The sequence below is a fragment of the Phenylobacterium sp. genome (assembly GCF_016793225.1).
Classification (GTDB): domain Bacteria; phylum Pseudomonadota; class Alphaproteobacteria; order Caulobacterales; family Caulobacteraceae; genus Phenylobacterium.
Window position 1 is genome coordinate 1 of the sequence record NZ_JAEUMN010000132.1, and the last position, 41875, is coordinate 41875.

The 41875-nt window shown below is 71.9% G+C and carries 36 protein-coding genes and 1 tRNA gene; 16 read left to right on the plus strand and 21 right to left on the minus strand.

Going from position 1 to position 41875, the window contains the following annotated elements:
- Positions 1 to 307 precede the first annotated feature (307 nt).
- From JNK30_RS15300 to JNK30_RS15315, 4 genes are all read right to left on the minus strand, one after another.
- Entirely contained in the window at positions 308 to 1057 is a 750-nt protein-coding gene (locus JNK30_RS15300; protein WP_293483424.1) for a Sir2 family NAD-dependent protein deacetylase, read from the minus strand.
- A gap of 16 nt (positions 1058 to 1073) precedes the next feature.
- Complete coding sequence (locus tag JNK30_RS15305; protein ID WP_293483425.1) at positions 1074 to 1424, minus strand: BON domain-containing protein; 351 nt, start codon at positions 1422 to 1424, stop codon at positions 1074 to 1076.
- A gap of 218 nt (positions 1425 to 1642) precedes the next feature.
- Positions 1643 to 1918, minus strand: a complete 276-nt coding sequence (locus JNK30_RS15310) for a DUF167 family protein (RefSeq protein WP_293483488.1) — start codon at positions 1916 to 1918, stop codon at positions 1643 to 1645.
- Positions 1919 to 1922: 4 nt separating this feature from the next.
- Positions 1923 to 2240 carry a YggT family protein gene (locus JNK30_RS15315; protein WP_293483427.1) on the minus strand — a complete coding sequence of 106 codons (318 nt, stop codon included), beginning with the start codon at positions 2238 to 2240 and terminating at the stop codon, positions 1923 to 1925.
- Between the two features lie 132 nt (positions 2241 to 2372).
- On the opposite strand from JNK30_RS15315, the gene JNK30_RS15320 reads away from it, so the two are divergent.
- Together JNK30_RS15320 and JNK30_RS15325 are read left to right on the plus strand one after the other, a co-directional pair.
- Positions 2373 to 2448: transfer RNA gene (locus tag JNK30_RS15320), tRNA-Ala, on the plus strand.
- Between the two features lie 10 nt (positions 2449 to 2458).
- Positions 2459 to 3208, plus strand: a complete 750-nt coding sequence (locus JNK30_RS15325) for a metallophosphoesterase family protein (protein WP_293483429.1) — start codon at positions 2459 to 2461, stop codon at positions 3206 to 3208.
- A 15-nt stretch (positions 3209 to 3223) separates the two neighbouring features.
- Here JNK30_RS15325 and polA read toward each other — a convergent pair whose 3' ends face one another.
- Together polA and JNK30_RS15335 are read right to left on the minus strand one after the other, a co-directional pair.
- Positions 3224 to 6103 (minus strand): DNA polymerase I, encoded by a 2880-nt coding sequence (polA, locus tag JNK30_RS15330; RefSeq protein WP_293483431.1) that lies wholly within the window; start codon positions 6101 to 6103, stop codon positions 3224 to 3226.
- Between the two features lie 31 nt (positions 6104 to 6134).
- Positions 6135 to 6947 carry an isocitrate lyase/phosphoenolpyruvate mutase family protein gene (locus tag JNK30_RS15335; RefSeq protein WP_293483433.1) on the minus strand — a complete coding sequence of 271 codons (813 nt, stop codon included), beginning with the start codon at positions 6945 to 6947 and terminating at the stop codon, positions 6135 to 6137.
- A gap of 156 nt (positions 6948 to 7103) precedes the next feature.
- On the opposite strand from JNK30_RS15335, the gene recF reads away from it, so the two are divergent.
- The 3 genes from recF (at position 7104) to JNK30_RS15350 (ending at position 10037) form a co-directional block, all read left to right on the plus strand.
- Positions 7104 to 8240 (plus strand): DNA replication/repair protein RecF, encoded by a 1137-nt coding sequence (gene recF, locus JNK30_RS15340; RefSeq protein ID WP_293483435.1) that lies wholly within the window; start codon positions 7104 to 7106, stop codon positions 8238 to 8240.
- A 61-nt stretch (positions 8241 to 8301) separates the two neighbouring features.
- Positions 8302 to 9150 carry an alpha/beta hydrolase gene (locus tag JNK30_RS15345; RefSeq protein WP_293483437.1) on the plus strand — a complete coding sequence of 283 codons (849 nt, stop codon included), beginning with the start codon at positions 8302 to 8304 and terminating at the stop codon, positions 9148 to 9150.
- Positions 9151 to 9233: 83 nt separating this feature from the next.
- Positions 9234 to 10037: a metallophosphoesterase family protein gene (locus tag JNK30_RS15350; protein WP_293483439.1), complete on the plus strand. Its 804-nt coding sequence runs from the start codon at positions 9234 to 9236 to the stop codon at positions 10035 to 10037.
- Here the strand turns inward: JNK30_RS15350 and JNK30_RS15355 are convergent.
- Both JNK30_RS15355 and JNK30_RS15360 read right to left on the minus strand, forming a co-directional pair.
- Positions 10006 to 10485, minus strand: a complete 480-nt coding sequence (locus tag JNK30_RS15355; protein ID WP_293483441.1) for a Crp/Fnr family transcriptional regulator — start codon at positions 10483 to 10485, stop codon at positions 10006 to 10008. The genes JNK30_RS15350 and JNK30_RS15355 overlap by 32 nt on opposite strands.
- A gap of 161 nt (positions 10486 to 10646) precedes the next feature.
- The gene (locus tag JNK30_RS15360; protein WP_293483490.1) at positions 10647 to 11813 is read right to left on the minus strand and encodes a TonB family protein; all 1167 of its coding nucleotides are present in this window, start codon (positions 11811 to 11813) and stop codon (positions 10647 to 10649) included.
- A 322-nt stretch (positions 11814 to 12135) separates the two neighbouring features.
- On the opposite strand from JNK30_RS15360, the gene gyrB reads away from it, so the two are divergent.
- Together gyrB and JNK30_RS15370 are read left to right on the plus strand one after the other, a co-directional pair.
- Complete coding sequence (gene gyrB / locus JNK30_RS15365) at positions 12136 to 14574, plus strand: DNA topoisomerase (ATP-hydrolyzing) subunit B (protein WP_293483443.1); 2439 nt, start codon at positions 12136 to 12138, stop codon at positions 14572 to 14574.
- A gap of 187 nt (positions 14575 to 14761) precedes the next feature.
- Positions 14762 to 16996, plus strand: coding sequence for a TonB-dependent receptor (locus JNK30_RS15370; RefSeq protein ID WP_293483445.1), 2235 nt, complete (start codon positions 14762 to 14764; stop codon positions 16994 to 16996).
- A gap of 18 nt (positions 16997 to 17014) precedes the next feature.
- On the opposite strand, the gene JNK30_RS15375 is transcribed toward JNK30_RS15370, so the two are convergent.
- The 4 genes from JNK30_RS15375 to JNK30_RS15390 all read right to left on the minus strand — a co-directional run bounded on the left by JNK30_RS15375 (position 17015) and on the right by JNK30_RS15390 (position 21272).
- On the minus strand, positions 17015 to 17155 hold the full coding sequence (locus JNK30_RS15375; protein WP_293483447.1) for a hypothetical protein: 141 nt from the start codon (positions 17153 to 17155) through the stop codon (positions 17015 to 17017).
- 112 nt (positions 17156 to 17267) lie between these two features.
- Positions 17268 to 19118: a DNA helicase RecQ gene (gene recQ / locus JNK30_RS15380; protein WP_293483449.1), complete on the minus strand. Its 1851-nt coding sequence runs from the start codon at positions 19116 to 19118 to the stop codon at positions 17268 to 17270.
- A 79-nt stretch (positions 19119 to 19197) separates the two neighbouring features.
- Entirely contained in the window at positions 19198 to 19662 is a 465-nt protein-coding gene (locus JNK30_RS15385) for a BLUF domain-containing protein (RefSeq protein WP_293483451.1), read from the minus strand.
- A gap of 86 nt (positions 19663 to 19748) precedes the next feature.
- On the minus strand, positions 19749 to 21272 hold the full coding sequence (locus JNK30_RS15390) for a carboxylesterase family protein (protein ID WP_293483453.1): 1524 nt from the start codon (positions 21270 to 21272) through the stop codon (positions 19749 to 19751).
- 118 nt (positions 21273 to 21390) lie between these two features.
- Between JNK30_RS15390 and JNK30_RS15395 the strand changes: the two genes are divergently transcribed.
- Both JNK30_RS15395 and JNK30_RS15400 read left to right on the plus strand, forming a co-directional pair.
- On the plus strand, positions 21391 to 21684 hold the full coding sequence (locus tag JNK30_RS15395; protein WP_293483455.1) for a DUF1330 domain-containing protein: 294 nt from the start codon (positions 21391 to 21393) through the stop codon (positions 21682 to 21684).
- 2 nt (positions 21685 to 21686) lie between these two features.
- Complete coding sequence (locus JNK30_RS15400; RefSeq protein WP_293483457.1) at positions 21687 to 22433, plus strand: aminoglycoside N(3)-acetyltransferase; 747 nt, start codon at positions 21687 to 21689, stop codon at positions 22431 to 22433.
- Between the two features lie 12 nt (positions 22434 to 22445).
- Here JNK30_RS15400 and ligD read toward each other — a convergent pair whose 3' ends face one another.
- The 3 genes from ligD to otsB are packed head-to-tail and all read right to left on the minus strand — an operon-like array spanning position 22446 to position 27225.
- Positions 22446 to 25091, minus strand: a complete 2646-nt coding sequence (ligD, locus tag JNK30_RS15405; RefSeq protein ID WP_293483459.1) for a DNA ligase D — start codon at positions 25089 to 25091, stop codon at positions 22446 to 22448.
- Positions 25091 to 26500: a trehalose-6-phosphate synthase gene (locus JNK30_RS15410; RefSeq protein WP_293483461.1), complete on the minus strand. Its 1410-nt coding sequence runs from the start codon at positions 26498 to 26500 to the stop codon at positions 25091 to 25093. The genes ligD and JNK30_RS15410 overlap by 1 nt, the downstream gene beginning before the upstream one ends.
- Positions 26497 to 27225 carry a trehalose-phosphatase gene (otsB, locus tag JNK30_RS15415; protein ID WP_293483463.1) on the minus strand — a complete coding sequence of 243 codons (729 nt, stop codon included), beginning with the start codon at positions 27223 to 27225 and terminating at the stop codon, positions 26497 to 26499. Before otsB ends, JNK30_RS15410 begins: the two co-directional genes overlap by 4 nt.
- Positions 27226 to 27360: 135 nt before the next feature.
- Between otsB and zwf the strand changes: the two genes are divergently transcribed.
- On the plus strand, positions 27361 to 28824 hold the full coding sequence (gene zwf, locus JNK30_RS15420) for a glucose-6-phosphate dehydrogenase (RefSeq protein WP_293483465.1): 1464 nt from the start codon (positions 27361 to 27363) through the stop codon (positions 28822 to 28824).
- 54 nt (positions 28825 to 28878) lie between these two features.
- Here zwf and JNK30_RS15425 read toward each other — a convergent pair whose 3' ends face one another.
- Positions 28879 to 30762 carry a glycoside hydrolase family 15 protein gene (locus JNK30_RS15425; protein WP_293483492.1) on the minus strand — a complete coding sequence of 628 codons (1884 nt, stop codon included), beginning with the start codon at positions 30760 to 30762 and terminating at the stop codon, positions 28879 to 28881.
- 258 nt (positions 30763 to 31020) lie between these two features.
- On the opposite strand from JNK30_RS15425, the gene pgl reads away from it, so the two are divergent.
- The 3 genes from pgl to glk are packed head-to-tail and all read left to right on the plus strand — an operon-like array spanning position 31021 to position 34481.
- Entirely contained in the window at positions 31021 to 31680 is a 660-nt protein-coding gene (gene pgl / locus JNK30_RS15430) for a 6-phosphogluconolactonase (RefSeq protein WP_293483467.1), read from the plus strand.
- A 15-nt stretch (positions 31681 to 31695) separates the two neighbouring features.
- Positions 31696 to 33513 (plus strand): phosphogluconate dehydratase, encoded by a 1818-nt coding sequence (gene edd, locus JNK30_RS15435; RefSeq protein ID WP_367118756.1) that lies wholly within the window; start codon positions 31696 to 31698, stop codon positions 33511 to 33513.
- Positions 33510 to 34481 carry a glucokinase gene (glk, locus tag JNK30_RS15440; protein ID WP_293483471.1) on the plus strand — a complete coding sequence of 324 codons (972 nt, stop codon included), beginning with the start codon at positions 33510 to 33512 and terminating at the stop codon, positions 34479 to 34481. The genes edd and glk overlap by 4 nt, the downstream gene beginning before the upstream one ends.
- Positions 34482 to 34486: 5 nt before the next feature.
- Here glk and JNK30_RS15445 read toward each other — a convergent pair whose 3' ends face one another.
- From JNK30_RS15445 to JNK30_RS15455, 3 genes are read right to left on the minus strand one after another with little or no spacing between them, the layout of a single operon-like run.
- Complete coding sequence (locus JNK30_RS15445) at positions 34487 to 35308, minus strand: hypothetical protein (RefSeq protein ID WP_293483473.1); 822 nt, start codon at positions 35306 to 35308, stop codon at positions 34487 to 34489.
- The gene (locus tag JNK30_RS15450) at positions 35305 to 36081 is read right to left on the minus strand and encodes an enoyl-CoA hydratase/isomerase family protein (protein WP_293483475.1); all 777 of its coding nucleotides are present in this window, start codon (positions 36079 to 36081) and stop codon (positions 35305 to 35307) included. Before JNK30_RS15450 ends, JNK30_RS15445 begins: the two co-directional genes overlap by 4 nt.
- 14 nt (positions 36082 to 36095) lie before the next feature.
- Positions 36096 to 37262: an acyl-CoA dehydrogenase family protein gene (locus JNK30_RS15455; RefSeq protein WP_293483477.1), complete on the minus strand. Its 1167-nt coding sequence runs from the start codon at positions 37260 to 37262 to the stop codon at positions 36096 to 36098.
- A gap of 71 nt (positions 37263 to 37333) precedes the next feature.
- Here JNK30_RS15455 and JNK30_RS15460 point away from each other — a divergent pair, with 71 nt between their 5' ends.
- Both JNK30_RS15460 and JNK30_RS15465 read left to right on the plus strand, forming a co-directional pair.
- On the plus strand, positions 37334 to 38581 hold the full coding sequence (locus tag JNK30_RS15460; RefSeq protein ID WP_293483479.1) for a CoA transferase: 1248 nt from the start codon (positions 37334 to 37336) through the stop codon (positions 38579 to 38581).
- Entirely contained in the window at positions 38578 to 39594 is a 1017-nt protein-coding gene (locus tag JNK30_RS15465; protein ID WP_293483481.1) for an NAD(P)-dependent alcohol dehydrogenase, read from the plus strand. The genes JNK30_RS15460 and JNK30_RS15465 overlap by 4 nt, the downstream gene beginning before the upstream one ends.
- A 34-nt stretch (positions 39595 to 39628) precedes the next feature.
- On the opposite strand, the gene JNK30_RS15470 is transcribed toward JNK30_RS15465, so the two are convergent.
- Positions 39629 to 40165: a carboxymuconolactone decarboxylase family protein gene (locus tag JNK30_RS15470; RefSeq protein ID WP_293483483.1), complete on the minus strand. Its 537-nt coding sequence runs from the start codon at positions 40163 to 40165 to the stop codon at positions 39629 to 39631.
- A gap of 119 nt (positions 40166 to 40284) precedes the next feature.
- Positions 40285 to 40842: a peroxiredoxin gene (locus JNK30_RS15475; protein WP_293483484.1), complete on the minus strand. Its 558-nt coding sequence runs from the start codon at positions 40840 to 40842 to the stop codon at positions 40285 to 40287.
- 122 nt (positions 40843 to 40964) lie between these two features.
- Between JNK30_RS15475 and JNK30_RS15480 the strand changes: the two genes are divergently transcribed.
- On the plus strand, positions 40965 to 41861 hold the full coding sequence (locus JNK30_RS15480; RefSeq protein WP_293483486.1) for a hydrogen peroxide-inducible genes activator: 897 nt from the start codon (positions 40965 to 40967) through the stop codon (positions 41859 to 41861).
- The last annotated feature ends 14 nt before the right edge of the window (positions 41862 to 41875 follow it).

Below are 41875 nucleotides of genomic sequence, written 5' to 3' on the forward strand. Positions count from 1 at the left end.
CGCTTGGGGAAGCTCGCGAAGCGAGAGGGGGTGGGCGTTTGCGGACACACCGGGGTGGAAACCCCCTCCCCGCCGCCGCTCCGCGCCGCCGGACCTCCCCCAGCGGGGGAGGACCCTCCGCTCATGCTCGCCCCTGGGGGAGCTCGCGAAGCGAGAGGGGGTGGGTATCTGCAGACACGCCGGGGCGGACACCCCCTCCCCGCCGTCGCTCCGCGCCGCCGGACCTCCCCCGGCGGGGGGGACCTCACAGAGCATGCTCCCCCCGTGGGGGAGCTCGCGAAGCGAGAGGGGGTGGGGCCGGCCCGGGTCACGAATTCGCGGACGTCGCCTCGCTCATCGCGGGGCCGATCTCGTCGTGCAGCACCAGGTCCGCGTAGGGATCGATGTCGGTGGGCTCGCGGTTGACGATCGCCAGCATCGCGCCGTTCTTCTTCGCCAGCACCGGAAAGCCCGCCGCCGGATAGACCACCAGCGACGAGCCCAGCACGAGGAACAGGTCGCAGGCCAGCGTCTCCGCCTCGGCGCGCGCCATGGGCTCGGCCGGCATCGCCTGCCCGAACGAGATGGTCGCGGTCTTCACGATCCCGCTGCAGGACCGGCACGCCGGCAGGTCTCCCGTCGCCTCGTAGAGCGTCTTCAGCTCGTCGAGCTCGTGCCGCTCGCCGCACTCCAGGCAGGTGGCGTAGCTGGCGTTGCCGTGCAGCTCGATGATCCTGTCGGCCGGCACGCCCGAGGCCTGGTGCAGGTTGTCGACGTTCTGGGTGATGACCGCGGCGCACTTGCCGGACGCGACCAGCCGCGCCACCGCGTGGTGGCCCGCGTTGGGTTCGCGGCCCACCCAGCCCGCGCGGCCGCCGAACGCGCGCTCCCACGCCTCGCGGCGCCGCTCCTCGCTGGCCACGAAGTCCTGGAAGTAGATGGGCTTCATCCTGCTCCAGACGCCGCCGGGGCTGCGGAAGTCGGGGATGCCGCTCTCCGTGGAGATGCCGGCGCCGGTGAACACCACCATGCGCCGCGCGTCGGCGATCAGGCGGGCAAGATGGGCTCGGCTCGGCATCGCGGCTCCGTTGTCGTCAGGTGATGACGGGCGGGACCCACCGCCCCCATCGGCCTTCATAGTGATCGTACGGGTTCGGCTCGCCCAGCCGTTCGACGGCCCGGGGGCCCGCCTGGACGACAAGGCGGTTGATCACAGCCGTCACGCCCGGGGTCTGCCGGGCCAGCATCTCGGCGTGCGTCACGTCCGAGGCGCCCGGGACGTGCCCGGTGAGGGTGACGGTCCCGTCCGCCACCGAGATCTCCACCTCGCTCGCGTCGATCAGCCGGTCCTCCATCAGCCGCTCGGACACCTCCTCGCACAGGCGCTCGTCGGTGCGGACCCACGTCCGCGGGCCCTTCCCGGAATGAGGTCCAGCGTCGGTCATCGGTGTGCTCCTCGGCAAGCTACGCAATCACAGAACAGGCGCGGGCGCGAGGCGTTCCGCGGGGCTGGTCTCGACGGTTCGGAGGGGGGATCGGCCCGGCCTCGGTCGGGGGGATGCCAGGGGGGTGCGGGCCGGGCCGATCGTGGTCGCCCTCGACCCACAAGGGGAACGGCCGGGCGATCAGCCTCTAAACCGGGTCAGGGGCCGCGGGTTCCGCGTCAGGGGGCGCCGAAGGCCCGCGCGACGTCGTCCGCGGTCACGCCGTCGATCTCGAGGCGCTTCAGCCGCGCGGTCTGGCCGGCGACCACCCGCACCGCCGACTTCGGCACGCCCAGCCCGCGGGCGACGAGGGCCGTCGCCGCGGCGTTGGCGGCCCCCTCGGACGGCGCGGCCGAGACCCGCAGCCGCAGGACCGGCCGTCCGGCTTCGTCCACGCTCCACCCGTCGACGGCGTCGCGCCCGCCCTTTGGCGTCACGCGCACCGTCAGGCGCAGGGGCTCAGACGGCGACGACGCCAATGAGGAAGTTCGCCAGGGCCGGCAGGATGAACCGCTGCACGCCCACGATGACCAGGATCGCCACGATCGGGCTGATGTCGACGCTGCCGAGCGGCGGGATCAGCCGCTGGAAGGGGCGCAGGACCGGCTGGGTCACCGCGTCGAGGAACCGCACGACGTTGTAGGCGAACTGGTTGCGGATGTTCAGCACGTTGAACGCCACCAGCCACGACAGCACGGCGCTGATGATGATCGCCCACTTGATGAACTCGAGGAGGCCGCTCGCCACGAAGAAGACGAACTGGATGATTGCGATCATGGACGGGTCCTATGGCCTTCGGGGGCTGCTTCTAGCCGGGTTTGCCGCCGCGACAAAGTTGGCCGTTCGTCGCCCGGCCCGGCGTGGCCGCTTGACAGGAGCGCCCGCAATCGACTTATTCCGCGCCTTCCTGGGGCCGTAGCTCAGTTGGTAGAGCGCCTCGTTCGCAATGAGGAGGTCAGGGGTTCGACTCCCCTCGGCTCCACCAGGAACCTTCCGTGACAGACCGACGGACACCATCACCGCCCTCCACCGGGGGCCGGCTCGTCTATGCGGTGGGCGATGTGCACGGCTACGCCGGGGCGCTGGAGCGGTTGCTGGCCGACATCGTGCGCGACGCCGAGGCGAGCCGGCCGGCGGAGCGGCCGGTGGTGGTGTTCGTGGGCGACTACGTGGACCGGGGGCCCGACAGCCGTGGAGCCATGGACCTGGTGCTGGCCTTCGCGGGCCGCGCCGACGTCGAGGCCGCGCCGCTCCGCGGCAATCACGAGGAGGCGATGCTGCGGTTCCTCGACGAGCCCGCCTTCGCGCCGGCCTGGATCGGCAGCTGGGGCCGGGAGACGCTGAAGTCCTACGGCGTGGCCGCGCCCGATCCCGACGACGTTCGCGCCTGCGCCGAGGCCCGGGCGCGCTTCGCCGCCGCGGTCCCGGACGCGCACCGCGGCTTCCTGCGCGGACTGGAGCTGTCCCGCACCATCGGCGACTACCACTTCGTGCACGCGGGCGTCCGGCCGGGCGTCGCGCTCGCCGCGCAGTCTCCGCGCGACCTGATGTGGATCCGCCACGCCTTCCTCGACTGCGACGACGACTTCGGAAAGGTCGTGGTCCACGGACACACGCCCGCGCCGGGGCGGCCCGAGGTCAAGGCCAACCGCATCAACGTCGATACGGGCGTCTACTTCACGGGCGTGCTCACCGCCGTGCGCCTGGAGGGCGAGACCCGCCGCTTCCTGCAGGTCGCCGCGTAGGCGGGCCCCGACGCCTCAGTGCGCGTCGTCCCAGTTGGCGGCGGCGCGCGCTTCGACGACCAGGGGCACGCTGATCGAGACGGCGGGCTCGGCGGCGCGCTCCATCACCTGCCTGGCCACCGCGATGACCCGGTCGGCCTCCGCCTCCGGCGCCTCGAACACCAGTTCGTCGTGCACCTGGAGCAGCATCTTCGCCTTGAGCCCCGCGTCGAGCAGCGCCTGCGGCATGCGGATCATCGCGCGGCGCATGACGTCGGCCGCCGCGCCCTGGATCGGCGCGTTGATCGCCGCGCGGTCGGCGAAGCTGCGCTCGGCCTGGCTCTTCCCGCGCGCGGCCGGGATGTGGACCTTGCGGCCGAAGATGGTGGTGACGAAGGCCTGGCTGCGCACCTGCTGGATCTGGCGGTCCATGTAGGTGCGGATCCCTGGGAAGCGCTCGAAGTAGGTCTTGATGTAGGCGCCGGCCTCCTCGCGCGGGATGCCCAGCTGGTTGGCGAGGCCGAAGGCCGAGATGCCGTAGACGATGCCGAAGTTGATCGCCTTGGCCCGCCGGCGGGTGTCGGCCGGCATGCCCTCGACGGGCACGCCGAACATCTCGGAGGCGGTCATGGCGTGGATGTCGAGGCCCTCGGCGAACGCCCGCTTCAGCTGCGGGATGTCGCCGATGTGCGCCAGTAGGCGCAGCTCGATCTGCGAATAGTCGGCGCTGATCAGCACGTGTCCCGGCTCGGCGATGAAGGCCTTGCGGATCTTGCGGCCCTCCTCGGTGCGGATCGGGATGTTCTGCAGGTTGGGATCGGTGGAGGCGAGGCGGCCGGTGGTGGCGGCCGCCAGGCTGTAGCTGGTGTGCACGCGGCCCGTCTGGGGGTGGATCGCATCCACCAGGTTGTCGGTGTAGGTGCCCTTCAGCTTCGACAGCTGCCGCCAGTCCAGCAGGATGCGCGGCAGCTCGTGGCCCTGGGCCGCCAGGTCCTCCAGCAGGGACGCGTCCGTCGATTGCGCGCCCGTGGCGGTGGTCTTGCCCGAGGCGATGCCCATCTCCTTGAACAGGATGTCGCCGATCTGCTTCGGCGAGCCCAGGTTGAAGGGACGTCCGGCGACGCGGTGCGCCTCGGCCTCCAGTTCGACCATGCGCACCGAGAAGTCGTGGGAGAGCCGCTTCAGGATCTCGGGATCGACCTTGATCCCCTCCATCTCCATGCCGACCAGCACCGCCGGCATCGGCCGCTCGAAGCGCTCGTAGACCGTCGCCATCCGCTCGTGCGCGAGCCGCGGCTTCAGGTGTTCCCACAGCCGGATCGTCACGTCGGCGTCCTCGGCCGCGTAGGCGGTCGCCGCGGCCAGGTCCACGTGCTTGAAGCTCTTCTGGGCCTTTCCGGTCCCGGCCACCTGCTTGTACGGGATCGGCTCGTGGTCGAGGACGCGCTTGCTGAGCTCGTCCATGCCGTACTTGTTGTGCAGGCCCCCCTCCAGGGCGAAGGCCAGCAGCATGGTGTCGTCGATGGGCGACACGCGGATGCCGTGCCGCGCCAGCACCGCCATGTCGTACTTGGCGTTCTGCGCCACCTTCAGCACCGACGGATCCTCGAACAGCGGCTTCAGCCGGGCGAGGGCGACGTCCTGCGCGACCTGCTGCAGGTCGGCCGGGGCGTCCAGCGCCAGGCCGCCCTCATGCTCGCCCGCGTGGCCCACCGGGATGTAGCAGGCCTGGCCCGGCGCGACGGCCAGCGAGATCCCGCAGAGGTTCGACTGGAAGGCGCCCAGCGCGTCCGTCTCGGTGTCGAACGCCACGATCCCGGTCTCGTAGGCCCGCGCGATCCAGGCCTCGAGCGCCGCCTCGTCGCGCACGCATTCGTAGACGGCGTGGTCGATGGCCTCGTGCGTCGGCGCCGTCGGCCCGGCGGCCTTGATCTCGGCCATCACCGCGGCCACGCCCGCCTCGCGCCCGGGGGCGATGGCCTCGCTGACCCGCCGCGACAGGGTGCGGAACTCCATCTGCTCGAGGAAGGCCTGCAGCACGCCGGCGTCCGGGTCGCGCACCGCGAGGTCGTCGATCGGCTCGGGCAGCGGCGTGTCGCAGTCCAGCTGCACCAGCTGGCGCGAGAGCCGAATCTGGTCGGCGTACTCGATCAGCGTCTGGCGGCGCTTCTCCTGCTTGATCTCGGTCGCCCGCGAAAGGAGCGTCTCGAGGTCGCCGTACTCGTTGATCAGCGCGGAGGCGGTCTTGATGCCGATGCCCGGCGCGCCCGGCACGTTGTCCACCGAATCGCCGCAAAGGGCCTGCACATCGACGACGCGGCTCGGCGGAACGCCGAACTTCTCCATCACCTGGTCGGGGCCGATCTTCACGTTCTTCATGGTGTCGAGCATCGACACCCGGTCGCCCACCAGCTGCATCAGGTCCTTGTCGGACGAGACGATGACCACCTCGCCGCCCAGGTCGCGCACCTTGCAGGCATAGGCCGCGATGATGTCGTCGGCCTCGTAGCCGCCCAGTTCCAGGCAGGGCACGCCGAACGCGCGCGTGGCCTCGCGCACCAGCGGGAACTGCGGGACCAGGTCCTCGGGCGGCGGCGGCCGATGGGCCTTGTACTGGTCGTACAACTTGTTTCGGAACGTGACCTCCGACTTGTCGAACACCACCGCCAGGTGGGTCGGCGCGTCGGGCTGCGCCTTCATGTCCACCAGCAGCTTCCAGATCATGTTGCAGAAGCCGGCGACCGCCCCGGTGGGCAGGCCGTCGGACTTCCGCGTCAGCGGCGGCAGCGCGTGGAAGGCGCGGAAGATGAAGCCCGAGCCGTCCACCAGGTACAGGCGGATCGCGGGGCCGTCCTGCGTGGCGTCGCGGGGGGTGTCGGGCAGCGCCGCGGTCTCGGCGTCGAGCGTTTCGGTCATCGGCGCAAGATAGGCGGCCGGTGCGCCGAGGTCACCCGCCCGAGAACCGCTTTTGCAGCGCCGGCGCGCCGTCGCCGGCGGCCCCCAGGCCGTGGACGTCGCCGGTCTCCAGGAACGCCGCCGCCGACTTCGCCAGGGCGGCGAACGCCGCGCGGAACGTCCCCGTGCCGGCCGAGAGGCGCCGTGCGCCGAGGCTCGCCAGGGTCGCCGCATCGGGGACGCCGGGCCAGGCCATGACGTTCAGAGGCAGCGGCAGCGCCGCCGCCAGCCGCCGGATCAGCTCGGGATCGGCGGCGCCGGGCGTGAACACCCCGCTGGCGCCGGCGTCGGCGTAGAGCCGGCCCCGACGGATGGCCTCCGCCTCGGCCGCGTCGCCTTGCGCGAGCTGGCGCAGGTAGACGTCGGTCCGCGCGTTGATGAAGAGGTCGACGCCGGCCGTCCCCGCGGCGGCGCGGGCGGCGGCGACCTTGCGCGCGTGCAGTTCCGGGTCGCGGCCGCCGTCCTCGAAGTTGATCCCCACCGCGCCGGCGTCGATCACCCGCCTGATGTTGTCGGCGAGGACGCCCAGGTCGTCGGTGAAGCCGCCTTCGAAGTCGCAGCTCACCGGCAGGTCGGTGATCCTCACGATCTCGGCCACCACGCGGCAGGTGGTCTCCACGGCCAGCACGTCGCCGTCGGCGTAGCCGTGCGCCCAGGCCACGGCGGCCGAGGAGGTGGCGAGCGCCTTGGCCCCGGCCGCCTCCACGGTGGCGGCGGACGCTGCGTCCCACACGTTGGCGAGCACCAGCACCTCGGGGCCCTGGTGCAGTTCGTGGAAGGCTCGGGCTTTGGCGGCCTGGTCCATGTGTCGTTCCTCGTCTCGTCTGTGCGGCCAGGACGCAGATATGGCTACGCCTGTGACATCCGCTGGCGGAATCCGGACCTCAACGGCGCCGGAGGCCCGCCGCCGCCGGGTCCCTTGCTGTTCCCGGATCCGGCGGAAACCCGCTAAGACGCCGCGGTGACCGCGACGGCCCTGACCCGCCTCTCCCTGACGGACTTCCGCAGCTACGCGGGCGCCGAGCTGGCGCTCGACGGGCGTCCCGTCTGGCTGGCGGGCCCGAACGGGGCGGGCAAGACGAACCTGCTGGAAGCGGTGAGCTTCCTGATCCCCGGCCGCGGCCTCCGCGGGTCGGCCCTGGCCGAGGTGGGCCGCAGGCTGCCGGGCGAGGCGGCGGGCCGCGCCTGGGCGGTGTCGGTGAGCGTGCGCGCCGGCGGCGACGAGGTCCGGCTCGGCACCGGCGTCGAGCAGCCGGGAGCCGCGCGACGCGTGGTCCGCGTCGAGGGCGAGCCGGCGCCCCCCGGACGGCTCGCCGAACATGTGCGCCAGGTGTGGCTGACGCCGGCGCAGGACCGGCTGTTCCTGGAGGGCGCGGCGGACCGTCGCCGCTTCTTCGACCGGCTGGTGTTCGCCGCCGAGCCCCAGCACGCGGTCCACGTCCAGGCCTACGAGAAGGCGCTCCGCGAGCGCATGCGCCTGCTCACCGACGGCCCCGCCGACGCCGCCTGGCTCGACGCGCTGGAGGCCCGGCTGGCCGAGTCCGGAACCCTGATGGCCGAGGCGCGGGCGCGCACCCTGGCGGCGCTGGCGGCCGAGATCGCCACGCGCGGCGAGCGGCCCTTCCCGCAGGCGCGGCTGTCGCTCACCGGCGACTGGGAACGGATGGCGGGGGAGGGGGCGGACTTCGCCGAGATCGAAGCGCGGCTGGCCCGCGCCCTGGCCGCCGCCCGCGAGCGCGACGCCGCCGCCGGCCGCGCGCTCACCGGGCCGCACCGCGGCGACCTCGCCGTCGTGCACGCCGAGAAGGACCGTGCGGCGGCGGAGTGCTCCACAGGCGAGCAGAAGGCGCTGATCCTGAACCTGGTGCTCGCCCAGGCCGCCCGGCTCGCCCGCGCCGAGGCGCCCGCCCCGATCCTCCTGCTGGACGAGGTCGCCGCCCACCTCGACGCCCGCCGCCGCGCCGCGCTGTTCGACGAGATCGAGGCCCTGGGCCTGCAGGCGTTCCTAACGGGCACGGACGAGATGCTGTTCGCCGGGTTGGCCGGCCGGGCGCAGGGCTTCAGGGTGGAGCCCTCCGGGCTGACGGTCGCCAGCTAGCCAGGCCCGCCTCGCGCCCCACGCCCTGGCGGACGCGGATCGCCGCGCCTACGCTCGGTCCATGCCCGACACCCGAACCCTTCGCGCCGGCCAGCTCGACTTCACCGTCGACCTCTACGGCCCCGACGACGGCGCGCCCGTCCTGATGCTGCACGGCTTCCCGCAGTCGCGGGCGGCCTGGCGTTCGCAGGGGGCTGCGCTCGCGGCGGCCGGCCTCCGCGCGGTCGCGCCGGACCAGCGCGGCTACTCGGCCGGCGCGCGGCCCGACGGCGTCGCGGCCTATGCCGCCGACCTCATCGTCGGCGACGCGCTCGCCCTGATGGACGCCCTGGGGCATGCCCGCTTCCACCTCGTGGGCCACGACTGGGGCGGCCAGATCGCCTGGCTGACGGCGGTGCGCGCGCCCGAGCGGGTCCTGAGCCTCGCCGTCCTCTCGCGGCCGCACCCCGCCGCGTTCGCCCGCGCCTTCGCCGGCGACCCGCAGCAGGCGCAGCGGTCCGGGCATCACAAGGCGCTGCAGGACGACGCCACCGTGGCCGCGATGCGCGCGGACGACTTCGCCGGGCTGCGGGCCATGTTCGCCGGCGCCGGCGTCCCCGCCGCCACGGCGCAGGCCTACATCGACACCCTGGCGCCGCCGGGCGCCCTCGAAGCCGCCGTGGCCTGGTACCGCGCCGGCGCCGGCTCGCTGCGCGCGGCCGACGTCCCGCGCGTCGCCGCCCGCACGCTCTACGTCTGGGGCGACGCCGACGCCACGGTGGGCCGGATGGCCGCAGAGGCCACCGCCGGTTTCGTCACCGGCCCCTACCGGTTCGAGGTGATCGAAGGCGCCGGTCATTTCCTCACCGACGAGGTCCCGGACGCGATCAATCGCCTGTTGTTGCAGCATCTGGCGGCGCCCGCGGCCTGAGCGGGCCGCCCGATTGACGCCGTGGCCGGCGCGGCCCCAGCGTCCGCGCCGGGGTTCGGGCCCCGCGTTCGCTGGGGAGGGCGATGCGGATCCTGCTGGTCTCAGACCTGCACTATGCGCTGAAGCAGTATGACTGGACGGCCGCCGCCGCGCCGGCGTTCGACCTCGTGGTCATCGCGGGCGACCACCTCGACATCTCCAGCAGCCTGGACGGCAATGTGCAGGTGGTGGTGATCCTCAAGTACCTGCAGCGGCTGGCGCGCACGACGCGCCTGGTCGTCTCGTCCGGCAACCACGACCTGGACCGGCGGGACGCCGCCGGGGAGCGGATCCCGGCCTGGATCGAGCGGGTGCGCCGCCTCGGCGTGCCCACCGACGGCGACACCCTGGAGCTGGACGCGGCCCGGGTGACCATCTGCCCCTGGTGGGATGGGCCGGCCGCCCGCGGGCGGATCGCAGACCAGCTGGCGCGCGACGCCGCCGCGTCCCGCCGGCCCTGGATCTGGGTCTATCACGCGCCGCCCGCGGACTCGCCCACCAGCTGGGACGGCCGCCGGTCGTGGGGCGACGCCGACCTCTCGGCCTGGATCGAGCTCTACCGCCCCGACATCGTGCTCTGCGGCCACATCCACCAGGCCCCGTTCAAGCGCGAGGGCTCGTGGGTCGACCGCATCGGCGACACCTGGGTCTTCAACGCCGGCCAGCAGATTGGCCCCGAACCGGCGCACGTGATCCTCGACACCGCCCAGCCCGCCGCCGCCTGGTTCTCGCTCGCCGGCGCCGAGATCGTGCGCCTGGACGCGCCTCTGTCACGGCCCGTGGAGTCGCTCGCGGGCCTCCCCGCGTGGGCGCCCGCTATCCCGGGTCCCGGTCCGAGCCCGGCGTGAAGGCCGGTCCCTGGTTGTGCACCAGGGTCTCCAGGATCTCGTCGACGAAGCCCAGGTGGCTGCGCTCGCCCTCGAACTGACGCTTGAGGTCCACGAGGTAGCCGGTCACCCCGTTCAGCCGCTGCGCCAGCACGCGGGCCAGGTGATAGGCGATCTCGGGGTGCGACCGCAGGAACGCCTCGCCCTCGGTCGACCGGTAGGCGCGGCAGGGGGTCACCGCCCGGACCGTCGCCATGTGCGGCGCGGCCAGAAGCACCGACATCTCGCCGAAGATGGCGCCGGGCTCGGTCACCACGTCGATCTGGAAGTCGCCCTTCACGATCTCGACCTCGCCCCCGATCAGCACATAGAGGCGGCCCGACGTCTGTCCCTCGTCGAGCAGGGCCTCGCCGGGGGCGAAGTCGACGACCGGAAGGTCGCCGCAGAGGTCGAGCAGTTCCGCGGACATGGCCAAGCCATAGACGACCTCCGCCGCGTCTCGCGCGTCAAACCCGCCCTGGAGCCCCCGTCGCCCGCGCCCTGCCTGCGTTTTGGGCGCCGACGCGCCAGCTCATGGGTCTGGCGGGATGGAGCGGCATCGACCTCAGCCTGGCGGCAGGCGTCGGCCGGTCAGCGAGGTGGCGGCGGCCTGGTGCAATCGTGGTCCTGGCAGTATGTCGTGCGCGCCGCCGCGGCGATCTCGGAGGCGAACGAGCTGAGACCGGGTGCGTCCGGGCCGCTCGACGCTATCCGGCGCGCGGCCGGGGCCGTAATGAAGGCCGTCGCGGCCCGGATGTCGTCCTCGCGCGAGCTCGCCGCGAGGGCCACGGCGGCCTCGTCTACGAGATCGGCCAGGACGCGGCGGAGCGCCTTCTCCACCAGTTCGGCCGTCATCTTCGAGACAGGGTCGCCGGTTTCCGAGGCGGCCTTCAGCCTCGCGAGTTGCACCCCAATCCCGGGTTCCATCTGCTTTATCGGATCCAGCGCCGCCATGAGCTCCCGTGCGGCCTGGACCGCGGGTGACGGCGCCTGTTCTGCGACCGGGGCGGAGGCTCCGGATGAGGGGGGCTGCAGCGGCAGGCCGGCTCCGTCGCACGTTTCGCGGCCGCAGAGCGTCCGGCTCACCTCCGCGCCGATCAGGTCCGACATGCGCGGCACGGCGCGCGTGATCGCCGCGGCGACCTCCTCTCCGCTTCGCTGGAGCACCGCGGCGCCGGGCGATCCCGCAAAGTCGTGGAACGCCATGATCTCGTCTCTGGAGAGGTCCGCCGTCATGGCCTGCGCGAGGGCGTCGCGCGCCCCGGATTTCCGCGCCTCGATCGCCCGCCGAAGCGCAGCGGACGCCGCCGCCCGGGACGCCTTGGGCGTCGCTGCGCCGTCGTCCTGTTCCAGAGCCGTCAGGTCTGCGTCGAGAGAGGCGAGAAACAATGGCGCCAGCTCGAGGGCGTCAACGGCCCGGAGGGCCTCCGCCGACGGAGGTCCCGCCGGCCGCCGGGCATCGCTGCGCGGCGGAAGCGTGAAGCGGACAGGAATGCAAACGGTCCCGCCCGACACAGGCACGCCGGCGAACAGTCTTGGCTTCATCCGGAAGCTGGAACTCATCCGAATGGCCGCGACGCCGAAGCCCAGGTCTGCGGGGACCTCCCGGTCCACGCTGCAGCCGCTCAGCCGACCCCTCTCGTCCACGTCGCAGCTGATCTGCGCCAAACCTTCGATCTCGAGCAGCAGAGGCGCCTTGGGATAGTTGGCGGACAGAAGCTCTGGCGAGGGGAGCTCCGCCCAGTCAGGCTCGACCACAGTCGCGACCCGATCCGCGGCGACCGCCGCGCAAGGCGCGAGGATCAGAGCCGCCAGCAGCCACCTCGCCAAGTTGCGCCCCCGCCCTTCACGCCCTGCATTGAACCTATCGTCGAACTACGGGAACTCAAAACCTTCGCGCGCGCACGCGTACGCGGGAGGTGCATAAGGCGCCGGGAACCCCTATATTCCACAACGAGAATCGGCCCGCGAACGGCCGGCGGCGGCGCCTCTTCATCCTGCGGGCGGCGCCCTCAACCCCTCTATCGGATCGGGCCGGGCGTCCAGGTGGGCGTTCCGGGCGGATTCAACCGGACGCGTGATGAGCGAAGACAGCGAGACCCCCGAGACCGGGAATGGCGGCAACGGCGCGGCCGAGTACGGCGCGGAGTCCATCAAGGTCCTGAAGGGGCTGGACGCCGTCCGCAAGCGCCCGGGCATGTACATCGGCGACACCGACGACGGCTCGGGCCTGCACCACATGGTCTACGAGGTGGTGGACAACGCCATCGACGAGGCGCTGGCGGGCTGGGCCACGCGGGTCGAGGTGATCCTCAACGCCGACGGCTCTTGCACGGTCACCGACGACGGCCGCGGCATCCCCACCGACATCCACGAGGGCGAGGGCGTCTCGGCGGCCGAGGTCATCATGACCCAGCTGCACGCGGGCGGTAAGTTCGACCAGAACAGCTACAAGGTCTCGGGCGGCCTGCACGGCGTGGGCGTGTCGGTCGTGAACGCGCTCTCCGACTTTCTGAAGCTCAAGATCCATCGCAACGGCAAGGTCCACGAGATGGAGTTCCGTCTCGGCGACGCGGTCTCGCCGCTCGTGGTGACCGGCGACTCGCCGCTCCGCGAGAACGGCGAGCCGCTGACCGGCACCGAGGTCACCTTCCTGCCCTCGCTCGACACCTTCAAGTTCATCGACTTCGACCTGAAGACCCTGGAGCACCGCCTGCGCGAACTGGCGTTCCTGAACTCGGGCGTGACCATCTGGCTGAAGGACCTGCGCGGCGCCGAGCCGTTCGAGGAGGTCATGAGCTACGAGGGCGGCATCGAGGCCTTCGTGCGCCACCTCGACAAGGCCAAGACCCCGCTCATCAAGCAGCCGATCGTGATCCGGGGCCGCCGCGAGTCGGTCGAGGTCGACATGTCGCTCTGGTGGAACGACGGCTACCACGAGAACGTCCTATGCTTCACGAACAACATCCCGCAGCGCGACGGCGGCACGCACCTGGCGGCCTTCCGCTCGGCCCTGACCCGGATCATCACCAACTACGCGGAGAGTTCGGGCGCGGCGAAGCGCGAGAAGGTCAGCGTCTCGGGCGAGGACGCCCGCGAGGGCCTGACCTGCGTGCTGTCGGTCAAGGTGCCCGATCCCAAGTTCTCGTCGCAGACCAAGGACAAGCTGGTCAGCTCCGAGGTGCGCCCGGCGGTTGAGGGACTGGTGGGCGAGGGGCTCGCGACCTGGTTCGAAGAGCACCCGAACGAAGCCAAGATGATCGTGCAGAAGATCGCCGAGGCCGCCGCCGCCCGCGAGGCCGCGCGCAAGGCCCGCGAGCTCACGCGCCGCAAGTCCGCGCTCGACATCACCAGCCTGCCCGGCAAGCTCGCCGACTGCTCCGAGAAGGACCCGGCCAAGTCCGAGATCTTCCTGGTGGAGGGCGATTCCGCCGGCGGCTCGGCCAAGCAGGCGCGCAACCGCGAGAACCAGGCGATCCTGCCCCTGCGCGGCAAGATCCTGAACGTCGAGCGCGCCCGTTTCGACAAGATGCTGTCGTCCGAGCAGGTGGGCACGCTGATCATGGCGCTCGGCGCCGGCATCGGCCGCGACGAGTTCGATATCGAGAAGCTGCGCTACCACAAGATCGTCATCATGACGGACGCCGACGTCGACGGCGCCCACATCCGGACCCTGCTGCTCACCTTCTTCTACCGGCAGATGCCGGAGGTGATCGAGAAGGGCTACCTCTACATCGCCCAGCCGCCGCTCTACAAAGCGTCCAAGGGCAAGTCCGTCCGCTACCTGAAGGACGACGCCGAGCTCGAGGTCTACCTGATCGACGAGGGCGTCGACGGCGCGACGCTGGACCTCGCCGACGGCACGCGCATGACCGGCGCCGACCTCCTGGCCCTGGTGCAGCAGTCGCGCGCGGCCAAGGCCAACATCGAGCGCCTGGCCGCCCGCGCGCCGGCCTTCGCCATCGAGCAGGCGGCGCTGGCGGGCCTGCTGGGCAACGCCGAGGACGTGGCCGCGGCCGCCCGGCGGCTCGATCTCTATGCCGAGGAAGGCGACGGCGCCTGGACCGGCGAGCCCGCGGCCGGGGGCGGCTACGCCTTCAGCCGGATCAAGCGCGGCGTCTCCGAGAAACTCGTGCTGGACGACCTGCTGCTGCACGCCGCCGACGCGCGGCGCCTCGCCGAGCGCGCGGCCAGGATGAGCGAGACCTTCTCGGGCGTGGCCACCTTCACGCGCCGCGACCGCACGTCGAAGGTCCGTGGCCCGCTCGACCTGGTGAACGCGGTGATGGACAACGGCCGCCGGGGCCTCTCCATCCAGCGCTACAAGGGCCTGGGCGAGATGAACGCCGAGCAGCTCTGGGAGACCACGCTGGACGTCGAGGCCCGCACCCTCCTGCAGGTGAAGGTGAACCACGCCGACGACGCCGACGACATGTTCACCCGCCTGATGGGCGACCTGGTCGAGCCCCGCCGCGAGTTCATCCAGGAAAACGCCCTCGACGCCGAGGTCGACGTCTAAGTCGCTGATCGTCGCGGAAGCGCCGAGATTTTGGGCGCCCCGGCCGTGACTGTGGCTCCATGATCACGCAGCGGCGACGATCGTGTGACAGTGTCCGGCGAACGGCGGCGCTTGAGCCCCGGGTGGTGTAGCTGGGAGTCCCAGAGGCGAGTCGCAATCGCCGCCCACTCCTCTGGGGATCTCTCTCATGACGCGTTCCACCGCCCTGCGGGCCCTGCTGGCCGCCGGCGCTTCCGCCGCCACACTCGCCTTCGCCGTCACCGCGGCCGCCGCCGACGACGTCACCGACGTCGGCGAGGTCATCGTCACGGCGCAGAAGAAGGCCGAGAACATCAACGAGGTGCCGCTCTCGGTCACCGCCGTCAGCGGCCAGAAGCTGGACGCGATCCGCTCGTCGGGCGGCGACATCCGCGTCTTCTCGGCCCGCGTGCCCAGCCTGACGCTCGAGTCCAGCTTCGGCCGCACCTTCCCGCGCCCCTATATCCGCGGCCTCGGCAACACCGACTTCGACCTCAACGCCAGCCAGCCGGTCTCGTTCGTCTACGACGAGGTCGTACTGGAAACGCCGGTCCTGAAGGGCTTCCCGCTCTTCGACATCGACCAGGTGGAAGTGCTGCGCGGGCCGCAGGGCACCCTCTTCGGCCGCAACACCCCGGCGGGCGTGCTGAAGTTCGATTCCGCCAAGCCCAGCCAGACGTTCGGCGGCTACGCGAGCGCGTCCTACGCCACCTTCTCGACGATCAACCTGGAAGGCGCGGTCGGCGGGCCGATCATCCCCGACGTGCTCGCCTTCCGCCTGTCGGGCCTCTACCAGCACCGCGACGACTGGGTCGACAACACCCGCGTCCCTGGCGACAACGACAGCGAGGGCTACAACCAGTACGCCTTCCGCGGCCAGCTGCTGTGGACGCCCAACGAGTCCCTCTCGGCCCTGCTGAACCTTCACTACCAGCACCTGAACGGTACGCCGCGGGTGTTCCGGGCCAACATCATCCAGCGCGGGACCAACAACTTCGTCCCCGGCTTCGACCGCGACACCATCAGCCAGGACGCCCAGAGCCGGGCGATCCAGAAGGTGCAGTCGTCGGGCGCCAGCCTGAAGGTCGCCTACGACTTCGGCGAGGGGATGCCCGAGCTCACCTCGATCACCGCCTACGAGATGGTGGACACCTATTCGCGCGGCGACATCGACGGCGGCTTCGGCGCGGCGTTCGCCCCGCCCTCGGGCCCCGGCGTGATCCCGTTCCCGTCCGAGAGCGCCGACGGCGTCCCGTTCCACCGCCAGTTCAGCCAGGAGTTCCGCCTGGCCGGCGACAGCGGCCCGCTCGGCTACACGGTCGGGTTCTACTACTTCAACGAAAGCATCAAGATCGACAGCTACAGCTTCAACACCCTGGCGGGCGGCGCCATCGACGGCTTCGCCTACCAGAACCAGAAGACCGAAAGCTGGGCGCTGTTCGCCAACCTCGACTACGAGGTCTCCGACCAGCTGACCGTGGGCGGCGGCATCCGCTACTCGGACGACGACAAGGACTTCCTGGCCCAGCGCACCCGCTCGCCCTTCGGCGCGCCGCCGACCGCGATCCTGCGCACCAGCCCCGACGCCAGCGAGGTCAGCTTCAACCTCAACGCCAGCTATGCGGTGAACGACGACCTCAACCTCTACGGCCGGATCGCCCGCGGCTACCGGGCGCCGTCCGTGCAGGGCCGCCTCGTGTTCGGCGACACCCTCTCGGTGGCCGACAAGGAGACGGTGATGTCCTACGAGGCGGGGCTGAAGGGCCGCGCCGGCGGCCGCATCCGCTACGACGCCTCGGTCTTCTACTACCGGGCCAACGACCTGCAGGTGACGGCCGTGGGCGGCGGGGCCAACTTCAACCGCCTGCTCAACGCCGACAAGGCCACCGGCTACGGCTTCGAGTTCAACGCCGAGGCCGAGCCCGTGGACCGGCTGCTGATCACCGCCGGGCTGTCGTACAACAACACCGAGATCGACGATCCGGCCCTGTTCACCCAGCCCTGCGGCGCGCCCTGCACGGTGCTGGACCCGGCCGGCCCGATCGCCGGCACGGTGCGCATCGACGGCAACAGCCTGCCGAACGCGCCCAAGTGGATCGCCAACATCACCGCCGGCTACTCCTGGCCGATGGGCGAGGGCGAGATCTTCGTCTTCACCGACTGGGCCTACCGCTCGAAGATCAACTTCTTCCTCTACCAGTCGGTCGAGTTCACCGACGACAAGCTGCTGGAAGGCGGGGTCCGGCTGGGCTACCGCGCGCCGGGCGGCATGTGGGAGGCGGCGCTCTTCGGGCGCAACATCACCAACGATCGCAGCCTGGAAGGCGGCATCGACTTCAACAACCTCACCGGCTTCGTGAACGACCCGCGCATCCTGGGCGCGGAGGTGAAGGCGAAGTTCTGACGCCCGGAGCCGCGCCGCTCAGGCCCGCGGGCCCAGGGCGGCGCGTTCCGCCACGGCGGAGTCGTGTCCGGCGCCGGTCCTGCTCGTCAGGATCACCGTGGCGAAGAGGGCGATGAGGGCGGCCATCAGGCCGAGGAGGGGCTTACGCAACTGGCTCATGGGCGGCTGATAATTCGGCCGTCCCCAAGCTGCAGCTTAATTCCCCGCAATATTCCCCCGCTCGCGGGGGAAAGCGGCGCTCGTGCGCGTTGAGCGCAGCCAGTCTCCGGCGTCAGGCGACAAACCCCGCCACCACCTCGAGCACCGCCGCGCCGTAGTGGGCGAGCTTGGCTTCGCCGACGCCGTTGAGCCCCGCCAGGGCCGCGCGGCCGCCGGGCCGCGCCGAGGCGATCTCGGCCAGGGTGCGGTCGTGGAAGATGACGTAGGGCGGCACGTGCTGGGCCTTGGCCTCGGCGGCGCGCCAGGCGCGCAGGGCGTCGAACAGCGGCCGGTCCGCCGCCTGGACCGCCATGGCCTCGCGCCCCTTGCGGCCCCGGCCGCGGGCGCCGCGCTCTTCGCCGGCCGCCGCCTTGCGCATCAGCACCGGCCGCTCCCCGCGGAACACCGCCCGCACGGCGTCGGCGTCGCCGAGGCCCACCAGCGGCCGCCCGTCGTTCGGCGTCTCGCGCAGCAGCCCCTCGAAGACGAGCTGCTCGGTCAGGTCCTTCCACTGCGCGGCCGAAAGCTCCTGCCCGATGCCCCAGGTGGACAGCCCGGTTTCCCAGGCCGACGGGTCCTTGGTCCGCGCGAGCAGGTGGTCCACCAGCCGGCCGCGCCCGAAGCGGCCGCCCAGCCGGTGCGCCGCCGACAGCGCCTTCTGGGCCGCCACCGTGGCGTCCTCGGTCTCAACGGCGCCGGTGCACAGGTCGCACTGCCCGCAGGCCTCGACCCCCTCCTCGCCGAAGTAGCGCCGGACCGCCGCGGCCCGGCACGAGACGCCGTCCAGCATGGCGTAGAGCTGACGGACCTTCCGCGCCTGGGTCTGCTTGACGCTATCGTCCACGTCGCGCTCGGCCAGCCGCCGGTAGGCCCAGGCCATGTCCGCGGCGCCGTAGAGGGTGATGCCCTCGGCGGGCTCGCCGTCGCGTCCGGCGCGGCCCACCTCCTGCCAGTAGGCCTCGATCGAGGCCGGCGGGTCGGCATGGATCACGAACCGGACGTCCGGCTTGTCCACGCCCATGCCGAAGGCGATGGTGGCCACCATCACCGCGGCGTCAGCCTCCAGGAACTGTTCGAGCCGGTCCGCGCGCAGCCGCTTCTCCAGGCCCGCGTGGTAGGCCAGGGCGTCGACGCCGGCGTCCCGCAGCGACTGGGCCAGGGTCTCGGTCTTCTCGCGCGACCCGGCGTAGACCACGCCCGATCGGCCGGCGCGCGCGGTGACCAGCTCGACCACCCGCTTCTCGGCCGAGCCGCGCTTGCGCTCGGCCGACAGGATGAGCTCGGGCCGCGCGAAGCTGGCCACGAATTCGGCCGAGTCCTGCAGGCGAAGCTCGGCGCGGATGTCCTCCCGTGTCCGGGCGTCGGCCGTCGCCGTCACTGCGAGCCGGGGCACGCCCGGGAACAGCTCGGCGAGGCGGCCCAGCATCCGGTACTCGGGCCGGAAGTCGTGGCCCCACTGGCTGACGCAGTGCGCCTCGTCGATCGCGACGATGGAGAGCGGGGTCCGGGAGAGCCGGTCCAGCATGGCCGGCTGCATCAGGCCCTCGGGCGAGACGTACAGCAGGTCCAGCGCGCCGGCCTCGATGCGCCGCCAAGTCTCGGCGCGCTCGTCCAGGTCGATCATGGAATCCAGCCGGGCGGCGGCCACGCCCGACTGCACCAGCGCCGCCACCTGGTCGGTCATCAGCGCGATCAGCGGCGAGACCACCAGCCCCAGGCCGGGCCGGACCAGCGCCGGGATCTGGTAGCAGAGGCTCTTGCCGCCGCCCGTGGGCAGCACCGCCAGGGCGTTGCGGCCCGCCAGCACCTCGGCGATCACGTCGGCCTGCAGGCCGCGGAACGCCTCGTGCCCGAACACGCGCCGCAGAACGTCGCGGGCGGCCTCCATGGGCCGCGGCTCGGCCTCGGCGAGGACTGCGCTCATGGGCCGGTTATGGCGCGCTCCGTCCTGAGGCGCCAGCCGCCGTTCCGGTTTTGGTCCCGAGCTTCCTGTGGAGGACCGCTCAGAGCATGGCGCGGAGCTGGGTGCGGGATTGGATTCCGCGAACGGTCTTGAGCAGCCGAAGGGCGGCGCGGGCCGACAGGCTCTCGGGCGTGAAGGTTTCGCGCTGGCCCAGTGTCCGCAGGATGGCGTCGTCCGCCGCGCTCATGCCGCGGGCGCACATGTTCCAGTCGCCGAACTCGCGCGCGCCGGCCGGGCCGGCCGACAGCACCTTGCACTCCGCGTGGCGCGGGTCGTCGTTGATCCGGCGATAGGTCGTCAGCACCGCCTCGGCCGGCCCCTCCAGCGACTGCACGAAGTAGCCCTGGTGCACGAGCAGCAGGCCGGTGAGGTTCACCTCGCGATTTTTCCGGATCGAGGCGCGGATGATCTCGCCCACCTCATGGTCGAGGTCGTGCGGCGCGATGCGCTGCCGACTGCAGTAGATGAGCCTGTGGAGCGTTCGGGCGCCTGAAATCTGCTGCATGGGGGTTCACGCTGTTACTGAACCGCCAGCATCACCCCGAAGGTTCAAGATTCAGCTAATCTCACACGCTTCCGGGGCCGGACAGTCTAGCGGGCCCCGGCCTCCACGTAGTCGCGCCAGGCTTTCTGGAAATGGCTGCGCGGCTGCGGCCCTTCCGCGCCGAACTCGATCTGGCGCTCGTCGGCCAGGTCGAAGCGGGGCCAGGTCACCCCCGCGGCCTGGCCGGGACTGCCCGTCCTGGCGAAGTTGGCCCAGTAGGCGTTCATGGCCTCGGTGAGGGGCAGATCCTCGGGCGCGAAGCGCGCGCGCGGCTGGCCGAAGACGAAGCGCACCTCGTCCACGTGGCCCGCGCCATAGGGCTTGCGCGCGCGCTCGGCGGCCGGGACGTACGAGAAGTAGAACAGCCACGTCGGGTTCCCGGCCTTGGCGTGCAGCCGCGCCAGGGCCCGGTCGGGCTCGGTGATCGTGCTGACCGTGACGAGGTCGTTGATGACCCGCCCCTTGTCGCCCGAGCCCTGCGGATCGAACACCTTCAGGATCGCCTCTCGCCGGTCGGCGGGCAGGGCGTCGAACATGGCCGCGGTGGGCCGCGTCAGGCTGGCCTCGTTGGACGTGCCCCCGATGATCAGCGGGATCTTCATCTGCCGTCCGGCCCGGAAGCCCGAGATCACGGTCTCGACGTAGAGCCGGCCGTCCATCATCGGGAACGGCCGCCCCGGCGCGGTGACGCCGCCGCCGCTTCCCGCCAGCGCCGAAAGCGGCAGCCTGCGCAGGGCCGCCGCCGCCTCGGGCCCGTCGCCCGTGACCCCGGCGGCCTGGGCCAGCTTCAGCCCGTTGGCCTCGGCCTCGGCGCGCGGCGTCGGCTCGGTCCGCGCGAAACCGGACTCCACGACCGCCTTCTGGAACAGGCCGCGGGCTTCCGGCGAGATCATCATGTTCAGGATCGACATGGCCCCGGCGCTCTCGCCCACCGCGGTCACGTTGCCCGGGTCCCCTCCAAAGGCGGCGATGTTGGCCTTCACCCACTTCAGGCCGGCGATCTGGTCCATGTTGCCGTAGTTGGCGGTCAGCCCCGGCTCCCGGCTGAGCGCCGGGTGGGCGAACCAGCCGGCGCGGCCCAGGCGGTGGTTCACGCCCACCACGATGACGCCCTTCTTCGCGAACTCGGTCCCCTCGGTGTCGGCGCCGAACGCGCCGATCGCCTGGCCGACCCGGAACGCGCTGCCGTGGATCCAGACGATGACCGGCAGCTTGGCGCCCGGTTTCGCGCCCGCGGGGCGCACCACGTTCAGGTAGAGGCAATCCTCCACCATCTGGCAGCTCGGCGGGGCCTTGGTGGCGTCGCGCGCGCCGGTCCAGGTGGGGGCCGCGCCCGGTGGGCGCCAGCGCAGGTCGCCCACCGGCGGCGGCGCGAAGGGAATGGCGTAGAAGTGGTCGACCCCGTCCGCGCGGGCGCCCTTCAGCGACCCCTGCCGGATCTTCAGCGTGACCGGCTCCCCGGCGGGCGCGGCGGACGGCGGCTGGTAGGCCTGGGGCGCCTGGGCCCACGCGGCCAGCGGCGCGACGGCCAGGCCGAGGGCCACCAGGGCGGCCACGGTGCGACGGATCATGTCTCCCCCCGGAGAAGGTGGTCTTTGTCCCCGACTAGCCGCCGGCTGTTGCGCGATTGTGTCGTGGCCGATCCGCCCCGAGGTTCATCCCGGCCCGAACTCGCTCTACCGTCGCGGAATGGTCGCCTACGTCATCAACGAGATCGTCGTCACCGAGCCCGAGCGCTTCCAGACCTATGCGAGCCAGGTCCCCGCGATCCTGGCGAAGTACGGCGGCGCCTACGTGGTGCGCGGCGGCGCGCCCGAGCCGGTCGACGGCCCCACGCCGCCCGAACGGCTGGTGGTCCTGCGCTTCGAGAGCCGCGCCGCCGCCCGCGCGTGGCGCGAGTCCCCCGAGTACCGCGCGATCCTGCCGATCCGGGAGGCGACCTCCACCAGCCGCGTCTACATCGTCGACGGCTACGAGGGCTGAGCTTGCGGACGCCGGACGACGTCGCCGCCGACCTCGCCCGGCTGGGCGTCGCGCCGGGCCGGGCCGTCATGGTGCATGCGTCGCTGCGTCGGATCGGACCCGTGGCGGGCGGCGCGGCCGGCGTCGTGGCCGCGCTCGACAAGGCCGTCGGCCCCGACGGCGGGCTCCTGATGGTGATGGGCTCTGCGGACGGCCCAGAGCCGTTCGATCCCCTGACCAGCCCCGTCGATCCGGACGTCGGGCGCCTCGCCGAGGCGTTCCGTACGGCGCGGGGCACGATCGTCACCGACAATCCGGAAGGCCGCTTCGGCGCCCGCGGCGGTCTCGCGGGCGCCCTGCTGCAGGACGCGCCCTGGGACGACTACTTCGGCCCCGGCTCGCCCCTGGCGCGGCTGGTGGCGCTGGACGGCGCGGTCCTGCGCCTGGGCGCCGACCCGGACACGGTGACCCTCATGCACTACGCCGAGTACCTCGCGCCGGTCCCCGACAAGCGCCGCGTGGTCCGCGAGCGCTGGGTCGCCGCCCCCGGCGGACCGGTGCGGCGCACCGTCGCCTGCCTCGACGACAGCGACGGCATCGTGGCCTGGGACGGCGAGGACTACTTCAAGCTGATCCTGGACGCCTATCTGGCCACCGGCGCCGGCGCCCGCGGCCGGGTGGGCGACGCCGCCTCCGAGCTCCTCGACGCCCGTGACCTCGTGGACTTCAGCGTGCGCTGGATGGCGGACAACCTCGTCCGCGCGTCGTGAGCGGCGCGGGCGTCAGCCCCCCTTCAGCCGCCGGATCGCGTCGGCGAGCGGCCGCTCGGCGTCGAAGTAGTCGGCCCAGGCCTTGGTCTTCGCCAGCGCGGCGGGCGCGGTGCGGATCGTCCAGGCCTTGGGGTCGAGGCCCTTCTTCACCTGGGTCCAGGTCAGCGGGAAGCTCACCGGGGCCAGCGGCCGCGCCCGCGGCGACAGCGGCGCCACCGCCGTCGCCATGCGGTCGTTGCGCAGGTAGTCCAGGAAGATCCGTCCCTTGCGCCTGGCCTTCGACATGTTGACCACGTAGCGGTCCGGCGCGTCGGCGGCGATGGCGAGGCAGATGTCCTGGGCGAAGGCCTTGGCGATCTTCCAGTCGGTCTTGCCCTTCCCGTCGGCCAGCGGCGTGACCACGTGCAGCCCCTTGCCGCCCGTCGTCTTGCAGAAGGCGGCGAGGCCCACCGCCTCCAGGCGCTCGCGGACCTCCCTGGCGGCCTCGATGACCCGCTCGAACGGGATGTCCTCGTCGGGGTCCAGGTCGAAGACCAGGCGGCCGGGGACCTCGGGCTGGAAGGGCTGGCAGTTCCAGGGATGGAACTCCGTGGCCGCGATCTGCGCCAGCGCGATGAGGGCTTCCAGCCGGTCGGCCTGGAGGTAGGGCTTGTGGTCGCCGAAGACCTGCACCTCCGAGATCAGCGCCGACGAGCCCTTGCCGGCGTGGCGCTGGAAGAACCGCTCGGCGCCGATGCCGTCGGGCGTTCGGACGATCGAGCAGGGCCGGCCCTTGAGGTGCGGCATCATCCAGGGCCCCACGGCTTCGAGGTAGCGGGCGAGGTCCAGCTTGGTGACGGGCCGGCCCTTGCCGTCGTCGGGCCACAGGGCCTTGTCGGGGCTGGAGATCGTCACGCCCAGCACGACGTTTCCGGCCGCCGCGGACGTCTTGCGCGGCGCGGGCGTCGCGAGCTCGGCCTCGGCGACGGGCTCGGGCGGCTCGGCCTCCACCTCGCGGGCGGGCTTGTCCTCGCGCAGACCCTTGAAGGCGCCTTGCCGGACGTTGCCGTCCGCGGTGAAGCCGGCGAACTCGATCTCGGCCACCAGGTCCGGCTTCGCCCAGTTGATGTCGCCCGCCTTGCGCGGCGCGCCCGGGCCCGAGAACGGGCTGCGGTCGGCGGCCACCGCCTCCAGCCTGGGTAGCACCCGGGCGACCTTGTCCCGCCCGAAGCCCGTGCCCACCCGGCCGACGTAGACCAGCTTGTCGCCGCGATGGACGCCCACCAGCAGCGAGCGCAGCTGGCCGGGCTCGCCGGTCCAGCCCCCGATCACCACCTCGTGCCCCGCCCGGCATTTCGACTTCTGCCACGCGCCGGTGCGGTCCGAGCGATAGGGCGCGTCGAGCTTCTTCGAGACGATGCCCTCCAGCGACATGCGGCACGCCGACTGCAGCACCGCATCGCCCGCCGTCTCGAAGTGATCGACGTAGCGGATGCGCCTGGCCGGCGTCCGGCCCGCAGCCGCAAGCGTCGCGGCGAGGCGCGCCTTGCGTTCGCTCAAGGGCCGCTCGCGCAGGTCCTCCCCGTCGAGGAACAGGGCGTCGAAGGCGAAGAAGATCAGGTCCTGCGTCTTGCCGTCCGAGAGCGCGGCCTGCAGGGCGGGGAAGTCCGGCGAGCCGTTGTGGTCCAGCGCGCAGGCCTCGCCGTCGTAGATCCCGTCGGGCAGGCCCGCCGCGTCGGCGGCGATCTCGCGGAACTTGGCGGTCCAGTCGAGCCCCTTGCGGGTCTTCAGCGTGGCCCGGCCCGCTTCCACGCGAAGCTGCAGGCGGTAGCCGTCGAACTTGATCTCGTGCGCCCAGCCCGCGCCCTGCGGGGGCCGCGCCGCCGGCGTCGCGAGCTGAGGCGGCACGAAGCCCGGCAGGGCGGCGGCGCGGCGGCCCGGCGTCGCTTTCGCCTTGGCCGCCTTCGCCTTAGGCGCCTTCGCGGGAGCTGTCTTCGCGGGCGCCGCTTCCGGCGGCGTGTCGTCGGCGCGGTTCGATCGCCAGACGTCCTTGCCCGAGGCGCGGCCCTTGCCGGTCATGAAGCGGCTCGGCCCCTTGCCCTTGCCTTCGGCGATGGCCTCCATCGGGCGGCCCGAGGCCACCGAGTCGGTCTCCGCCTCCACCAGGGCTTCCCCGTGCGCGTCCACCGACCAGCCGTCGTGGTGCTTGATGAGCAGCCAGTTGTCGCGGGTCTCGCGCTCGCGGCGCTTCATGCGCACCAGCACCCACGAGCCCTTCATCCGCTCGCCGTCCAGCGTGAACTTCAGGTCGCCCTTCCTGAGCCCGGCCCGCGGGTCGCCCTCCGGGGTCCAGTAGCCGCGATCCCACAGCATCACCGTGCCGCCGCCGTACTCGCCCTTGGGGATCGTGCCCTCGAAGTCGCCGTAGTCCAGCGGATGGTCCTCGGTCTGCACCGCCAGCCGACGATCGGCCGGGTTCAGCGACGGACCCTTGGTCACCGCCCACGACAGGAAGACGCCGTCCAGCTCCAGCCGGAAGTCGTAGTGCAGCCGTGTCGCCGCATGCTTCTGCACGACGAACCGCAGCCGCTTCGAGGCCGTGGTGCGGTCGGCGCTCGCCGGCTCTGAGGTCTTGGAGAAGTCCCGCATGGACCGATAGCGGGCCAGCTTGTCGGCCATCACACGGCCAGCCCCTGGCGGGTCGCGCCCTCGTCGGCCAGGGCGGCGACGAAGCTGTCGCGCCACGCGGTGACGTCCTCGCGGACCACGTTCTCGTACAGCGCCTGCCAGCGCCGGACGCGCTCGGCCTTCTCCATGCTCAGCGCCCGCTTCAGCGCGTCGGCGATGTCCTCGGGACTGTTGGGGTTCACCAGCAGCGCCTCCTCCATCTGGCGCGCGGCGCCGGCGAAGCGCGAAAGCACCAGGACGCCGGGGTCCTCGGGATCCTGCGCCGCCACGTACTCCTTCGCGACCAGGTTCATGCCGTCGCGGAGCGGCGTCACCAGCCCCACGCGCGCCGCGCCGTAGATGCCGGCCAGCTCGTCGCGGCGGTAGTTTCGGTTCACCCACCGGAACGGCGCCCAGTCCACGTCGGCGAACTCGCCGTTGATGCGGCCCGACAGCGCGTCCAGCCGGCCGCGGATCTCCTGATACGCCTCCACCGACTCGCGGCTGGGGGGCGCGATCTGCAGCATGAGCACCTCCCGGCGCAGGTCGGGGTTCTGCTGCAGGAACGTCTCGAACCCGAGGAACCGCTCCTCCAGGCCCTTGGAATAGTCGAGCCGGTCCACGCCGACGATCAGGTGGCGGAACACGGTGCAGGCCGTCATCAGGTCGCGCATCCGCCGCGCCCGCCCGCTTTTCATCATCCGGGCGAAGTCGTCGACGTCGATGCCGATCGGGAAGCTCCCGGTCTCGACCGTGCGGCCGAAGGCGCGCAGCCGGCCGGGCGGCAGGGTCACCCCGTCGGCCTCGTTCAGCACGTACTCCTCGAACGCCTGCTGGTACTCGGCCGTGTGGAATCCGATGAGGTCGTAGTCGAACATCGACTCCACCAGCTGGCGGTGTCGGGGCAGGTTGATCATCACCTGGTGCGCCGGCCACGGCACGTGCAGGAAGAAGCCGATCCGGTTCTTCACCCCCAGCCTGCGCAGCTCCCGCGCCAGCGGGATCAGGTGGTAGTCGTGAATCCAGATCAGGTCGTTCGGCTGGATCAGCGGGCGCAGGGTCTCGGCGAACCGCCGGTTCACCCGCCGGTAGCCCTCGCCGAACGCGCGGTGGAAGGCGGCCAGGTCGGTGCGGTAGTGGAACAGCGGCCACAGCGTCTTGTTGGCGTAGCCGTTGTAGTACTCGTCGAGATCGATCTCCTCGAGATCGACGGTGGCCGTCGTGACGCCGCGCTGCTCGACGACGTTGAGCTCGCCCGTGAACTCGGGCGTCGTCTGGCCCGACCAGCCGAACCATACGCCCGAGTACTGCTTCAGCGCCGCCGCCAGGGCCATGGCCAGGCCGCCGACGCTCTCCTCGCCCTGGGCCGCGGGCGGGTTCACGCGGTTCGACACCACCACGAGGCGTTGCGGGGCCGTCATCGCGCCGACTCCAGCCAGGCCAGGACGTCCTCGACGTTGCGAAGCCCGAACAGCGCGTGGGTCTCGCGCGGCCGGCCGACCAGGACGCCGAAGCCGCCCTGGCGGGCCACCTCGGCAAAGCCGTGCTCGTCGGTGGCGTCGTCGCCGGCGAACACCGGAACCGACCCGGCGAACGGCGCCTGCCGCATGAAGTCGCGGATGGCGTCACCCTTCGACGGACCGGGCGTGCGCAGTTCTTCCACCATGTCGCCCTCCTGCAGCGTCAGTCCTGTTTCGGCCGCGAGGCGCCGCGCGAGCAGGCGCGACTCCGCGGCGCGGGCGCGCGCCAGCCGGAAGTGCAGCGCGACGCTGGCGCCCTTCTCCTCGACCATCAGGCCGGGATCGCGCCCGGCGAAGGCGCGCAACGCCTGCGCCGCTGGCGCCAGGCCCGGATGGGGCTCGACCCGGCGCACCTCGCCGTCGGCGTCGCGGCGCACGAGGCCGTGGACGGCCGACACGCACGGGATGCTGCCGTCGAGGATGCGGTCGATGTCCTCGAGCGTGCGGCCGCTCACCACGGCGAGCCGCCCCTCGAGCGCCCGTCCCAGCCGCACCAGCAGGCGCGTCCGGCGCAGGTCCGGCCTCACGTCCTGCGGCCGGGGCGCGATGGGCGCCAGGGTGCCGTCGAGATCCAGGAACAGCGAAACCTCCGACAGCCGCAGGGGCTTCGGGGCGGGTGGCGTCACGACTGCGACTTCAAACGACATCACGCTCCAGACCGACCTGCCCAAAACGCCGCGCGGGCGGTTTTGATCCTGGGGCGGGCCGCGCCCGGGGGCCGCAGGCTTGACCCGTCGGCCCGGCCGCGCTCTCTCCGGGGCATGCCCGACACGCCTCAGTCCGACGCGATCGTCCTCTTCGGCGCCACCGGCGACCTGTCGCGGCGGATGCTGCTGCCGTCGCTCTTCTTCCTCGACGTGGACGGCTTCCTGCCGCCCGGCGTCCGCATCGTCGGGACGGCGCGCGGCGAGCTCACCCGCGAGGCCTTCGTGGAGACGGTGCGGCGCGTGCTGGACGAGCGCGCCGAGGAGATCGACGAAGCGGCCTGGACGCGCTTCGCCGCGCGGCTGGACTACGTGGGCGCCGACGCCACGACCCCGGAGGGCGCCGCGCTCCTGAAGCCGGCGCTCGAGGGCGCCGAGCGGCCCCTGTTCTTCCTGGCCATCTCCCCCAGCCTCTATGGGCGCGTCTGCGAGGCGCTGCACACGGCGGGCGTCGCCGGCGAGGGCTCGCGCATCGTGCTCGAGAAGCCCATCGGCCGGGACCTCGGCACGTCGCGGGAGATCAACGCCGCGCTGTCGGACATCTTCGACGAGAGCCAGATCTTCCGGATCGACCACTACCTGGGCAAGGAGACGGTCCAGAACCTGATCGCCCTGCGCTTCGCCAACACCCTGTTCGAGCCGCTCTGGAACTCCCTTTCCATCGACCACGTGCAGATCACCGTGGCCGAAACCGAGGGGGTCGGCGCGCGCTGGCCCTACTACGACGAGTACGGCGCCCTGCGCGACATGCTGCAGAACCACATGCTGCAGCTCCTCTGCCTCGTGGCCATGGAGCCGCCGGCCGACATGGAGCCGGACTCGGTGCGCAACGAGAAGGTGAAGGTGCTCCGCAGCCTGCGACCGTTCACCCGCGCCGACGCCGCCGACAAGTCCGTGCGGGGCCAGTACGGCGCGGGCGTGGTGGCGGGCCGCGAAGCCGCGGCCTACGAGGCCGAGCGCGGCCAGAAGAGCGGCGTCGAGACGTTCGTGGCGCTGCGGGTCGACATCGACAACTGGCGCTGGGCTGGCGTCCCCTTCTTCCTGCGCACCGGCAAGCGCATGCCCGAGAAGCGCACCCAGATCGTCGTGCAGTTCAAGCCGGTGCCGCACTCCATCTTCGGCCAGGCCTCGACGCACGACCTCGTGGCCAACCGCCTCGTGATCGACCTCCAGCCGGACGAGGACATCAACCTCACCCTGATGAACAAGGCGCCGGGGCTCACCAAGGGCGGGATGCGGCTGCAGTCGATGCCGCTCTCGCTTTCGCTCCTGCGCACCTACGAAGGGCCGGGCGCGCGGCGGCGCATCGCCTACGAGCGCCTGCTCCTGGACGTCATCCACGGCGACGCCACCCTGTTCGTCCGCCGCGACGAGGTGGAGGCGGCCTGGGCCTGGGTCGACGGCGTCGCCGACGCCTGGGCCGAGGCGGGCCTGCAGCCCAGGCCCTACGCCGCGGGCAGCTGGGGTCCCCCCGGGGCCTTCGCCCTCATCGAGCGCTTCGGCCGCGACTGGCGCGACTGATCCCGGGCGGCTCCACCGCCGCTCCGCGGCCGGAGAGGGCCGAGGCGCCTTGTCCTATCGGATGCTCTGCCAGCTCTTGGAGAGCAGGTTGGCGCAGTTGATCAGGCCGACCAGCGAATAGGTCTGGGGGTAGTTGCCCCACAGCTCCTGGCCATCCAGGGCCATGTCCTCGGACAGCAGGCCCGCCGCCGTCCGCCGCTCCAGCATCTCCTCGAAGAGCTTGCGCGCCTCCTCGGTGCGGCCCGACAGGTGCAGGGCCTCGATCAGCCAGAAGGTGCAGAAGTTGAAGGCGGTCTTCGGCAGCCCGAAGTCGTCGGGAATGGCGTACCGCAGCATGTACGGCCCGCGGCGCAGGCCGCGCTCGACGGCCGCCATGGTGGCCTGCATGCGCGGATCGTCAGCCGGCAGGAACCGCACGTCCACCAGCTGCAGCAGGCTCGCGTCCAGCTCGTCCCCGTCGAAGGTGGCGGCGAAGCGGCCTTCCTGCGCGTTCCAGGCGCGGGTCTCGATGGTGCTGCGGATGTCGGCCGCCCGCGCGTTCCAGTAGGCCGCCCGCTCGGCGAGGCCCAGGCGCGCGGCGGCGTTGCCCAGGCGGTCGCAGGCGGCCCAGCACATCACAGACGAATAGGTGTGCACCGCCTCGCGCCCGCGGAACTCCCACAGGCTGGCGTCCGGCTCGTCGTGCAGCTCGAAGGCGCGCTCGCCGATGGGCTCCAGGGCGCGGAAGTCGTCCACCGTCGCCGGGCGCAGCAGCCGCTCGTCGAAGAAGGCCTGCACCGTCGAGAGCACGATCTGGCCGTAGACGTCGTGCTGCAGGTGCTCGTGCGCCTGGTTGCCCACCCGCACCGGACCGATGCCGCGATAGCCGGGCAGGTGCGGCGCGATCCATTCGGTCAGCACGGGCTCTAGCCCGACGCCGTAGACCGGCTGCACGTGGCCCGCCTTGCCGGAGGCCGCCGTCGGCAGGTCGAGGCCGGGGAGCTCGCGCTGCTCCGGGCGGATCGCCGACGGCTTCATGTCGCCGCGGTTCGCCTGGTCCACCAGGTTGCGCAGGTAGCCGAGGTAGTTCTCCAGCATGTCGGCCGCGCCCAGCCGGTTCAGCGCCTGGACCACGTAGTAGGCGTCCCGCAGCCAGCAGTAGCGGTAGTCCCAGTTGCGGCCGCCGCCGTCGTCGGCCTCGTGCTCGGGGATCGAGGTGGTGAGCGCCGCCACGATCGCCCCGGTCTCCTCGTAGGCGCAGAGCTTGAGCGTGATCGCGGCGCGGATCACCGCCTCCTGCCATTCCAGCGGCACCGTCAGCGTCCGCACCCAGCCGCGCCAGTAGTCCGTCGTCTCGCGCAGCATCCTCTGGGTGGTGGTGGAGACGTCGGCCTCCAGGCCCTCGTCGGGTCCGAGGAAGAAGCCGATCGGCTCCTCGAGGCGGAAGGCCCGCTCGGCCGCGACGTGGCTCACCGGGGCGTCGGTGGTCAGCCGCAGCGTCACCGCCTCGCCCACGTAGCGGATGTGGTTCGAGCCGACGGTCTCGTAGCACCGCCGCTCGCCGTATTTCATCACCGGGCGCAGCCGCATGCGGATCCGCGGGGCGCCGCTCAGGGGCCGCACCATGCGGACGAACGCCAGCGGCCTGTATTGCCGGCCGTGGTGCCGATAGCGGGGGCAGAAGTCGAGGATCTCCACCGCCGCGCCGTCGGCGTTGCGGATCTCGGTGCGCAGGATGGGCGTGTTGCGCAGGTAGGCCTGCCGGGTCTCCACCGCGCCTTCCACCTCGAGGATCCAGACGCCGTCCGCCTCGCCCGGCTCGGCCCCGGACAGCAGGGCCGAGAACATCGGGTCGCCGTCGACGCGCGGGACGCAGGCCCACACGTAGCGGCCCGCCCGGTCGATCAGCGCGCTGGCGGCGCAGTTGCCGATCGGAAACAGGTCGAGGGATTGGTCCAGATGCCCGTCCTCCGGTTCGGCGCAAGCGAGAACGGCCGCGCCCCGCCGGCCGGCCGCCGATGGCGAAACGCCGCGCGCGAACCTTGGCTCCCGGCGACGGCGCCGCAGGCGCAAGCCGATCGAACCACGGAATGCGCGGAAGCACGCGGAAGGGCCCGGCGGCGGGCGCCTCCAGCTTGTTCCGTGTCGTTTCGCGTATTCCGTGGTTAGCCATTGAAAATGGCTCGCGCGGCCGCGTTGCGCGTTATGAGCGGATCCATGATCGAAACCTTCCCGAGCGCCCCGGTCCTGGCCGACGCCGCCGCGCAGGCGGTCGCCGCCGCGCTGGCCGGGGCGGTGACGGCGCGCGGCCGCGCGTCCCTCGTGGCCACCGGCGGCCGCTCGCCCGGGCCGGTCTACGACCGCCTGGCCGGCGCGCCGCTGGACTGGACCCGGATCGCGGTGACCCTGTCCGACGAACGCTGCGCGCCGCCCGACGATCCCGTGTCCAACGCCCGGCTGGTGCGCGAGCGCCTTCTCGTCGGGCCTGCGGCGCGGGCGAGGTTCCTGCCCCTCTGGCCCGCGCCGGAGCCGGCCGCGGTGGCGGTCCTCACGCCCTTCGACGCGGTCATGCTGGGGATGGGCGAGGACGGCCACGTGGCCTCGCTGATCCCGGGCGATCCCGGCCTGGAGGACGCCCTGACCACGGCGGACCTGTTGAGGCCCGTGCCGGCCGGCCTGGGCCGGCCGCCGGTCGCGCGCATCACGCTCACGCTATCGGCCCTGCTACACGCTCGGGCCATCTTCCTTCTGGTCGCGGGAGAGACTAAGCGCGGGGTCGTCGAGCGGGCGCTCGCCGGCGACGACCTGCCTGTGGGCCGACTCCTCGCGCGCGCGAAGGCGCCGGTTCGCATCTTCTGGACCCCCGACGGAGGTTGAACGCCCATGGCTCCGCTGAACCCCGTCACGGCCGAGGTCACGCAGCGCATCGTCGAGCGCAGCCGCGAGAGCCGCGCCGACTACCTGGCCCGGATGGCCGCGGCCCGTGAGGCCGGCCCCGGACGCGGCAAGCTCTCCTGCGCCAACTGGGCCCACGCCTTCGCCGCCCAGCCCGACGACGACAAGCAGCGCCTGCGCAATCCCGCCGCGCCCAACGTGGCCATCGTCTCGGCCTACAACGACATGCTCTCGGCGCATCAGCCCTACGAGCGCTTCCCCGACATCATCCGCCAGGCGGCGCGCGAGGCCGGCGCCACGGCGCAGTACGCGGGCGGCGTCCCGGCCATGTGCGACGGCGTCACCCAGGGGCGGCCCGGCATGGAGCTGTCGCTGTTCTCGCGCGACGTGATCGCCATGGCGACGGCCGTGGCGCTGACCCACGACGCCTTCGACGCGGCCCTGATGTTGGGCATCTGCGACAAGATCGTGCCCGGCCTCTTCATCGGCGCGGCCTCGTTCGGGCACCTGCCCGTGATCTTCGTGCCCGGCGGCCCGATGACCAGCGGAATCTCCAACGCCGAGAAGGCCCGCGTCCGCGGCCTCTACGCCGAGGGCAAGGCCACGCGCGACGAGCTGCTGACGTCGGAGATGAAGAGCTACCACGGCCCCGGCACCTGCACCTTCTACGGCACCGCCAACTCCAACCAGATGATGATGGAGATGACCGGCCTGCACCTGCCGGGCGCGGCCTTCGTCACGCCGAACACGCCGCTCCGCGACGCGCTGACCGCCGCCGCGCCCCGCCGCGCGGTCGAGATCCGCGACGGCGCGAACGACTACACCCCGTTCTCGGCGGTGGTCGACGAGAAGAGCCTCGTGAACGCCGTCGCCGGGCTGCTCGCCACCGGGGGCTCGACGAACCACACCCTGCACATCCTGGCGATGGCGCGGGCCGCGGGCGTCCAGATCACCTGGGAGGACTTCAACGACCTGTCGCGCGTCACCCCGCTGATCGCGCGCGTCTATCCGAACGGCAGCGAGGACGTGAACGCCTTCCACGCCGCGGGCGGCATGAGCTTCGTGACCCGCCAGCTGCTCGACGCCGGCCTCGCCCACGAGGACGTCATGACCGTGGCCGGCCGGGGCCTGCGCCGCTACCAGCAGGAGCCGTTCCTCGACGGCGGCCGCCTCGTCTGGCGCGAGGGTCCCCCGGCCAGCCTCGACCGCGACATCCTGCGGCCGGCCGACGATCCGTTCCAGCGCGAGGGCGGGCTGCGCATCGTGACCGGCGCGCTCGGCCGCGGGGTGATCAAGACCTCGGCCGTGAAGCCCGAGCACCGGACGGTCGAGGCGCCGGCCATCGTCTTCGACGACCAGGACGCGCTGCTCGCCGCGCACCGCCGGGGCGAGCTCGAGCGCGACTTCGTGGCCGTCGTCCGGTTCCAGGGACCGCAGGCCAATGGCATGCCAGAGCTGCACTCGCTGACGCCGGTCCTGGGCGTGCTGCAGGACAAGGGTTTCAAGGTGGCGCTGGTCACCGACGGGCGGATGAGCGGCGCCAGCGGCAAGGTGCCGGCCGCCATCCACGTCACGCCCGAAGCCGCGGCGGGCGGGCCGCTCGCGCGCGTGCGCACGGGCGATGTCATCCGCCTCGACGCCGAGGCCGGGGTGCTCGACATCCGCCTCGATCCCCGCGAGCTGATGGGCCGCGAGGCGGGGCCAGCGCCGCCGTCCGCGCCGGGCTACGGGCGCGAGCTGTTCGGCTGGATGCGCCGCGCGGCGGGTCCGGCTGACACCGGCGCCTGCGCGCTGTTCGAGGCGGCGGCGTCATGAAGCCCCAGTATGTGGGCATCGTGGGCGATGTGGGCGGGACGAACGCGCGCTTCGCCGTGGTCGACGCCCAGGGCCACGTCCGCAACCCGCGCAGCTTCGCCAACAAGGACTACGCCAGCCTCGCCGACATCATGGCCGAGTACATCGAGACGACCGTCGGCCGGAAACGGCCCCCGCGGGCGGTGATCGCGGTCGCCGGGCCGGTCCTGCACGGCGAGATCGAATTCACCAACCTCGACTGGGTGGTCTCGGAGGGCGACCTGCTCGCGCAGTTCGAGTTCGAGGCGGTCCGGCTGATCAACGACTTCGCCGCCCAGGCCATCGCCTGCCCGCTGCTCGAGGGGCCCGACCTGCGCGTCCTCGGCCCGAACCTGGCGAAGGGTCCCGTGGACTGTCCGATGGTGGCGCTGGGCGCCGGCACGGGCTTCGGCGTCGCGGCCCTGGCCCGCAGCGCCCGCGGCGACGTGGCGCTGGCCACCGAGGGCGGGCACGCCGCCTTCGCGCCGACCGACGAGGTCGAGGTGGAGGTCTGGAAGCGGCTCGACGCCCGGTACGGCCGGGTCTCGATCGAACGCCTGCTGTCAGGCCAGGGTCTCTACGACCTCTACTGCGTCCTGGCCGAGCTCGCCGGCAAGGCGCCCGAGCTGGCGGACGAGGCCATGGTCACCCGCGAGGGCCTGGTCGGCGATCCGCTGGCGTCGGCGGCCCTGGACCGGTTCGTGGGCATCATGGGCGCGGTGGCGGGCGACCTGGCCCTGACCTTCGGCGCCCGGGGCGGGGTCTTCGTCTCCGGCGGCATCGCCCCGCGCATCGCCGAGCGCCTGGCCGGCGGCGGCTTCCGCGCGCGCTTCGAGGACAAGGGGCGCCTCTCCGACTACGTGCAGACCGTGCCCACCTACCTGGTGCTGCATCCCTATCCCGCGATCCTGGGCGCCGCCCGCCAGCTGGAGCTGCTCGAGCGTCTCTGAGGCCCTCAGCAGGCGGGGGCGGGGCTCACGCGGCGGATGTTGACGCTCTCGTCCACCGACGAGGCGCCGGCGCGCTCCACGCGGCGCTGCGCCAGGGTGATCACGCGCCCGTCGCGGCTGGAGACCACGGCGTCGGTGGTGAAGTCCTGGCGCACCCCGGTCGAGCCGCCCACCGCCGCGCGCGTCACCCGCACCGTGCAGCCGGCCTTCAGCACGCGCACGTCCGACAGCGCCCGGCCCGGGGGGCTTCGGCGGAAGTCGGTCACCACCTTGGAGCCCAGCGGCGTCGGGCCTACCGGCTCCATGATCGCCATCAGCCGCACGTCGCCCAGCACCATGTCCTGCGCGGCGTAGAGCGGCTCCTGGGCGAAGCGCTGATGGTAGATGTTGCGGATGGTGTCGAGCCGCGGCAGGGCCGCGTCCACCCCCGCCAGCACGCGCGTCTTGAACGCCTCCCAGTTGTCCAGCCCCGCCAGCGTCCCGTCGTGCCGCAGGCGGAACTCGAGCGGGACCCCGATCAGCGCCTTCAGCGCCGTCTCCATCGAAGGCCCGGACGAATCCGTCAGCGACGCCTCGCGCAGGGTGTAGCGCAGCTTCAGCCCGTCGGGCGTGACGCCCAGGACCTCGACGTCGAAGGCCTGGCTGTTGGTCTGGCTGGCGTCGCCGTCGGCGTTGCGCTCGGCGTACCTGGCCTCGCTGCGGAAGCGGTAGAGGTCGCCCACCGCGTCCGCCCGCGTGCGCACCGTCACCGACTCGGCCGCCTCCTGCGCGCCGGCCGACCACGGCAGGGCGAGAACCAGGGCCGCGGCGACGAACGCTTGCCTCATCGCCCGACGAAGTTCCCGACCCGGCGCTCGGCCACCGAGCGCACGCCCTCGGCGTAGTCGGCGGTGTCGCGCAGCCAGCCCTGTTCGGCGGCCTCCTTGTCGGTCTGGGCGCGCACCGCCGCGGCCAGGTCGCCGCGCATGGTCTTGCGCGTGGCGACGATGGCCAGCGGCGCGTTCTCGGCGATCTCCTTCGCCAGGCGCAGCGCCGCGCTCCGCAGCTCTTCCAGGGGGACCACCTCGTCCACGAGGCCCCAGGCCAGTCCGTCCTCGGCCTTCACGCGGCGGCCGGTCAGGCACATCAACTCGGCCTTCGAATGCCCCACCAGCCGCGGCAGGGTGTGGGTCAGCCCGAAGCCCGGGTGGAAGCCCAGCTTCACGAAGTTGGCCGCGAATCGCGCGTCGGGCGAGGCGACGCGGAAGTCGGCCATCACCGCCAGGCCCAGGCCCGCGCCCACCGCCGCGCCCTGCACGGCGGCCACGATCGGCTTCTTCGCCGAGAACAGCCGCACCGCCTGGTCGTACAGGGGGTTCACCGCGCCCAGCCCGCCCTGGTCCTCGCGCCGCACCAGGTCGGCCCCGGCGCAGAAGTTCTTGCCCTCAGCCTGCAGCACCGTGCAGCGCAGCGCCGTCTCGCCGTCGATGGCGTCCAGCGCGTCGGCCAGGTCGCGCATCAGCTCGACCGAGACGTGGTTGTGCGGGGGCTTGTCGATGGTCACCACGGCGACGTTGCCGTCCACCGCCACCGACACGTGCTCGCCGAATTGCGTCTGCATCTGGTCCCCTGTCCCTATTTCCGCGTGCCCAGGAGGTTCCGGGCCACGACCCACTTATGCACCTCGCTGGGCCCGTCGTAGATGCGCATCGTGCGCAGCTTGGCCTGCATGAGCTGCAGCGGCAGCTCCTTGGTCATGCCCATGGCGCCGAACGCCTGCATGGCGCGGTCCACGGTCTCGTACGCCATCTCGGTGGCGAACCACTTGATCATGCTGATCTCGGACCGCACGTCGCGGCCGTTGTCCAGCTTCCACGCGCAGTCGTAGGTCATCAGCCGGGCGGCATGGATCTTGGTCGCCGCCTCGGCCACCCAGAACTGGATCGCCTGGCGCTCCGAGAGCGGCACGCCGAACGTCTTCCGCTGCGGGACGTACTCGATGACCATGTCCAGCGCCCGCTGGGCCATGCCGACCGACCACGCCGCCATCTGGATCCGGCGGGTGCCCAGCCGCACCTGCATCGGCGCGAAGCCGGCGCCCTCCTGGCCCAGCAGCTTCCAGCCCTCGACCCGGCAGTCCTCCAGGGCGATCTCGTAGCTGTACTGCCCGCCCAGCATGGGGATGCGGCGCAGGATGTTGAAGCCGGGCGTGCCCTTGTCGACCAGGAACGCGCTCATCCCGCCCCGGGCGCCCTTCTCCCTGTCGGTCACCGCCATCAGGATGGTGAAGTCGGACTCCGCCGCCCGCGTGATCCAGATCTTCCGGCCGTTGATCACCCAGTCGTCGCCGTCGCGCCGGGCGAAGGTGGTCATGCCCGCGGGGTCGGACCCCGCGCCCGGCTCGGAGATGCCGATGGCCGAGCTCAGCTTGCCGGCGACGTAGGGCGCCAGGTACGCCTCGCGCTGGCGGTCGTTCACCGTCGCCATCAGCATCCGCAGGTTCGGGCTGTCCGGCGGCAGGGTGTAGGGCGTCACGCAGCGCCCGATCTCCTCCTCCACGCCCACCATCGCCGTCATCGGCAGGTCCGAGCCGCCCACGTCCTCAGGCGCGTCCAGGCCGAACAGGCCCAGCTCGTGCGCCTTCCTGTCCAGGCGGGCGTGGTCCTCGGGCGACAGCTTCAGGCCCTGGCCTTCGGCTTCGCGCTGCATGACGCCGGCTTCCAGCGGCATCAGCTCGTCCTTCACGAACCGGGCCACCAGGTCCTTGAGCATGCGGTGCTCTTCCGAGAGCTCGAAGTCCACTGGCTTCCCCCAACGTCACTGCTGTTGTAGCCCGCATCATAACGGTCGAAGCCGCAGTGGGGAGGCGTAACGTGACGGAACCCAGCCGAATGGGCGCGAAGCCGACCGGCCCGCTGTCCGGCGTCCGCATCCTCGATCTCACCAGCGTGGTGAACGGCGCCTACGGGACCCAGATCCTCGCCGACCAGGGCGCCGACGTGATCAAGCTGGAAGACCCCGGCTCGGGCCGCGGCGACGGCGGCGACATCATGCGGTGGGCGGGCCACTTGCCGGAAGGCGCGCCCAAGGGCCTCGGCCCCATCTTCCTCACCATCAACCGCAACAAGCGCTCGATCCTGCTCGACCTGAAGACCGAGCGCGGGAAGAAGGCCCTCCACCGGCTCATCGCCTCGTGCGACGTGCTCACCTCCTCGATCCGCTACGAGGGCATGAAACGCCTGGGCCTCGCCTACGAGGACGTCTGCGCGATCAAGCCGGACATCGTCTTCGTCCATGCCGCCGGCTACGGCTCGGACGGCCCCTATGCGGGCGAGCCGGCCTACGACGACCTGATCCAGTCGGCCAGCGGCCTCGCCGACGTCCTGCCGCGCACCGACGGCAACCCTGTCCCGCGCATCCTGCCCACCCTGGTGGCCGACAAGGTCTCGGGCCTCTTCTTCGCCCAGGCGGTCACCGCCGCGCTCTTCCACCGCCAGCGCACCGGCGAGGGCCAGTTCGTGGAGGTGCCGATGTTCGAGTGCGTCACCAGCTTCCTGCTGGTCGAGCACCTCTACGACCACACCTTCCAGCCGCCCACGGGCCAGTGGGGCTACCAGCGGGTCATCAACCCCAACCGCAAGCCGTTCAGGACCAAGGACGGCTACATCGGCCTCCTGCCCTACACCGACCGGCAGTGGGACCAGTTCTTCGACGCCGCCGGCTTCGGCGAGCAGGTCAAGAACGATCCCCGCTTCGCCGACTACGCCACCCGCGCGAAGCACACCCGCGAGCTCTACGGCCTGATCGAGCAGGCCGCCGCCACCAAGACCACCCAGGAGTGGCTGGATATCCTGAAGCCGCTGTCGATCCCGGTGGTGAAGACCAACACCCTCGAGGACCTGGACGCCGACCCGCACCTCGCGGCCGTCGGCTTCTTCCAGGAGCACCACCATCCGGACCTCGGCGCCTACCGCCTCATGAAGCCCCCGGTGAAGTTCTCCAGGTCCCCCAGCAACATCCGCCGCCACCCTCCCAAGCTGGGCGAACACACCGACGAGATCCTGGCGGAGTTCGGCGTGGGGGCGGGCGAAGACGCCACCGCAAGCCAGGGCGACGCATGAAGGCCTACCGCCTCGAGAGCTTCGGCGACATCGACGCCCTGCGGCTGCACGAAGAACCGGATCCCCGGCCGCAGCGCGGGGAGGTGCTGGTGCGCATCCGCGCCGTCGCTCTGAACTATCGCGACCTCGCCATCGTGCGCGGGCGCTATCCTCGCAAGGCCGTCCCCGGCCTCATCCCGGTCAGCGACGCCGCCGGGGAGATCGTCGCCGTCGGCGAGCAGGTCACGGCCTTCAAGGTCGGCGACCGGGTCGTGGGCGCGTTCCACCCGCGATGGTTCGGCGGCGAGATGCCGGCGACGATCCAGGCCGACAGCTACGGCGCCGAGAGCGACGGCTGGCTCTGCGAGCTGAAGGCGGTGAGTCAGGAGGCGGTCGTCGCCCTGCCGGACTCGCTCACCTACGAGGAGGGCTGCACCCTCCCATGCGCGGGCCTCACCGCCTGGACCGCGCTCGCCGGCCCGACGCCGGTCCGGGCCGGCCACACCGTCCTGGTCCAGGGCAGCGGCGGCGTGTCGATCTTCGCCCTGCAGCTGGCGCGCGCCCTGGGGGCGACCGTGATCGCCACCACCTCGGCCGACAGCAAGGCCGAGCGACTGCGGGCCCTGGGCGCGACCCACATCGTCAACTACCGCCAGGACGCGGACTGGGGGCGCCGCGTCCGCGCCCTGACCGGAGGCCGCGGCGTGGATCGGGTCGTGGAGGTCGGGGGTCCCGGGACGATCGCCCAATCCCTCAAGGCCGTCGCGGTCGGCGGCGAGATCGCCTCGATCGGTTTCCTCAGCACCGAGAACCCCGGCATCGACTTCTTCCAGCTCAAGCTCAGCGGCGCCAGCTTCCGCAACATCACGGTCGGCGACCGCTCGGGCCTGCTGGAGCTCATTCGGGCCGCCGTCGGCGTGGGCCTGAAGCCTGTCATCGATCGGACGTTCGCGTTCGAAGACGCCCGCGGCGCCCTCAGCTACCTCGAGAGCGGCCAGCATCTCGGGAAAGTCGTCGTCTCCGGACCACGCTAAGTCCCGCCTGCGCCTCCGCGGGGCGACAACGCCCCTAGGCCGCCAGCGCCTGTTCGGCGGCGATCACGCGGCTGGCGGCGTTGACCACGGCGGCGATGCGCAGCGCCGCCTGGATCTGCTGGGCCGGCACGCCGTGCTTCTTCAACTCGGCCTCGTGGGCGTCCAGGCACATGCCGCAGCCGTTCACGGCCGAGACGGCCGTGGACCATAGCTCGAAGTCCGCCTTCTCGACCCCCGGATTGGCCAGCACGTTCATGCGCAGCCGGGCCGGCAGCGTGCGGTATTCGCCGTTCGAGAGCAGGTGCAGCGAGCGGTAGTAGACATTGTTCATGCCCATGATCGCCGCGGCGGCCTTGGCGGCGGTCCTGGCCTCGGCCGAGAGCCCGGCGGCGTCGGCGGCCGCTTCCACCGCCTGGATCACGGCGGGCTGGCCGATGGCGTGGGCCGAGGCGACGAACGCCCCCCACTTCTGCTGATCGTTGAGCGTGGTCTCGGAGGCGAGGCTGCCGAGGTTCAGGCTGATGTCCTTGGCGTACGCGGGCAGCGCGTCGCGCAGGGTGTCGAGCGACATGGTCGTCTCCGGAATGTCGGGAAAGACCCCGAGGCGCTCGGGGGAGGTGAGCGCCTCGGGGCAGTCGCCGTGGCCGCGGGTGTGTGCGTTCGCGGCCTCGGGTAGGGGAAGTCGGTCGCCTACGCGGCCTTGAGCGTCTCGCCGCCAACCGAGCGGTTGCACGGGCAGAGCTCGTCGGTCTGCAGGGCGTCCAGCACGCGGAGCGTATCCTGCGGATTGCGGCCCACATTGAGATTCGTCACGTAGACGTGCTGAACCACGTTGTCCGGGTCGACGATGAAGGTGGCGCGCTGGGCGACGCCCTCGTCTTCGTTCAGCACGCCCAGGTCACGGGCGAAGCGGCCGCCGTTGTCGGCGAAGTTCCAGATGGCGAGTTCCCGCAGGTCCGGGTGCTCGCGCCGCCAGCCGAGCTTGGAGTGCTCGTTGTCGGTGGAGCCGCCGATCACCACCGCGTCACGGTCGGCGAACTCGCGGTTGAGGCGGGCGAACTCGGCGATCTCGGTCGGGCAGACGAAGGTGAAGTCCTTCGGGTAGAAGAAGATCACCTTCCACTTCCCGGGGAAGCTCTCCTTGGTGAGGGTCTCGAAGGCGCTCTCGCCGTTCTCCTCGTGGCGCATGAACTTGGGCTTCACACCCACGACCTTGAAGTCCGGCAGCGTCTGACCAATACCCAGCATGAGAGACAACTCCTTGAGTTTCTTGGCGAAACGCGGGTGCGCCGTCGCGTCGGAACGGGAGATAGGGTGTCGGGGTCCACTATTCCAATTGATAGTTTTTGGGATTTGAATAGGGTGGCTCTATGTTACCGACGATCCGCCAGCTGCAGTACCTGAAACTGCTCGCCGAGCACGGGGCGTTCGGGAAGGCGGCCGAGGCCGCCCACGTCACCCAGCCCACCCTGTCGGCCGGCATCCAGGAGCTGGAGCGCACCCTGGGCGCGCCCGTGGTCGACCGCGCCCGCACGGGGGTGATCCTGACGCCGGTCGGCGAAGAGGCGCTGCGCCGCGCCACGGTGATCCTCAACGAGGCCGAGGAACTGGTCGAGTCCGCCAAGAACGCGGGCCAGCCGCTGACCGGCCGCTTCCGCCTGGGCGTCATCCCGACCATCGCGCCGTTCCTGCTGCCGGGCGCGCTGCCCCTGCTGAAGCAGCGCTTCCCCCGCCTGCGCCTGTTCCTGCGCGAGGACCTGACGCAGCGCCTGATCGCCGAGCTGAAGGCCGGCCGGCTGGACGCGGCCCTCATCGCGCTGCCCTACGACATGGCTGGACTGGAGTGGGCGCACGTGGCCGACGACGAGCTCCTGGCCGCCATGCCGGCCGACCATCCGCTGGCGCGGGCGCAGTCGGCGACGCCCGAGGCCCTGGAGCGCGAGAACCTGATCCTGCTCGAGGACGGCCACTGCCTGCGCGAGCATGCCCTGTCCGCCTGCAAGCTCTCGCCGCCGCGCGCCGGGATCGGCGAGGAGCCGTTCGCCGCCACCTCGCTGCCCACCCTGGTGCAGATGGTGGGCTCGGGGCTGGGGGTGACCTTCCTGCCCGAGATGGCCGTGGAGGCGGGCCTCACCCGGGCCGCCAACGTGGCGGTCAAGCCGATCGCGGCCGAGCATGCCGTGCGCGAGATCGTGGTCGCCTGGCGCGCCGGGTCGAACCGCCGCGCCGAGGGCCGCCTCCTCGCCGACGTCCTGCGCGACGTCTGAACCGCCGCCGCGCG

Coding starts and splice junctions, on each gene's coding strand:
- JNK30_RS15300 (WP_293483424.1), bottom strand. CDS start 1,057: ATGCCGAGCCGAGCCCATCTTGCCCGCCTGATCGCCGACGCGCGGCGC.
- JNK30_RS15305 (WP_293483425.1), bottom strand. CDS start 1,424: ATGACCGACGCTGGACCTCATTCCGGGAAGGGCCCGCGGACGTGGGTC.
- JNK30_RS15315 (WP_293483427.1), bottom strand. CDS start 2,240: ATGATCGCAATCATCCAGTTCGTCTTCTTCGTGGCGAGCGGCCTCCTC.
- polA (WP_293483431.1), bottom strand. CDS start 6,103: ATGACCGAAACGCTCGACGCCGAGACCGCGGCGCTGCCCGACACCCCC.
- JNK30_RS15335 (WP_293483433.1), bottom strand. CDS start 6,947: ATGGACCAGGCCGCCAAAGCCCGAGCCTTCCACGAACTGCACCAGGGC.
- JNK30_RS15345 (WP_293483437.1), top strand. CDS start 8,302: ATGCCCGACACCCGAACCCTTCGCGCCGGCCAGCTCGACTTCACCGTC.
- JNK30_RS15350 (WP_293483439.1), top strand. CDS start 9,234: ATGCGGATCCTGCTGGTCTCAGACCTGCACTATGCGCTGAAGCAGTAT.
- JNK30_RS15355 (WP_293483441.1), bottom strand. CDS start 10,485: ATGTCCGCGGAACTGCTCGACCTCTGCGGCGACCTTCCGGTCGTCGAC.
- gyrB (WP_293483443.1), top strand. CDS start 12,136: ATGAGCGAAGACAGCGAGACCCCCGAGACCGGGAATGGCGGCAACGGC.
- JNK30_RS15370 (WP_293483445.1), top strand. CDS start 14,762: ATGACGCGTTCCACCGCCCTGCGGGCCCTGCTGGCCGCCGGCGCTTCC.
- JNK30_RS15375 (WP_293483447.1), bottom strand. CDS start 17,155: ATGAGCCAGTTGCGTAAGCCCCTCCTCGGCCTGATGGCCGCCCTCATC.
- recQ (WP_293483449.1), bottom strand. CDS start 19,118: ATGAGCGCAGTCCTCGCCGAGGCCGAGCCGCGGCCCATGGAGGCCGCC.
- JNK30_RS15385 (WP_293483451.1), bottom strand. CDS start 19,662: ATGCAGCAGATTTCAGGCGCCCGAACGCTCCACAGGCTCATCTACTGC.
- JNK30_RS15390 (WP_293483453.1), bottom strand. CDS start 21,272: ATGATCCGTCGCACCGTGGCCGCCCTGGTGGCCCTCGGCCTGGCCGTC.
- JNK30_RS15395 (WP_293483455.1), top strand. CDS start 21,391: ATGGTCGCCTACGTCATCAACGAGATCGTCGTCACCGAGCCCGAGCGC.
- ligD (WP_293483459.1), bottom strand. CDS start 25,091: ATGGCCGACAAGCTGGCCCGCTATCGGTCCATGCGGGACTTCTCCAAG.
- JNK30_RS15410 (WP_293483461.1), bottom strand. CDS start 26,500: ATGACGGCCCCGCAACGCCTCGTGGTGGTGTCGAACCGCGTGAACCCG.
- zwf (WP_293483465.1), top strand. CDS start 27,361: ATGCCCGACACGCCTCAGTCCGACGCGATCGTCCTCTTCGGCGCCACC.
- pgl (WP_293483467.1), top strand. CDS start 31,021: ATGATCGAAACCTTCCCGAGCGCCCCGGTCCTGGCCGACGCCGCCGCG.
- glk (WP_293483471.1), top strand. CDS start 33,510: ATGAAGCCCCAGTATGTGGGCATCGTGGGCGATGTGGGCGGGACGAAC.
- JNK30_RS15445 (WP_293483473.1), bottom strand. CDS start 35,308: ATGAGGCAAGCGTTCGTCGCCGCGGCCCTGGTTCTCGCCCTGCCGTGG.
- JNK30_RS15450 (WP_293483475.1), bottom strand. CDS start 36,081: ATGCAGACGCAATTCGGCGAGCACGTGTCGGTGGCGGTGGACGGCAAC.
- JNK30_RS15465 (WP_293483481.1), top strand. CDS start 38,578: ATGAAGGCCTACCGCCTCGAGAGCTTCGGCGACATCGACGCCCTGCGG.
- JNK30_RS15470 (WP_293483483.1), bottom strand. CDS start 40,165: ATGTCGCTCGACACCCTGCGCGACGCGCTGCCCGCGTACGCCAAGGAC.
- JNK30_RS15475 (WP_293483484.1), bottom strand. CDS start 40,842: ATGCTGGGTATTGGTCAGACGCTGCCGGACTTCAAGGTCGTGGGTGTG.
- JNK30_RS15480 (WP_293483486.1), top strand. CDS start 40,965: ATGTTACCGACGATCCGCCAGCTGCAGTACCTGAAACTGCTCGCCGAG.